This is a genomic window from Brotaphodocola sp. (assembly GCF_050873065.1).
Taxonomy (GTDB): Bacteria; Bacillota; Clostridia; order Lachnospirales; family Lachnospiraceae; genus Brotaphodocola.
In genome coordinates this window covers 1-42,581 of record NZ_JBNMIC010000026.1, presented here as the reverse complement: position 1 = coordinate 42,581, position 42,581 = coordinate 1, and the positions used below count along the sequence as shown (strand labels likewise).

The following is a 42,581-nucleotide window of genomic DNA, read 5'->3' as shown; positions in this document are numbered from 1 at the left end:
TCATAAAGTCCATAGCTTATTAAAGTGCGCCTAAAATGTCCGATTATCCATTTTTCATTCCACAAGTCGTGCTCTTCGCGAATTCTTCCTTGTTTTGGTTCAAGGTTGCGAACGAGCACCGCGAGTTTCGCAATTACCTATTCAATCTTTCAAATTTTCGTTAAATAAACAAATAAACGCTCATTATTTCATATTCGCAAAGCGCTCAACTGCCTTTGTGAAATTCGCGATCGTCTGATCGGCATCTCCATGCTCAATTCCATCCCGCACACAATGCTTGATATGCCCCTCAAGAACCACCTGTCCTGCGCGGTGAAGTGCAGACTTTGCTGCATTGATCTGCGACAGAATATCCTCACACGGCACATCCTCATCCACCATACGGTCAATCGCCTGGACCTGCCCGATAATTTTTTTTAAACGACGATGCAGATTGTCTGCATCCATACACTGTCTCATCGAAATTGCACCTCCTGTATCTACTTTTTGTGATTTCATCATCTATCATTTACGCTCTCCCGGGAGCGTCGAACCGCCTGTCGATATGGCAACACTCATCTCTGAATTCTACCATATTTCTTCCATTCAGAAAAGAAATTTCTGTACCATACGGAATTTTCCGTTCAGAAAATTCCTACCCGTGTGCTGTAACTCGTGATATACTTGCATTACAAAACATTCCAAGGAGTTAAATTTATCTATGAAGAAATTTACTATGGCGGACATCGCCGAGATGTCCGGTGTCGGAAAAAGCACGGTCTCCCGCTACTTCAACGGCGGATACGTGAAAGAAGAAACCCGTGAGAGGATTCAGGCTGTGATCCGCGAGTGCGGATATATGCCAAACTCCTTTGCCCGCCTCAATGCCCGCGAGAGCAGCATCATCGGCGTTGTCGTGCCGACCTTAAATTCCAAGATCACCGGCCGTGTCATCACAAGCATCGACCGCCATCTGCGCGAACAGGGATACGAGACACTGATTAAGAGTTCCGACCACCAGATCGCACTTGAGCTCGACAACATCCGACGGCTGATCAGTCTGAACGTGGGCGGAATCCTCTTAAGTTCGATCTCAATCACCGACCAGCACCGCGAACTGATTACAAGCAGTCCCGTCCCGATCGTCGTAATGGCACAGGAATTCGATGCGGGAATCTCTGTCGTGGATGATGATTATCAGGCCGGTCTTGAGATGGGAAAATACGTTGGAAAATCCCACCCGGAGCACGTTGTCTGGCTCGGAATCAGTGATACAGACCGCGCAGTCGGAGTCATCCGCCGTCAGGGGGTTCTCGATGGTCTGAAATCCTGTGGAGTCTCCGATATCCGACTCTTTTCCGGTGATTACAGCTATGAGAGCGGTCAGATGATGGCAAGAGAGGCCCTCGAGGGCGGCCCTGTCGATGCGATGATCTGCGCAACAGACCGACTTGCCTTCGGTGCTTATCATACTCTCGCTCAATTTGGAAAGCGAATCCCTGATGATGTCTCTGTCGCGGGTTTCGGCGGATACGATGAGAGCGAACTTCTCTCCCCCGAGCTCACAACTCTGAAATTCGATTCTTATGCCCTCGGCCAGCTGAGTGCAGAGACAATCCTGCGTTTAATCCGCAATGAACCCGTCCCGGTTAAGCAGGTCATCGGTTTTCAAATGATCCCCGGAAAGAGTGTGAAATGTTGATGCTGTGTTTTGTGCGTTCTGCACAAAAAATCAGCTGATTTTTTGGTGGTTCAAATGTGGTATCGGTTCCATAATTGTATTGACTTTCCCGTCAAAATGCTGTATGATTCAATTATGGAACCGATACCACATTTTATTTTCAGGTTCAGCGTTCAATTCATTTATCACCACAAAAAAGGAGAGGTTTTTTATGGATTATGCAAAAATCGCCAGTGAAGTAATCCGACTCGTAGGCGGAAAGGAAAATATCCGTTCCGTCGCACACTGCGCAACCCGCCTGCGTCTGCAGCTGCGCAACAACGATCTGAGAGACGAGGCTGCTCTCAGCGATGTCGAGGGAGTCAAGGGGGTCTTCCTCACACAGTCACAGTTTCAGATTATTTTCGGAGCCGGCACCGTCAACCTTGTCTGCGATGAAGTTCAGAAACAGCTCGGTGTCCAGAATGAGACTTCGGAAAATGAGCCGGAGGAGAAAAAAGGAAATCCGCTCCAGCGCCTTGTAAAGATGCTCAGCGACATCTTTGTTCCGATCATCCCGGCCATCGTTGCAGGTGGTCTTCTGATGGGAATCAATAACATTTTAACTTCCAACCTGATCCACGGTCAGTCGATCATCGCCCTGTATCCGCAGTGGGCAGGACTTGCAAACGCAATTAACCTGTTTGCAGCGGCACCGTTCACCTTCCTGCCTGTTCTGATCGGCTTCAGCGCCTCAAAGAAATTTGGCGGCAATCCCTATCTTGGCGCTGCTATGGGCATGATCATGGTTCATCCTGATCTGATGAGTGCTTATCAGATCGGCATTGGAACTCCGCCTGTATGGGATATCTTTGGATTCCAGATTCCGGCAATCGGTTATCAGGGCACCGTTCTCCCGGTTCTCGCAGTTTCATGGATCATTGCAAACATTGAGAAACGTCTTCACAAAGTGACGCCGTCATGGCTCGATAACCTGACAACCCCGTTAATTTCCATCCTTGTAACCTCATTCCTGACCTTCATCGTCGTAGGACCGGTTCTGAGAGAGGCAGGAAACCTTCTGGCATCTGGCATCACCTGGGTATACAACTCCCTCGGCTTTATCGGAGGAGCACTCTTCGGTCTCGTTTACGCACCGATCACTCTGACCGGTATGCACCACAGTTTCATCGCGATTGAGACTCAGCTGATCGCAGACAGCGCCCATACCGGCGGAAGTTTCATCTTCTCGACCGCAAGCATGAATAATGTCGCTCAGGGCGCCGCTGTTTTAGCAGTCCTAATGATGACAAAAAATGAGAAGATCAAATCGATCTGCTCGGCATCCGGTATCTCCGCCCTGCTCGGCATCACGGAGCCGGCTATGTTTGGTGTCACCCTGAAGCTGAAATATCCATTCTACGCAGCAATCATCGGATCTGCTGTCGGAAGCGCCTACCTCGCAGCGACAAAGACTCTCGCGCAGGCACTCGGTGCTGCCGGACTCCCGGGCTTCATCTCCATGAAACCGGACCACTATCTGTACTTTGCAATCGGCCTTGCACTCTCAATGGGAGTTTCCTTCATCCTGACCGTTGTCTTCTGGAAGAAATTCAACATGGGCGCTGCTGAGGCAGAGGGCTCAACCTCCGCAAAGCCAGCCCAGAACGCTGCTTCCACCACAACAGCTGCAACGACTGCAAACACTGAGATCCCTACAACTTCCACTTCTTCTGTGAATACAGCTACAAACAATACAGAAAGTGAAAATGCAGAATCTGCAAGCACGGAAGATGAAGTTCTCTTTGCCCCGATGGCAGGAGAGATCATCCCGGTTTCCGAATCCGCCGACGAAGCTTTCGCATCAAAAATGCTCGGTGACGGAATCGCAGTCAATCCTTCCGACGGCACGATCTATGCGCCGTGCGACGGAACTGTAAGCCTGCTCTTCCCGACAAAACATGCCATCGGCATTACAACCACAAAGGGCACAGACCTTTTAATCCATGCCGGCATTGACACCGTCAAGATGGAAGGCAACGGTTTTGAGGCCTTCGTCAATCAGGGCGATACCGTTCACAAGGGTGATAAACTCTTAAAAGTTGATCTTGAGAAAGTACGCGCTGCCGGATACAATCCTCAGACGATGATGATTCTTCCTCAGGCATCTGCCGATGTCACCTTAGAGGTTCACGCATCCGCAAGTGCTGATCACAACAGCAAGGCACTGACAATTAAACACTGATTGCCCGTTGACATCCGGACATTGTCGGGAAAGAAAGTAAACAAAGGAAGTTTAAGCTGTAAGAAACTGAACTTTACTGTAGTAAGAACGTATTATTTAACAGAAAGGAGAGCCGTCTGACGACGGGCGCATTCATCCCATGACCTAAGCGGTCGGGGTATCCTGCGCTATTTTATGATGAAATTTGAAAAGTACCACAAAGTGACAAAAGAAGACTACGAGAAGTGGTATCGGGAAGAAGCAGATTTTCGTAAGATGGTCAGCGAAGATCCCCGCCGACTCCATTTTCACCTGATGCCGGAGACCGGATGGCTCAATGATCCGAACGGACTGGTTCAGGCAGACGGCGTGTACCACATCTATTTCCAGTACACGCCATTTGAGCCGACAGGCGAACTCAAACTGTGGAATCACTGCACGACCCGCGATTTCATCCATTACGAAGATCACGGTCCTGTACTCTTTCCAGATCACGACTTCGACGCACACGGTGTCTACTCCGGTTCCGCCTTCCGCGAAAATGGAACGATCCACTATTTTTACACCGGAAATGTGAAATACTTCGACCGCCCGGACTACGATTACATCAATGCCGGACGCGGAAGCAACACCGTTCATTTCACAAGTCAGGACGGCACGCATTTCTCAGAAAAAGAGCTTCTGATGACAACCGACGATTATCCGTCCGACATCAGCTGTCATGTCCGCGATCCGAAAATCCTGAAATATAAGGATGCCTACTACATGGCGCTCGGAGCGCGCGACCACGAAAGCCACGGTCTTGTCCTGCTCTACCGCTCAGAAGACCTCACCCACTGGTCCTATTTCAGCCGTATCCAGACCTCCCATCCGTTCGGCTACATGTGGGAATGCCCGGATCTCTTCTTTCTCGACGGCACGCTCTGCCTGATCTGCTGTCCTCAGGGAGTTGAACAGCAGGGCGTCAACTACGCAAATGTCCATCAGTGCACCTTCATGAAGATCGATGCGGATTTTGAAAACCGCAAATTCCGCGTCATAGAAGAAACCCCATTCCAACAGGTTGACCGCGGATTTGATTTCTATGCTCCTCAGAGTTTCGAGGATGAGCAGGGACGGCGGATCCTGATCGGATGGATGGGAATTCCGGAAGCTGACTACACCAATCCAACCACTGTCCAGGGCTGGCAACATGCACTTACCCTCCCGCGTGAACTCCATGTCCGCGACGGCAGACTGATCCAGCAACCACTTGGCGAGCTTGCAAACCTCCGCACCGATCATGCACACTTTGCCACAAAAGAAGATCTGAATCAGGCAGATTTCCTCACCATTGAAAATGCCGATGGATTCCCGGTTTTCGAGGCAGACCTTTCCTTCTCCGACTGCAAGCAGATGGAACTCTCGCTCCGGGATGGCGTCACCCTCTCCTACTTAGATGGTCTCCTGACACTCAATCTCAAAAAAGGTGGCTTTGGGCGAACTTCCCGCAGTGTAGAACTTTCCCTCCTTACTCAGCTTCAGATTTACTCCGACACGACCTCACTTGAGATCTTCGTAAACGGCGGTGAAGAAGTCTTCACAACCAGACTTTATAGTCAGCTCAGCGATCTTGTGAATGGTGATTTATCCACTAACAGCAATGCCCGCCCACTCACCCTGACCGGCGATTGCAATGCTGAAATTGATGTCTGGAAACTCCGTGCTTTTGATGTTTTCAGAACACAAAACTAACCCCCTCCCTGATTTATCATTCCGAGTGAAAGCCATTCGCAAAACTGACTTACATCTCCCCTCAAGCTTTTACGAACATCACTCAGAATAACTTCATGGCTTCGAGCGCGAGAAAGTCACTGCAAACCCGTGTGAGCCGTCGGTGCTTAGGTTGCGTACTTTGCAACCTTATGCACCGTTACGCCGAACCCGGAGCGAGAGCGCGTTTGCAGGACTTTACTCGTCGGGAGAAGCCCCCATATTTACCGTCTCACATAATTTTATCCAATCTTCCTTCTTTTATATAGCCTATATCCACATTTACCCTTACTGTTCTCCAGACCCTTAAAGCGCTCTCGGCAGATTCCATTTATAATGGCGCGCGAGTACACGGATCAGCGTGACCAGAACCGCGCTGACAACCATCGCCCCGCTCTCCCCGATGTAATTCATCAGAACCACATAGCAGACTGCCCCGGCAATCGACGCACAGGCATAGACATGCTTTCTGAGAACTGCCGGTGTCTGCCCTGCCATCATATCTCTGAGAATTCCGCCCCCGACTCCGGTGATGACCCCGAGAAAGACCATCAAAAATTTGTAATCCCCGAATCCAGCTCCGACTGCCGTATCGATTCCGACAACGGTAAACGCGCCAAGACCGATCGCATCAAGAAGATTCAGAACCGCCTCATACATCGGAGATTCCAGAATGTCCGCCGAGCGGTAAAAATACTTTACTGCGACAAACAACACCATTACTGCCACAAAAGATGCGATCACATAGATCGGATCGACAAAGAGGGCAGGCGGATGAATTCCGATAATGATATCCCGGATCATTCCGCCTCCCACAGCCGTTGTCTCACCAAGTACAATAATTCCCAATAGATCGAGACGTTTTTCGATTGCCACCATCGCCCCCGAGCAGGCAAACGCCACAGTTCCGATCATTTCCATAAGAAAGAATACATCCATTTCGCTTTTTCCTCACTCTCTCTGCTCTCACAGAACAGCCCAACGTAACTATTCCGTTTCTTTGTAGTCACGCACAGACCTGCTGAACAATTACAGCATAACCTATATAGTATAAGGGAACTTTCATTTTTATGTCAATGTTCTGAATTCCCGCTTTTCTTTTTTAAGTCAGACAATCATTTTTCTACCTGATCTTTCTGCAATTCAGGCAACTCAGTGCACTTGACTTTCTAAATTACGGTAGTATAATGATTAATAATATATCCTGGCAATGGCGTGAGGCTTTCTCAGCTGTTGCCTTTTTTTGTATCACAGGCTTTGCCTGAGCTTCATATTTTACAGAAATCGGGGGATTCTTATGGCAAAATACATTCTGAAACGTCTTGCAGCAGGAATTGTATCTCTGTTCATTCTTGTGACGATCACATTCTTTCTGATGCACGTCATCCCGGGAGGCCCGTTCAGCCCATCTGAACAGCGAAATGTTCCTGAGAAAATTCTCGTGCAGATCTCTGACAAATACGGACTGAATGATCCGCTCATCGTCCAGTACGGACGCTACATCGGCAACCTCCTGCACGGTGATATGGGAGTTTCCTTCAAAAAGCAGGACACCACCGTCAACGAACTGATTGCCACTGGTTTCCCGGTATCCGCTCGAGTCGGTGCCCTCGGAGTCTGCGCCGCTCTGATCGTCGGAATTCCGCTCGGAATCATCGCAGCCGTCCGGCGAGGCAAACTGGCAGACGGATTCTCAATGGTTTTTGCCACAATCGGCGTCTCCGTTCCCAGCTTCGTCATCTGTGTTCTGATGATGTACCTGTTCTGTGAAAAATGGAAGATTTTCCCCTCATACGGACTGAAATCCTGGAAGGGATACATTCTTCCCGTCTTCTGTATGGCCTTCTCCCAGATCGCTTACATCACCCGCCTGATGCGCTCGAGTATGCTTGAGACTCTGCGTCAGGATTATATCCGCACCGAGCGCTCCAAAGGTGTTCCAGAGTTCCAGGTGATCGGAAAATATGCACTGAAAAACTCGATTCTTCCTGTTGTGACCTATGTCGGACCGATGGTGGCAAGTCTTCTGACAGGAACTTTCATCATTGAAAAACTTTTCAGCATTCCCGGTCTCGGACGATATTTCGTGTCCGCAATCACGGACCGCGATTACTCCGTTGTCCTTGGACTGACCGTCTTCCTCGGTTCCATGATTATTCTCTGCAACCTCATTGTAGACATCATGTACGCAGTCATTGACCCGAGAGTAAAAATCACGGAATAGAATTATAGAACGAAGAACAAATCGGAAATAAACGGAAATGAAGAACAAGAATAAATATGGAGAATCGAGAAAAAGGAGGGTCAGCCAAGATGCCGACGATTGAACCAAATGAACCAACCCACTCTTTTTCCATGACGGATGAGATCCCGGAGTCTCTGCTTGCTCCGCTCTCCGACTCAGAACGCGAGAAAGAGACCATCAGCCGCCCAAGCGTTTCCTACTGGAAAATGTGCTGGATGCGCCTGAAAAAAGACAAACTGGCAATGCTCGGAATCACAGTTCTCGTGATTATGACGCTTGCAGCCATCTTTGTCCCGATGTTTTCCCCATACACGTATGATCAGACCGATTTCGCACATCCGCTTGAATGGCCGAGTGCCCTTCATCTGTTCGGAACCGACAAGATGGGACGAGATATTTTTGTCCGCACAATGTATGGAGCGCGAATCAGCCTGACAATCGGCTTCACTGCCGCTGCCATCAATATGGTGATCGGCGTTCTCTATGGAGGTATCGCCGGATACCTCGGCGGAATGGTTGATCTGGTCATGATGAGAATCGTGGACATTTTAACCGGAATCCCGAGCCTGATCTACATGATTCTCCTGATGATGTTCCTCGGAAATAACATCCAGAGTATCCTGATCGCGATGTGTCTGACTTACTGGATCACGACCGCGCGCATGGTGCGGGCACAGATTCTGACACTCCGGGAACAGGATTTTGCCCTCGCCGCAAAAGTCTGCGGGCTGAGCAGATGGCAGATCCTGATTCATCATCTGATTCCGAACAGCATGGGTTCAATCATCGTGACCGTCACATTCCTGATCCCGTCCGCAATCTTTCAGGAGGCATTCTTAAGCTTCCTCGGAATCGGCATTCAGGTTCCGATGGCAAGCTGGGGAACTCTGGCAAATGATGCGATCGAGTATCTGTTCTCCTACCCTTACATGATGCTGTTCCCGGCAGCCGCAATCAGCATCACGATCTTCTCCCTGAACTTTATCGGAGACGGACTGCGCGATGCACTTGACCCGAGATTAAAGAAATAAAAAATAACGGGCATTGATTCTGATTGAAAGACAGAAACAAATGATAGAAATAGGCGATAGGCGGAAAAACTATGAGTGAAAAAACAGGCGAAACATTACTAGAAGTCAAAAATTTGAAAACCAGCTTTCAGACTGACGCCGGAATCGTTCAGTCGGTGCGGGGCATCAGCTTTCACGCAAACCGCGGTGAGAGCCTTGGAATCGTCGGAGAATCCGGTTGCGGAAAGAGCGTATCCATGCTGTCGATCATGCGTCTTCTCGCAGACAATGCACATCTGGAGGCTGATAAGATTCTCTTCAACGGAGAGGATCTCTTACATAAAACTCCCAAGGAAATGCGCACGATTCAGGGCAACCGCATCGGCATGATTTTTCAGGATCCGATGACAAGCCTGAACCCGCTTTTTACAGTTGAGGAACAGATCTGCAACCCGCTGATGCGCCACTTAAAGCTCTCCAAAAAGGAGGCCAAGGCTCGCGCACTCAAGATGCTCGAGGATGTCGGTATTCCGAGTCCCGAGAGACGTCTCACACAGTTTCCTCACGAGCTGTCCGGCGGTATGCGCCAGCGCGTGATGATCGCAATCGCGATGTGCTGTCAGCCGGAGCTTCTGATTGCAGATGAGCCGACAACAGCCCTCGATGTGACGATTCAGGCACAGATCCTCGATCTTATGGCTCACATGAAGCAGGAATACGGCACTTCCGTCATCCTGATCACCCATGACCTCGGCGTGATCGCAAGCATCTGCACCCGCGTTCTCGTCATGTACGGAGGACTCGTCATGGAGGAAGGCTCGATCGAAGACATCTTCTACCGGACCGGTCACCCATACACAGCAGGTCTTCTCGCCTCGATTCCGAAAGAGACGAAAGAAAAACTGATTCCGATTTACGGCACCCCGCCGGATCTCTTAAATCCGCCGAAGGGATGCCCGTTCGCAGCGAGATGTCCTCACGCGATGGAAGTCTGCAGGCAGTACCAGCCGCCGCTCGCTCCTCTCGGAGAGCATCACAGCAGTGCATGCTGGCTGCACCATAAATCCGTAAAAGCAAAACTCGGGGAGGTGAAGCTCGTATGACATCGATGTCCGAACAGGCGACAGTAAATACAAAGACAGCAAATACAAACATGACAGAAAAAACCTGTATCGAAGCGCAGGATCTCAAGATTCATTTTAAACTGAAAAGCGGACTTTTCTCAAAACCCCGCTACTTAAAAGCGGTTGACGGAGTCTCCTTCTCGATCACACAGGGAAAGACGATGGGACTCGTCGGCGAGTCCGGCTGCGGAAAGAGCACCGTCGGACGTGCGCTCCTGCGTCTGTATGATCCGGTCGGCGGGAAAATCCTCTTTAACGGCGAGGACATCACTCATCTGAATGATGCCCAGATGCAGCCTTACCGGAAAAAGATGCAGATGATCTTCCAGGATCCTTACACTTCCCTCGACCCGCGAAAAAATATCCGCGACATCATCGCAGAGCCGATGTGGGCCTTAAAGCTCCACGAGGGAAAAGACCGCGAGGACCGGATCCGGGAACTGATTGAGATGGTCGGATTAAAACCGGACCATTTAAACCGCTATCCGCATGAATTTTCCGGCGGCCAGAGACAGCGAATCGGCATTGCCCGCGCACTCGCCGCTGAGCCGGAATTCATCGTCTGCGATGAGCCGATCTCGGCACTCGATGTCTCGATTCAGGCACAGGTCATCAACATTTTGGAAGAGCTTCAGGATAAATTCCATTTCACCTACCTTTTCATCTCCCACGACCTCTCGATGGTCCGCCACATCTCTTCGGAAGTCGGCGTGATGTACCTCGGAAATCTCGTGGAATATGCCCAGGTAGATGAACTCTACGACAATATGATGCATCCGTATACAAAATCACTTCTCTCCGCAGTTCCGGTCGCAGACCCGATCCGGGCTTCGCAGAGCAGGCGAATCATCCTTCAGGGCGATGTGCCCTCCCCGATTGATCCGCCGTCCGGATGCCCGTTTAGAACCCGGTGCGCTTACGCAAAAGATATCTGCGCAAAGGAAAAACCGGTTCTTCAAAATATAAATGACAAGCATAAAGTTGCCTGTCATCTATATAAATGATTATGAAACCACAGCGATTCCCTACCTTCAAAGCTGTGGACATTCATGATCACGCATTACAAATCACGCCGGAAAAATCCGGCAATTTAAGGAGGTTACGATTATGAAAAAAAGTCTGTGTGCACTTCTCTTCGGTGTGGCAATGGCAGCTGCACTGACCGGCTGCGGCGGTAATTCCAGTTCCGGTTCCGCTTCCTCTGCCGGTGGTACCGAAACATCCTCTTCTGCTTCTGCAGGAACGGATTCCTCCGCTGACGGAAAAGTCCTCAAATACGTCATGTCCAAGGAGCCGGAAACCCTTGACCCGAACATGAACAACTACTCCACCTCTTCCTCCGTGCTTCAGAACCTTTTTACCGGTCTGATGCAGGTCGGCGCAGACGGAAAACTGATCAACGGCTGTGCCGAGAAGTATGATGTCAGCGATGACGGCCTGACCTACACCTTCACCCTCCGCGATGGTCTGAAATGGTCTGACGGATCTGATCTGACTGCCGGTGACTTTGAGTATGCATGGAAGCGTGCCCTGAATCCGGAGACTGCATCCCCGGGTGTTGCCTATCTCTATTATGTGAAAAACGGACAGGCTTATAACGAGGGAAATGCAACCGCAGATGAGGTTGGCGTCAAGGCTGTCGACGATAAGACTCTGGAAGTTACGCTTGAGAATCCGACTGCTTACTTCCCGGATCTGACCGCTGTCACCGTATACTTCCCGACGAAGAAAGATGTTGTCGAGAATTCTACCCCGTGGACAAAATCCGCTGACACCTATGTCTGCAACGGTGCATTCCGCTTAAAGGAAATCAATCCGCAGGAGAGCTACATCCTCGAGAAGAATCCGGAGTACTACGACGCAGACAACGTAAAACTTGACGGTGTCGACATCATCTTTATCGAGTCCGCAGAGGCTGCCCTCTCCGCTTACAATGCCGGTGAGGTTGACGTGCTCGACAACGCAGTTCTCGGAACTCAGGCCCGCAGTCAGTACGACGGAAGCGATGAACTTCAGTCCTACGACCTGATCGGAACCCGTTACTATGATTTCAACTGCTCCAAGGATTATCTGTCCGATGCCCGCGTGAGAAAAGCACTCTCAATGGCACTGAACCGTGAAGTCATCACCCAGACGATCGAAGCTTCCAAGCCGGAACCGGCTTACGCTTTCGTTCCTCACGGAATCAACTATGAGGGCTCTGACAAGGACTTCCGCGACACGGTCGGCAATCTGTTTGAGGAAAATGTCGATGAGGCAAAATCTCTGATGGCTGAAGCTGGTTATCCGGACGGCGAAGGTTTCCCGACCCTGACTCTGATCACCCAGAACGACCAGGAACAGAAGGATATGGCTCAGGCTATGCAGGCAATGTGGAAAGATAATCTCGGTGTCAACGCAGAGATCACAACCTACGAGTCCAAGGTATACTGGGATGAGCAGAGAAACGGAAACTTTGATATCTGCTACGACGGCTGGGTAGGCGACTATCCGGACGCAAGCACGAACCTTGAGTGCTTCACCCTGACCAAGAATGACTATCAGTGCCGTTGGCTCAATGACGATGCCCAGAAGTACAATGATATGCTGATGGAAGCAAGAAGCCTTGCAGACAACACAAAGAGAATGGAACTCTTCACCGATGCGGAGAAACTGCTGATCGATGAAATGCCGATCATTCCGTTAAACTACCGCAACGCACAGCTCCTTGTAAAACCGAACTGCAAAAATGTCCTGAAGACTTATATCGGACATACCCTTCTGAAATACGCAGATAAAGAATAATTATACTATGGAGGCATACCTATGATCGTTTTTCCATCTCCGTTAAAGCCGGGCGATACCATCGGTCTTATCGCACCGTCTTTTCCGATCAAAGAGGAAGAGTTAAAGGACTGTATCGCCCTTCTTGAGGCGATGGGATATCACGTTAAGGTCGGCGGAGAGCTCGCAAAGCTCTCCAACTTCCACAACTATCTGGCAGGAGAGGCAAAAAAGCGCGCAAACGACATCAACGCAATGTTCGCCGATCCCGAAGTAAATGCGATCTTCTGTGTCCGCGGAGGATACGGAAGTTCTCAGACGATGGAATTTCTTGACTTCGATGTGATCCGCGCAAATCCCAAGATTTTCGTCGGATACAGCGACATCACGAATATCCTGTCGGTTCTCCAGATGTATGGAAATCTCGTCGCTTTCCACGGCCCGATGGTCTGCTCCAATATGAGAAAGCACTTCGATCCGTACACAAAAGAGAGTTTCTTTAAGGCGCTGAATCTTGGTGAGGAGCCAATCAGCTTCACAAATCCACCGGATGAAGACGGTTTTCACACGATCAATCCGGGAAGTGCATCGGGAATGCTCGCCGGCGGAAATGTCTCCCTTCTCGGAAGAGCCTGCGGAACCTTTTACCAGCTTGAGACTGCCGGAAAGATTCTCTTCCTTGAGGAAGTCGAGGAATCCATCCCGTCGATCGACATGTATCTGACCCAGATGCGGATGGCTGGCCTGTTTGAGAATGTAGCCGGAATTCTCCTTGGCGACTTCACGGACTGCACGAACGACCGCTATGATGGAAGTTACAAGATCGATGAATTTCTTCAGGATTGGTTCGGAAAACTCTCCGTTCCGGTTATGAGCCACATCCGCTCCGGTCACAGCAAACCGATGGGAACTCTCCCGATGGGAACTCTCTGCCGGATGGATGCAGACAAGAAAACGATTACGTTTGAGAAATTTCGATAGGGGGATCTTTACCTAAATAGAAGTTCTAAATAAATTGGAATTTCAGAATAAAATCAAAAACAACTTAAAGTTACAGCTCCTTCGACAGAATAGATCATGCAAACACGCTCTCGCTCCGGTTTCAGCGTAGTGGTGCATAAGGTCGCAAAGTACGCGACCTAAGCACCAACGCTTCAAACGGGTTTGCATTGCTCTTTCTGTCTCAGGAGCTTGTTTGTAATACTCCCACCTATAGAGGAGGGGGACATTCACTCTGAGTTATATGGCTCTATATCATATCAATACAATCTATAAATCTATTTTACAGGAACAATCCACCGAGACTGAACACTCCAATCAGTGCCATCAAAACATTGATCAGCACATTTCCGACAGACAACAGGAACAGCGTGTAAAACATCTTGTTCATCTCCTCCGTTGTCGTCTCTCTCGCAGCTGAATAGGAAGACATGATGATTGCTCCACCTGTGGAGAGCGGGCTGATTGCTGCTGCAAAGGAAGTTGCTGTAATCGCGGAAATCAGTTCTACATAATTGACTCCGGCAAATCTCTGACAGATCTCTGCGGAGATTGGATACAAAGTCGGCATTACCACAGCGGTTGTCGAGCTCACCCAGGAAAGAATTCCAGATGTCGCTGCCATAATCGGAGCTGCTGTGCGCGCCGTCATCAAGGAAGCCAACGTGTCCGAAATCAGGTCAATTCCACCCATCACACTGATCATGTTTACCAGAACACCAACTCCGCAGATCATAATCAGAGTTCCCCACGGAATGCTCTTAATTGCCTTCTTTTCATCTGCACAGCCAAGCAGAATCAACACAGCCGCCATAACGAAAGCGAAAAGACCTGTATCAAGTTTAAATCCAATACAACAGATAACCATGATCACAATCGAAGCCATTGTAATCTGCTGCTTCCGGTTGAATTTCGGAATCTCAGATAATTTCAAAGGGTTGTCCGCTTTCACTTTATGTCCCTTGTACAGGATATAGACAACCAGAGTAAATACAAATCCTGACAGAAGTGTGCTCAAAAACAGGTGAAGAGAAAAACCGTCATATCCAAGCGGTGTTGATAACTCTTTTGCAAGAATTCCCGTCAGGGACAGCGGAGATGCACAACCTGCATTTGCTCCAAGCTTTGCATACAGCGCAGTCGCCATCGGATTGATGTCCAGCTCAAGTGCCAGATAAACCGCAAATGTCGTCATCAAAATGCCTGCTGCAATATGCCCCGGACCGATTGCGGAGATAAATGCGGAGAGGAAAAACATCAACACAGGAATCAGATATGTTCTCTTTCCGACAAGTGCCACTATCTTTTTCGAAAACAAATCAAGTGTGCCATTCTGGGAAGCCATTCCAAACAGGAACGTGACTCCGACTAATGTTACAAACATGGAACTTGAAAAACCTTTTGTCACATCGCTTGCTTTTAATGCGCGCATCGCCTCTCCGGCAGGAACCTGGAAATCTACCGCCATTCCAAGAAGCATCAGTAAAAATGCCGCACCGATCGAGAAAAATCCGATATTAATTTTTTTGATAAACCCAACTGCAATGACTGCTACCAATAATGAAATCTGTGGCAGAAATTCTCTGATCATACCCCATTTCCCCCTTTATCTTCTGACTGTCGCTATTCCTTCCATGAGAAGGTTCGCTGTACGAAAACCAAATGTGTCTTCAATCACCGGATCGGCATTTTTCTTCTGATAGTCTACCCCACACTCCAGAATTCCACTTGGATGACCAATCCGGATAAACTGCGTGTCAGCATCCGGATTTAAAACCTGCTGTACAATACTTCCCGGAATCACCGCTGCTGCTGCCGTACACATCGCCCCTGTCATCGCATAACTCGGATGCGTCTTCTGCATGGACATCATTCTCGAGAGAAGATCAATCTGATCTTTCTCAATTCTTGTTCCATCTGAGGTCACATACGCTTCCGGTTCCGAGACAAATGTCATTTTCGGGATTCCCGGCGTCTCCCACGCTGATTTCGTGTAGTCTTCAGTCAATCCAAGTTTAACTGCCGAGAGTCCCCGGATCGTCTCAAGAAGATTCAATTTTTCCTCATCAGCATTTAACTCATCCGGAAGTTCTTTTCCGGAAAGCCCTAAATCTTTTGCTCTCACAAACACGAGAGGATTTGCCGCATCCACAATGGAAACCTCAACGTTACCGTATCCCGGAACCTCCAAAATGTCAACCGGACGTCCGGTTGGCAAAAGTCCTTTTCCAAGTGTTCCTGCCGGATCAATAAATTTCAGACGGATCGGCGAAGCACCTCCCGGCACCCCTGCAATCTGAAAATCTCCTGTGTAAACCACCTTGCCATCTCTTGTCTTCACATCTGCCGCAATCATCTTATCCGTATTCGTGTTATAAATTCGGACGGTTGTCATTTCTCCATTTCCCTTCACAAGCCCCTTTTCAATCGCAAATGGACCGACTCCCGAGGAAATGTTTCCGCAATTTCCCTTATAACTGACAATCGGCTTATCCACGGATACCTGGGCAAAGGTGTAATCGACATCCGCATCCTTCCGTTTCGATACTCCGACAATCGCAACTTTGCTCGTCACGGACTGAGAACCACCAAGTCCATCAATCTGCTTTTTATCTGGACTTCCCATCATTCTCAGAAGGAGCTCATCCCACTCTTCTCGATTTTCCGGCATATCCTTTTCTAAAATATAGACTCCCTTACTTGTTCCACCTCTCATGATTGTAACTGGAATCCTCGTCACTTTTGACTGTTCTCCCCGCATGAAACTTTCGCTCCCTTTCCTGTCTCTCAATTTGTTCTCTCTTTTTTCTATTTTTTTATATCCTGTTATCGTTCTGTGAGATCCAATTTTTCACTACCTACATACTTATGATCTCTGTCCACCGGCGTTAGCTTTATTATATGGAATGTTTTTATATTTGTACAATTCATTGTTTTTATTAAAATTATAGCTGAATGGAATACTTATTCTTTTTAAAACAGTCTTTAGCATTCAAAAAGAAACAAATAATTAGAGAATCAACGATTTTATGGATTTTTTCTTCCATCGCGGATTTCAAAAAATTCGTCGTAAAATTCATATTTTTTATTATTTTTATAGTTTTAAGGAATAATATGGAATTTTTGTCTCAAAATCAATTTAGAAAAAAAATAGAATATCGCTCACAGATGTGCTACATTTATATTGCCGCTACTCAAGTTGACAACGGCATCGCTGGCAAAATTTATTTTTACGGGGGATTTTATGGATTTTAGAGATTTGTCATATGTACTTGCGATTGCAAAATATCAAAATATCACGAAAGCAGCAAACGCGCTGTTTATTACTCAACCGACGCTTACAAAGTTTCTTCAGAATCTGGAATCAGATCTCGGGCAGAAACTTTTTCGTAAACTCGGTCATCGCTTTGTCCTCACCTATGCCGGAGAACGATACGTCGCAAAAGCAACTGAAATTTTAAATTTAAAGAAAGAGCTGGATCAGGAGATGGGAGACATCATCAAGGACAATCACGGTTCTCTCAAAATTGCCTTTCCTACCATGCGCGGAACCTACATGCTTCCCTGTACGCTCCCGATCTTCAATTCACTTTACCCAAATGTCCAGCTCAATATTTTAGAGTCACACTCAAATCAGCTTGAGAGCATGATCTTAAGCGGCGAGACAGATCTCGCTTTTTTTAATCTGCCAATAAAAAGTCCTGATATTGACTATGAAATCATCAGCCATGAGGAAGTTCTTTTGATCATGCCCGATCACCATCCTCTCGCCGAAAAAGGCATACCACGAGATGGATGTAAATTTCCGTGGATGGATATGAATCTGATCCGGGACGAAAAATTCATTCTGCAAATTCCGGGACAGAGGACAAGACAGACTGTCGATCATCTCTTTAAAGAGAGCGGATTTGCACCAAATATCAAGCTCCAAACTGCCAATATTCCGGCGATGATCCAGCTTGTCGCAAAGGGATACGGTTGCGGGTTCGTCACAGAAACACATCTGAAACATATCCAGCCACCACCCTCCGTTGTCCGGTTTTCTGTCGGAGAGCCGTGCACAACCGTCGACTTTGTCGCTGCCTATCGTCGTGGAAGTTACCTTCCCTACCATGCAAAAGAATATATCAGTATTGTGAAAAACTTTACCTGATGTTGTTCCGGGACTTTTTTATTTCATCCTATTATTTTTCTTTTGTCAAAAGTTTCAGCATAAGCTCCGTCTGCATCCGCACTCCGATCGGGAGACAGCGCTCATCAAGATCGAAGTGATCGCTGTGCAGAGGAGCTGTGATTCCTTTTTCCTTATTTGCGCAACCCAGATGATAGAAGGAGCCCGGTGCTTTCTCCAGGAAGAATGAGAAATCCTCAACTCCGAGACTCGGAAATTCTTTCTCATGGACATGCTCTTTTCCAAGAATTTCTGAGGCAGTCTCTGCAACGAGATCGACAATCTCGTTCGTGTTGATCAGTGCTGCGTATCCCGGGACTACTTTGAGCTCTCCGCTTCCACCAAATCCCTCGCAGATGCACTCTACCTGGCGGCGGATCGTGTCGATACAGAACTGTCTCGTCTGCGGATCCGTCGTGCGAAGTGTTCCTGTCAGCTCGACCTCCCCGGCGACAATGTTTCCGGCTGTTCCACCCTGAATCTTCCCGAGAGTGAGAACTGCATTGTTCAGCGGAGAGACATTCCGGCTCACAAGACTCTGAAGCGCATTGACTACCGTCGCAGCCATCACAATCGCATCGACTCCGGTCTCCGGGTAAGCGCCGTGACAGCTCTTCCCGTGAATGTAAATGTGGATCTCGTCCGAGGATGCATTCAGCTTTCCATGGCGAATCTCGATCTCCCCTACCTCATACGTCGGCATCACATGAAGACCAAGCACATAGTCGACTTTTGGATTGTCCATGCAGCCTGCCTTCACCATGCGGTCCGCACCTCCGATCGTCTCCTCCGCCGGCTGAAAGAAGACTTTCACACATCCACTCCACTCATCTTCATGCTCCTTGAGAAGTTTTACCGTTCCAAGCGCAATCGTCATGTGAGCATCGTGACCGCACGCGTGCATGACTCCCGGATTCTTCGAACAGTACGATCTCGCCGGATCTTCGTTTAACGGAAGCGCATCAATGTCCGCGCGAAGCCCGATCGTATTTCCCTTCCTACCGTTATCGGCTGTCACCTTTTTTCCCTCAAGTTTTGCAACAATGCCCGTATCCGCAACCGGAAACTCATAAGGGATTCCCCACTGGTCAAGATATTCCCGAATTTTTTCCCCAGTCCAGTGCTCATTTGTCCCCAGTTCCGGATGCTGATGAAACGTCCGGCGAATCTGCGTCAATTCTTCCTGCATTTCTTTCATATGTTCCAGCTGATCTCTGATTGTCATCTTTCTCCCTCAACTTTCCTCTGCCGTCTAGCCCTTATTCATCTAGTCCGTTATTTTTCCAGTCCGTTATTCTCATTCTGGTTTCGGCGCTCCCAGATTCCATATATTACTCAACACTTCTCAATATTCTGGTCTCCGTGCGTGTAGATTCGCGGGGAGCGTCTTGTCAGTCGGGAGACAATCTCATTCTTGTTCGTCCCTGCGAGCGTACTGACTGCCTGCACATCCAGCGTGTTTTCACTTCCATCGCCGTAAATGATGACCTCATCTCCGATCTGCGCCTCCGGAACATCCTTTAAATCCACCATACACTGATCCATGCAGATCACTCCGACTACCGGCACCTGTTTCCCATGGATTGTGACGATTCCATTTCCGCGAAGATTTCTCGGATATCCGTCCGCATAGCCAAATGGCAGAGTTCCGATCCTTGTGTCCTCTGGTGTTGTCCACAGGAAATCATAGCTGACTCCCTCTCCCTTTTTTAGCTCCGAAATATGGCTGATTCTGGTCTTAAATGTCAGAGCCTGACGAATATCCAGCTGCCCCTTGTGGAAGCCCTTCAGACCGTAAATAATCGCTCCTGCGCGGATCATATCCATGCGGTACTCCGGATAATCGACCGAGGCGATGCTGTCCGCGATGTGGCGGTACTTGAACTGGCAGTTCTCTTTTTCAAGCGCATCAAGAACCTTTGTAAAACGTGCAAACTGCTCCTTGTTTGACTCATCATCTTTCAAAACCAGATGGGTGTAGATTCCCTCCGCCTCAATCCACGGCAGACGGCAGACATTCATGATCTCTTTTATGCCGCTTTCTGTGTCAGGAAATCCCAGACGGTGAAATCCTGTATCCAATTTGATATGAATGACTGCCTTCTTTCCGCGCTCCTGTGCCAGTTCATTCAAAATCTCTGCCTGATGAAGCGTGTCGATCGTCTGGATGATCCCATAGTCCACAACGACGGAAAGAAGACGGTCCGGCGTCAGTCCCATAATCAGAACCGGATATTCCGGATCGGCTTTCTTTAGCTCAATCGCCTCCGAGAGTGTCGCAACCGCCAGAAGGGATGCTCCGTTTTCTATCAAAGTCCTCGCAATCCCAACCGCTCCATGGCCATATCCATCTGCCTTGACAACGGCGGCAACTGCCGTCTTCTCCCCGGCCATCTCCTTGATTGCTCTCATGTTTCCGGCAATCCGGTCAAGATCCACCTCGATCACCGTATCTCTCAAAATCATCTCTTCGTCTTTCTTCATCTTACGCTCTCCCATCCTGAGAAGACTGGCGATCTCCCACCTGTCGATGAGGGGTCATCCTCCCTGAATTTTATTTCTTAGAATTTACTTGATGTATGTTCTATGGCATATTTCTGGTATCATTATAAAACTTTACACTGAAATTGCAATTTGCTTTTCTTCTCTCTGTCTCTCTTTCATCCGCACAAAAAAAGAGAAGCAAAACACAACCTGTGCTGTGTTCTGCTTCTCCTTTTTGTGTTCTTCCTTTATTTCACCTGATACTCTGAATCTGCCTTGTCTGTGCAGGTTTTATATTGTCAAACACATACCCTTACTTCGATGCCTTGGCATCCTTCTCATCGCCCTCGGCTTCCTCATCGTCCGGAACATCTGCGCTCTTAGGAGCAACAACCGATACGACAACTGCCTCCGGATCGGTCTTCAGATGAATGTTCTTGTTTGCTGCGATCGGCAGATCTGCAACTTTCAGAACATCGCCAGGCTTCATATCGCCGACATCAATCTCAACCGTCTCAATCATCTCTGACGGTACTGCCTTATAAGAAATCTCTTCAAGAATCAGCTCTACGACTCCGCCGACAACCTTTGCCTCATTCTTCAGAACAACCTCTGCAACAGAATGAACAGCCTCGCCGCTTACAAGTGCCTGGAAATCAATCTCTTCCAGCTGACCCTTTACCGGATTGTAATCAATCTCTTTTACCAGAACGCCCATCTGCTCGCCGTCGACATCCAGCATGATCTGGCTGCCTTTCTTCTTGGTCTTGAACAGGCGCTCTGCATCTTTCTTCTCAATCTTAACCGGGATAGAACCCTTGATTGCATGGCCAAATACGTTTCCGGTCACATAACCTTCTCTTCTCAGTTTCTTAGCCTTTGTTGACATGTCTCTTTTCTCAGCCTTTAAAGTATCCATATTATCTATTCCTCCAAAATACTGATAGTCCGCAGACCTGCCATTTCATTTCTGCAATGGTATGTGTCTCTGTTTCCTGTCTCTTTCTTGTTACGTCTGTATTATAACACCCAATCACAAAAAAGATTTACCAAAAGACAATTTTTTTCTGCGGGGTTTTCCGCCATTTTTTCTGTCCTGATTTTCTTATTGTCAAATTTTCTGTTTCCATTCAGGACCTTTTGTTACCGTTCATGCGCTATTCAAATGATAACAGCCTTTTTTCTTTTCTGTATTCTCTATTCTGCGCTACAAATTTCTTTACTTTTCTCTCCCGAAACATTAAAATGAAATCCGTAACTGTACACTAAAATTCATGTATAACTGTGCTCTAAAATTAGTGTAAACCATCAGACACGCCATAAGAGTGTCTCTGATATGCAGAGCAACTAAAATATAACAGAAAGGACCATTCTCAGCATGATGAAACTTCTTCACAACGCTCTCGGCATCGTCTTTGCCTTTGCGCTGATGTTCACTCTTCTCATCACTTCCGTGGAAGCCGTCACTTACTGGACTCCCGGCTACTATGAGAAAGAATACGAAAAATATGATGTTTTAGATGATGTCCAGATGGAGATGGATGATCTCCTCGATGTCACCCACGAAATGATGGCATATCTGCGCGGAAAACGTGCGGATATGCATGTTCCAACGATTGTAAACGGTCAGCCCCGCGAATTCTTTAACCAGAGGGAAATCGCCCACATGGAAGATGTTCGCGGACTTTTCCTCGGTGCGATTGCACTGCGCCGCATCTGCCTGATTCTGATGGCAGCCTGTGTCGCACTGCTCTTCGCCTTAAAAGCGGAAGTTCGCAAAGTTCTTCCCCGGACAGTCTGTGTCGGCACAGTTTTATTTTTTGTCGTTCTGGCTGTCCTCGCCGGCATCATATCCACGGATTTTAATAAGTACTTTATTATCTTCCACCACATTTTCTTTAACAACGATCTGTGGATGCTTGACCCGAATACAGATCTTCTGATCAACATTGTGCCGGAACCGTTTTTCATGGACACTGCCGCCCGAATCGCTGCCACCTATGCAGTCAGCGTTGTCGCAGTCTTCGCCGGATGCGCCGGATGGCTGATCCATCTGAAAAAGAAGAAGTAAAGATTGAGGTTTTCTATGCAGGAAAAAATAAACGGAAAAAGCGGACAAAACCAGATTAATATGCAGGATTCCAACCGCGCGGAAGTGCTCCGCTTTCTGGCGCTTCACCCGGGCTGTTCGCGGGCAGAACTCGGTGAAGTGACCGGTCTGACTCAGGCTTCGATGACAAAAATTGTCCGATCCCTGACAAAGTCCGGACTGATTTATGAGACCGGATTCACAGCAGGAAAAAAGGGGCGCCGCTGCGTCGGTCTCTCTCTGAATTACAACCGATACAAAGTGCTCTCCGTCCGTCTTTCCGAGCGATGGCTGGAAATCCAGCCTCACGATTTTCACGGACAGCCCTGCGGACATCTGCTCTCCGTCCCGGTTGAATCACTCCGCGAAGAAAACATGGAGTCCATCATGCGGACAATCGCGGACGGAGTGTCCACTTTCCAGAAAGAGTTTCCGGAACTCTGTGCCGCTGCAATCGCTCTTCCGGAGCCCTGCCGCCGCGCAGACGGGACCATGCTTCTCAGACCGTACCAGCCTTCTTCTGCCCTCTTTCCACTCCAAAGAAAACTGGAAGAGATGATCTCTCTTCCCCTTTTTTTCATCCATGACGCTGAGGCGGGCGCCATCGCCTGCTGGCACCATTCTCCTGACAAAAACACTGGAAATGTCATCCTTCACATTTTTGCAGATGAGAGTGTTGAGATCGGGCTGACCCGCGGCGGTCTCTGTCTCAGCGACGCGCGAATGATTTCCATGACCGGTCATCTTCCGATCGACCCACACGGAAACATTTGCCCCAAGTGCGGAAGGACCGGGTGTCTGGACTCTAATGCAAGTCTCTCTGCCATCGAAGAACATGCAAGGCAGGAACGCTCTGCATTTCCAGAAAGCGCTCTGAACAAAGTATCCGTTCTCTCTGCCCGCACCGTATTTGAATCTGCCCGCCAGTGGGATCCTCTTGCGATGAAGCTGATCCGCGACTGTGGACACAGTCTTGGGCTCGGAATTGCTTCCCTGCTTGCCCTGTGCACTCCCGACCGTATTTTTATCAGCGGAGGAATGACGCACGGCGGAATGCTTCTGCTCGAGGATGCGAAAAAAACAGCAAAAGAACATCTCGCATCTTACCAGACACTTCCTCCGATTGAGCTTGTGCCTGCACAGGAGAACCGGATTCTCTCAGGAGCCGCCCACTTTGCCATCCAGCAGCTTTTAAATGCGCCCTCGCGCTATCTTTTCCCCAGCGAAGATACTCAAGATGCTCCGGAAAGTGAGAGCGAAAATGAGCATAAAACGGATACTTAAGGATCAATTTTTGAAAGGATAAATTATGAAACGAATTGCTGCGTTTTTTCTTGCCCTTGTCCTTCTGACGGGGCTGATCTCGCCGCCGGCGCTCGCAGCCACTGTTCCCTGGCCGGAGAACGTGGAAATCTCGGCGGAGGGCGGAATCCTCATGGATGCCGGTTCCGGCGCCGTCCTTTACGGCAAAAATATCCATCAGGCTTATTATCCTGCGAGCATCACAAAAATTCTGACCGCATTGATCGTGATCGAAAACTGCAATCTCGATGAGACTGTGACCTTCTCTCACAACGCCGTATACAATGTCGAAAACGGAAGCAGTTCCGCCGGAATAGACGAGGGGGATCAGCTGAGTGTGCGCGACTGTCTCTACGCAATGCTTTTAAAATCTGCAAATGAGGCTGCAAATGCGCTCGCTGAACACGCTGCCGGTTCCATTGAAGATTTTGCCAAGATGATGAATGAGAAAGCGCAGTCCCTCGGCTGCACCGATTCCCATTTTAACAATCCGAGCGGACTCAACGATCCGGAGCATTACACCTCAGCCCACGATATGGCGCTGATCGCCTGCGCTGCTTTTGAGAACGATACGTTTGTGGAGATTGATTCCAGCCGTTACTACGATCTCCCGCCGACCAAGCGAAACCCGGAGGGAAGCCGTGTCTACCCGGGTCACAAGATGCTGAAGAAGAATCTTCCCGAGTACTATCCAGGCATTCTCGGTGGAAAAACCGGTTACACTTCCCTCGCAGGCAACACCCTCGTCACCTGTGCAGAGCGAAACGGAATGCGCCTTGTCTCAGTTGTTCTAAACGGTCATCAGACCCATTACAGCGACACAAAAACCCTGCTTGATTTTGGATTTGCAAATTTCTACTCGGTAAATGTGTCCGCGGAAGATACGACATATTCCGCCCTCGCAAATGACATGACAATCGCGGGACTTCCTGCTGCGGACCTCTCGATTCTGCATCTTCAGGATGACAGTCGGATCACACTGCCAAACAGTGCCAATTTCTCCGATACCGAGTCCTCGATCTCCTACGAGCTTCCCGCCTCTGCACCGAAACTGGCGGTTGCACAGATCACTTACCAATATGGAAACCACGATGCAGGTTATGCGTGGCTTTTAAGAGACTCAAAGACCTCCGGCTCCGGAACGGACGCCCAGTCATCGGCAGATTCCGGCAGCACAGCCGCTCAGGAATCCGAGGCTGCTTCAACCTCCGCTTTGACCTCTGCCGCATCCGAAACAGCGGAACCTCCCATGGACTCCTCCGCAGTTGATCCCGGTACACCGCAGACTTCCTCCCCGCTTCAGATTCATGTTCCGCTTGGATTCTGGATTGCCCTTTCCGTCATCGTGATTGCAGTCCTCATCCTCGCCATCCTCATGTTTATGAAGTTTCATATTGAAAAGCGGGAAGAAAATGAGCGCGCCGAGCGCTACCAGCGCCGTCAGCAGCGCATTCAGGATCTCGGAATGTCACCGACCGAATTTGACCTCATCATGGAGGAAAAGCGTTCTGGTTCTGCGCTCCGCTCAAAGGACAGCCGGAGACGTTCCAGACGACGAAAATCATTGCTTGAACTTTTAAAAAAGAAATAAGGTAACACAAACGGCTCCGTGTCTTTTCGGAGCCGTTTTAATTTTACTCATTACCCAAGTCTGCTTACTAAACTTCACAAACTTCACTTACCCAAGCGTTTTTAACGCATCCTTCATCGACTTTACATACTCTGCCACGTGGGGAACTGCCTCGCGTCCATATTTTTCCATCAGCCGCACAATCGCACTTCCGACAATGGCTCCGTCCGAGACCTTTGCCATCTTCACTGCCTGTTCCGGCGTCGAAATTCCGAAACCGACTGCACATGGCACGTCCGTGACCGCGCGGATCTGCTCCGTCAGCGCACCGATATCAGTTGTGATCTCACTTCTGACTCCAGTGACTCCGAGAGAAGAGACGACGTAGATAAATCCCTGTGCCTCTTTTGCGATCATCGCGATCCGCTCTGCCGACGTCGGCGCAATCAGAGACACGAGTGACAGACCATAAGCATCAAAAAATGGCGCAAATTCTTCTTTCTCCTCATACGGAACATCCGGCAGAATTACCCCGTCTATCTCAACTTCTGCACATCGCTCTGCAAACCGTCCCGTTCCGTAAGAGAACACGACATTCGCATACGTCATAAAGACCATCGGAATCTTCACATCATTTCTGAGTTCTTTCACCATCTCAAAAATCTTATCCGTCGTCGTTCCCGCAGCAAGCGCTCGCACATTCGCACTCTGGATCACCGGTCCCTCTGCGGTCGGATCCGAAAACGGGATTCCAAGCTCGATCAGATCTGCCCCCGCTTCTGCCATCGCACGGACTGCCTTTGCCGTCGTCTCAAGATCCGGATCCCCGCAGGTGATAAATGCAACAAATGCCTTTCCATGATCAAATGCCTTTCCCAGATTACTCATTGATATCCTCCCCTCTGTAACGGGCGATCGCTGCACAATCCTTGTCGCCCCGTCCTGAAATGTTAATTACCATGATCTGATCTTTTCCCATCGTCGGTGCAAGTTTCATCGCGTAGGCAACTGCATGTGCCGACTCAATTGCCGGGATGATTCCCTCTGTCCGTGCAAGATACTCAAAGGCATTCACCGCCTCATCATCTGTGACCGGAACATACTCGGCGCGTCCCTGATCGTGAAGCATTGCGTGCTCCGGTCCGATTCCCGGATAATCCAGTCCTGCCGAGATCGAGTAAACCGGTGCAATCTGGCCGTATTCATCCTGACAGAAATACGATTTCATGCCGTGGAAAATTCCAAGTTTTCCAGTCGCAATCGTCGCCGCCGTCTCCGCGGTATTCACTCCGCGTCCCGCTGCCTCACATCCGATCAGGCGGACTTCCTTATCGTTGATAAAATTATAAAATGCGCCGATTGCATTGGAACCGCCGCCGACACAGGCGAGAACCACATCGGGGAGCCGTCCCTCTTTCTCCAAAATCTGCTCCTTGATCTCTTTTGAGATGACGGACTGAAAATCTCTCACAATCGTCGGAAATGGATGAGGTCCCATCACAGATCCGAGGCAGTAGTGGGTATCGTCAATTCGATTTGTCCATTCACGGAAGCACGCAGAGCAGGCATCCTTGAGTGTCCCTGTTCCTGTCGTCACCGGGATCACCGTCGCTCCGAGAAGCCGCATGCGGTAGACATTGAGCGCCTGACGCTTTGTGTCCTCCTCTCCCATATAAACGACGCACTCCATTCCCATCAGGGCCGCCGCTGTCGCCGTCGCCACTCCATGCTGGCCGGCTCCGGTCTCCGCAATCAGGCGGGTCTTTCCCATTTTTTTTGCGAGGAGTGCCTGACCGAGCACGTTGTTGATCTTGTGCGCACCCGTATGGTTCAAATCCTCGCGTTTCAGATAAATCTTGGCACCTCCGAGATCTTTTGTCATCTTTTCTGCATAGTAGAGCCGGCTCGGACGGCCCGCATACTCATTAAACAGCTCACTTAACTCCGCCTGAAACTGCGGATCATTTTTATAATGATTATAAGCTTCCTCAAGCTGAATCACTGCTTTCATCAGGGTCTCCGGGATGTACTGTCCTCCGTGAATTCCAAAACGTCCATTCTTGTTTGTCATTCCTGCTTCTCCTTTTCCACAATCGTGTTCTTCAACTTCAACTGCTGTCTCTGCCAGATTTCAATTTCCATAACAGATTCTGTATCCTGTGAAATCGCCTGCAAAGCGGAATAAAAAAACGCCCTCGACAAATCTCATCCGAAAATAAGATTTATCAAGGGCGAATATTCCGCGGTGCCACCTCGATTCACAGGATTCATGCAAATGCAAAAAATACAAAAAACCTGCGCACTCTGCGTAGTACAATCATACTACCGGCTGATAACGCCAGCCTTAACGTCGCAGAATACTCAGCCATCTTACCGGCCTTTGACTGCGCCCTCAGCGGTCCATTTGACAATCTGGGTTCTGCCTGCTTTCCACCATCGCAGGCTCTCTGTGAGTCCATAACTGCCGTTATCTCCGCATCCACGGTTTTTCATATAAATTATCGTTACTATATCACCGTGATTCCGATTCTGTCAAGAAGTTTCTCTTATTATTTTTATTTTGCTGAAAGATTTTCACAATCCGTGACACTTGACAGTTAATTTTGCAGAAAGATCTCCGTTGAACTCTGAACGATTTTAGAGTATGATTATGGTGTTCACGGAATGAAAAATCTGACATTCCACTGCTTAAAACAACAGAAATTTACAGATAACAGGAAAGGATGAATAAAATGGGACGCAGCTATCGCTTATTAAAGAAAATCAATCAGGAACAGGCAGACGCAATCTTAAAAGAAGTCAGCGAGCTTCCGATGGTAAAAGGCACCGGATTCAATAAGGATCTGACTCTTCTGAACATGGAAGTTGAGGAGGACTGCTATCCGGACGTTATGTCTCGCGTTGTCAACATTTTCCGCAGACTTGCCGGAGGCTGTGATCTGTCCTTCGATCATTTCATCTACGAGTAAAATCGATTTCGTTTCAAATTTCATTTATTTATGATCTATGCCCTCTGCGGGAGCACTCACCTCTGTGTGATAGGTCCCGCAGGGGGTATTTTTCTGTTTCCACTCCGTTACTGTTCACGCGCCCTGCAAACAGTAACGGATTTTGTATCATACGGCATTTTCAGTTCAGAAAATGCCTACCCGTGTACAGTAACTCCACTACTTCTTGGTATTTATTTCCATGGAATTCGCCTTGACAATTTTTCTCCCCCTGCTATAATATGAAAACAGAAATCATTTTCAAATTGGAACAGGGAGTGTTTTTATGGCAGAAAGAGGAAGATACCGCACCAGACAGCAGGAGCTGATTTTGGACTGTCTGCGGGAACAGAAAGATGCATTTCTGACTGTTGATCAGTTGATGGACTATCTCGGTCAGAAACAGATTCAGGTGGGGCAGACCACCGTTTACCGGACTTTGGACCGTCTGACCGGCGATGGTGTCGTGATCCGGATTCCATCCGTAAACGGTTCCAAAGCTCAGTACCGCTATCTCGGAGAGGATGAGACGAGCGAACCGGGCAAAATGATCTGTCTCAAATGCGGGCGGATCGTTCCTCTCGAGTGTTCCCATTTAAAAGAATTTTCCAGACATATCCAGCAGGAACATGGATTTCTTCTCGAGCCGGAACACCTGATTCTTTACGGTTATTGCAGTCACTGCGGTGGAGGAATTTCCATTCACTCCTGCCACCATTCATGTTCATGCAGCAAGGGAGATCACAATATCCATGAGAAATAAATCACACAGACTAATTACCGCCATCGCAGTCTCGCTGACTGTGGCTTTGTCCCTCTGCGGATGCAGCAGACTGGCAAAAAATGATCCTCTCCCCTCCTCATTTGAAAATCTCGAAGACGGAAAATTAAAAGTGGCAGCGAGCTTCTATCCGATGTACGACTTTGCATCAAAAATCGGGGCAGATCAGATCGATCTGATCAACCTCGTTCCATCCGGCACGGAACCGCATGACTGGGAGCCATCCGCCTCCGATCTGACAAACCTTGAGAAAGCTGACGTCTTTATTTACAGCGGCGCAGGGATGGAGCACTGGGTCGACCGCGTTCTGAACAGTCTGACAAACTCTGATCTGACGGTTGTCGAAGCCTCTGACGGCATCGCCCTCCGCACAAGCGACGAGGATGAGGATGAAGAGCACGACCATGACCATGAAGATCATAATGATCACGAGCATGAGCATAATCACGAGGATCACAACCATGATGAACATGAAGAGCACGATCACGGGGACGAGGAACATAGTGACCATGAAAAAACCTCGCACATCTTCGATCTCACCAGCCATGAAAGCCATGCGGGACACTCCCACGATGGAGGTCTCGACCCCCATGTCTGGCTGAATCCGGAGTATGCCAAGAAGGAAATGGAGAACATCAAAAATGCCTTCGTCTCCGCCGATCCGAAAAACAAAGATTTTTACGAGGCAAACTATCAAAAATATGCCGCAGAATTCGACCGGCTCGATGAAGATTTTCACAACACCATCGAACCACTTCCCAACCGGGAAATTGTCGTCGCCCACGAGGCCTACGGTTACCTCTGTGATGCTTACGGCCTGACTCAGGTTGGTGTGGAGGGACTGACTCCTGATTCTGAACCCACACCGCGGCGCATGGCACGCATCATCGACTTTGTGCGGGAACATCATGTAAAAGTCATCTTTTTTGAGGCTCTCACAAGCTCCAAGTCAGCAGACACAGTCGCCGCAGAGACCGGAATCAAGACAGCGGTTTTAAATCCGCTCGAGGGTCTGAGCGGGGAAGAGATCGAGGCCGGAAACGATTACCTCTCCGTTATGAGAGAGAATCTGAAGGCACTCTCCGAAGCTCTGAGTGAATGACGACTTGCCGTGAAATCTATCAAAGAACAGCTACCACAGATACAACACAGAAAATGCAGAAAGGATTTTCGTCATGGAAATGATTAACATATCAGACATCAGCTTTTCCTACGGAAACAGCCCGATTCTGGATCATGCTTCTCTCCATGTGTCAGAGGGACATTTCGCCGCACTGATCGGTTCAAACGGTGCCGGAAAGAGTACCCTGATGAAACTGATGCTCGGTGAAATGCGTCTCGGGAAAGACAACGGAAGCATTCAGCTGATGGGGCAGGACATCCACCAGTTTAAAGACTGGAAAAAAATCAGCTATGTTCCCCAGAACGGCATGGTTTCCTACCGGGATTTTCCGGCCTCCGTCGAGGAGATCGTGATGGCAAATCTCTACTCCCAGATCGGTCGCTTCCGTTTCCCCGGAAAGAAAGAGAAAGAACAGGTCTACAATGCTCTGTGCCAGGTCGGCATGGAAGATTACCAGAACCGCCTGATCGGCCGCCTCTCCGGAGGACAGCAGCAGCGCGTCCTGCTTGCCCGCTCCCTCGTCAATCATCCTCAGCTTTTGCTCCTCGATGAGCCGACTGCCGGAATTGACGAACAGAATACCAACGAATTCTATCAGCTCTTGCAGCGCTTAAACCAGAAGCGTGATATGACGATCCTCATGGTCACCCACGACCTCCAGTCACTGCGCGATCTCGCGGACGACGTATGGCTGTTGGAGGACGGAAAGACACGCCTGCTTGCCCGCGAGGAAGTTCCGGGTAATGAGAACCCGGAAAATGAGAATCCAGGGAATAAAAGCGAAAATCTGAAAAAGGAGGAAGCCGCACATGGAAATCTTTGAGTATGCCTTTATGCAGCGCGCTTTTATCGTCGGAATTCTTCTCGCAATCGTGATCCCGTGCATCGGAATTGTCGTCGTCTTAAAGCGTCTCTCCATGATCGGAGATGCGCTCTCCCACGCCTCCCTCGCAGGAGTCGCCGGAGGTCTTCTGATCGGCATCAATCCGGTCGCAGGAGCCGCTGCCGCCTGTATCCTCGCCTCCCTCGGCATTGAGGCGATCCGCAGAAAAATCCCGCGCTACTCCGAACTTTCGATCTCCATCATGATGTCCGCTGGAGTCGGTCTTGCCGGTGTGCTCTCCGGTTTTGTCGGAAATGCCGCCAACTTCAACAGCTTTCTTTTCGGAAGTATCGTGGCAATCAGTGATCTGGAGCTCTACCTCGTCACCGGTGTCAGCCTCGCCGTTCTTCTGACTTTCCTGCTTCTCTACAAGGAGCTGTTTTATATTGCCCTCGATGAGCGCAGTGCCCGCCTTGCCGGAATTCCGGTCTCTGCCGTGAATTTTGTTTTCACGATTCTGACCGCAATCACCGTTGCAGTCGCTGCCCGCACCGTCGGCGCCCTGATCGTATCTTCGATGATGGTCATTCCGACTGCCTGTGCCATGCAGCTCGGAAAAAATTACTGGCAGACACTCCTCTATGCCGTTGGTTTTGATGTTCTCTTCATGATTATCGGTCTGTTTGCCGCCTACTATCTCGGTCTGAAGCCGGGCGGTACGATCGTCCTCGTCGGAGTCATTCTCCTGATTTTGATTTTAACTGCGAAAAAGATCATGAAAATCGAATAAGGAATCAGATAGCAGAGACGTAGAAAGCGCAGAAATCAAAAATAGAGAAAGAGATAGAAAAAGAAATGTAGAAAGAAAGGAATTGCATCATGAACACTCATCAAAAAACGACACAGCCTGCAATTCCGGATTATCCGGAACCTGGATTCACCCGGGTCTCCCACACGTTTGCTCCTGTCTGCGATGAGCACTCAGAGATCTTGATTCTCGGCAGTTTTCCGTCCGTCAAATCAAGAGAAAATCAGTTCTACTACGGTCATCCGCAGAACCGTTTCTGGAAGCTGCTCGCACGACTTTTTGATGAGGCAGTTCCGACGGACATCTCAGAGAAAAAATCCCTGTTGCTCAGACACGGCATTGCACTCTGGGATGTCATCTCCTCCTGCGATATCAAGGGATCAAGCGACAGCAGCATCCGGAATGTTGTCCCCTGCGATTTAAAGCAGATCCTCGATCAGGCTCCGGTCCATACGATCATCGCAAATGGAGATACCGCATTTCGGCTCTACAATCGCTACTGTGAACCTCAAACCGGCATTGCGGCAGTCAGATGTCCCTCCACCAGTCCGGCTAACGCCGTCTTCACTTTGGACCGCCTTGCAGACGAGTGGGGAAAATATCTGTGCCCGCAGGACTCCTCTCATCCTCTCACGCCGCTGCACACGGATCCTGCCCACGCCGCTTCCCCGGTTCATACCTATGCGCATGCTCATCCTCATACACATCCTCATCCTCACGCGCATGCTCTTACGGATGTCGAAGCGGATCATGCTCACGAACCGGCGTTGGAAAATATCCACGCCCACTCTCATACCCACTCTCACAAAGAGACAAAAAATGAGCTGAATCGAATCGCAAAAATCATCGGTCACATGAATGCGATCAAGACCATGGTCGAGTCCGGAAGAGATTGCAGTGAGGTCCTGATCCAGCTCGCCGCAGTGGATGCCGCAATCAAGAGCTTAAGCCGTGTGATTCTGAAAGATCACATTTCCACCTGCATTGTCGATGCCGCCCAGCATGGGGATCAGACAGCTCTCGAGGAGCTGAACCGGGCAATCGATAAGTTTATAAAATAGTTTATACGATAGGAGATCTCTTCCGACAGGCAACGAAATGTCCGGGGCTGACTTGTCTCAGCTCGGGGCATTTTTTTCTGCATTCCTCATCTGCCCATTCACATCTCGCACAGAACAAACAGCCCGTTCTTCCCTGCTTTTCATTCTCGTCAAAACCACCCTCCGGCAAACAGAACCTTACATCCTCCTCCGGCAAAAACGGAATCGGTTTATCCGGCTCATCATAGATAGAAAAAACGGAATCAAGAAGCAGTCTTGTGTATGGGTGAAGTGCCTGCCGCCGCAGATGATCTCCGCTCAGCCACTCCACAATATTTCCGCGGTACATCACGGCAATCCGATCTCCAAAATTTTCTGCAAGGGCAAGATCATGGCAGATGAAAAGGACACTGCATCCACTTTCCTCCACATGCTCTCGAATCAAATCCAAAATCTGCTTCTGAACGGAGACGTCAAGCGCACTTGTCGCCTCATCACAGATCAGAAGCTGGGGATGAAGGGCAATCGCTCTCGCAACGCAGATTCTCTGGAGTTCTCCACCCGAAAGCTGATGCGGACGGCGCCTCAGATAAGTTTCATCAAGTCCGACTCTCTGAATCGAATAGCGAACCAACTCGTCCGCCTCCCTCCTGCTCTTACGCTCAAAGCAGACCCACGGTTCTCTCAGAAATTCTCCAATTGTCATGCGCGGACTGATGACATGCCCCGAATCCTGAAAGACCATCTGTACCTGTCTTCGATACTGGCGGAGCTCTTCGCCGCGCAGATCAGGCACATTTTTTCCGTTAAAAAGAATCCTCCCGCCTGTCGGCATCTCAATTCCGGCAATCATCCGGACAAGTGTGCTCTTTCCGCATCCGGACTCTCCGACCACCATCACCCGTTCCCCGCGGTTCATCGTCAGACTGAGATTTTCCACTGCGCAGATCCGTTTTCTGTTCTCCAGCTCAAACACCTTGCTCACGTGATCCACACAGAGCATTTCTCTCGTCCCTGTCTCTCTTTCCATCGCTCTTTCTCTTTCCGTCTTCCTCATCTCCTCCGCTCTTCTTTTCTCTCAAAAAATACTTATACTAAGTAAATTCCTTTAAGGGACAGAATGGCACAACTTCATCTTCTTTCTCATGGCTCAAGTTCCGGAACAGCCGAGAGCAGATATCTTGTGTATTCATCCTGCGGATTGCAGATCACCTGCTGTCTCGTGCCATACTCTCTCTGCTCTCCGTTTTTCATCACAACAATGTGATCCGCCATCCGTGACGCAACACCGATATTGTGCGTCACAATCAGAATTGTAGTCTTAAACTGCCTTCTCATCTCAAGCATTTCCCGGACAACCTGAGCCTGTACCGTCACATCGAGCGCACTTGTCGGCTCATCGGCAAGCAAAAGTTCCGGCTCAAGACTCATCGCCATCGCAAGTGCCACTCTCTGCTTCATTCCGCCGGAAAGTTCAAACGGATAAGACTCAAGGACACGTTCCGGATCGGAAAGGTGAAGGCGCTCGAGCATTTCGGCAGCGCGCGCAGCATGCTCCTTTCTGCTTCCCGGAAGATGGTATCTCATCATCTCCAGATACTGACTTTCTATCTTTCTTCTCGGATTCAGATACTCCCCTGCATTCTGAAATACCATCGCAATCTTCCGGCCCCGGATCAGCCGCATCTCCTCACGGCTCTGTGTGGCCAGATCCGTTCCATCATAAAGAATTTTTCCTCCGCTGATTCTTCCGCCTGCCGGAATAAGGCCCAGAATGGCCGCCAGAAGCGTTGATTTGCCGCTCCCGGACTCTCCGACCACCGCAGTGATTTCTCCCCTCTCAACGGCAAAATCTGCGTTTCTGACGACCTCTGGCTGCCCCGGATAATCAATCGACAGATTCTGAATTTCCAAAATACGTTTCACTCTCGCATCCCCTGTTATTTTCCACCGTTATTTTCCGGTTTGACTTTTTTCGTGTTATTCTGCCACTGTAATATCTTTTGTGATAAAGTAATAATCTGCCACCGGCTGGACTGCCTGTTTTACCTTCGCAGAAGAAACCATGTTCAGATAAGAATTTGTCAGATAGAGATTTGCCGCATTCTCATTGAGTTCTTCAGATGCCTCGCCTGCCAGACGGTAGCGCTCCTCCTGATCAAATGTCTGGTTCATCTGTGCGACAATCTCATCGATCCTGTCATCCTGAAATGAAGTCAGATTCTTTTTTCCGGATGTTCCAAGTCCCGTGTACATCGTCTCAAGCCAGATCTGCGGATCCCCCGTCGGTGCAGAGTTATCATTTCCTGTATAGAAATCAAAATTTCCCTGAGACTGATATTCGGAAAGATTTTCCACTGACAGAATCTCCATCTGAATTCCCGCTTCCTTCAGGTCAGACTGGACTGCCTGCGCAAGAATCGCCGAATCTGCCGACCCGTGATCTGCCGCCTGAAGATAGTGCAGGGTGAGCTTCGATCCGTCCGGCATCTCCCGGATTCCATCTCCATCGACATCGAGGTATCCCGCCTCATCAAGAATCTGTTCTGCCTGATCCTTATCGTAAGAAAACGACCAGATTGCATCATTTCCAAAGGGTGTCGCATCCGAGTAAAGGCCATGCGCCGGGCTTCCTCCGATCAGTTCCGCATATGCATCCCGATTGACTGCATAGCTGACCGCCTGGCGAAGTTTCAGATCATGCAGAGGGCTTGTCTCAGCATGATTCATATATGCCACGTTGACACGCGGGCTGATGATCGAGGAGACCTGATAATCCGGGTTGTTTTCAAACAGCGTCGTGCTCGTCTGGTCAATTGTATTTGTCAGATCAATCTCCCCGGACTGAAGCGCCATCGCCCTCGCATCGGAGTCCGCAATCTGCGTCACCTCAATCTGGTCAAGCCCCGGCTTGCCATCCCAGTAATTCTCATTCTTCGCAAGCTCGACGCTCTGCTCCGACTGGAATTTTGCAATTTTATAAGGTCCCGTGCAGACCGGTGCAGTCTTTATCTGTTCCTCGCTCTGCGTCGTGTCAATGATGTCGAAAACAGGTTCAGCAAGATTGTTTAAAAGAGCTGCATTCGGCTCACTCGTCCGGATGGTCAGCTCCTGTCCATCCGCCTCGATCGATGCGATTTTCAGATATTCAGAAGCTCTGTCATTCATCGAGACCGCACGCTCAATCGATGCCTGACACTCCTGCGCCGTCACAGCCGTCCCATTGCTGAAAGTCACACCATCGCGGATATGAAATTTCCATGTGAGATCATCCACATTTTCCCATTCATCCGCAAGGCAGGCCTCCACTTTCAGCTCATCACTCAGGCGCACAAGCGTCTCACCGACTCCGAGGCGGGAAGTCACCCAGCCATTGTAATCATTTGCCGGATCAAGATCCGCACTGATCCAGAAAAATGCGACACGCAGGGTCTTCTCATTCTCAGCTGCCCCTTCCGCATTTTTCGCCTCTGCATTTCCACTGCCGTTTTGCACGCTCTGTGCACCATTTTGATTTCCATTCTGGCTGCCATCAGTAGAAGTCTGACCACCGCATCCGGCAAGTGCCAGACTCATAAGCATTGCCGTAAAAACCATTACCTGTTTTTTTCTCATCATAATCTAATTTCCTCTCTATATTTTTGATTCCGTAAATTTTACTATTTCTATTTTCTATGCTTTGCGCTTTACTTTTTTATTTGAGGATTTAAACTTCCGCCAGGGCGCCCCACAAAATCATTCCGTGAGCACGCCTCACTCCCACTCTTTCGGATCGAGGAGATCCCTCAGACTGTCTCCCAAAAGATTAAACACCATCACCGTCAGAAAAATCGCAAGTCCCGCAAAAATCATGATCCACGGAGCTGTCTGCAAATACGATTTTCCTTCATAGAGCATCGCTCCCCACTCCGGCGCTGGCGGCTGGGACGCGAGTCCCAAAAACGAAAGTCCTGCGAGGGAGAGCATCATTCCGCCCACATCGAGCGCAGTCATCACAATCACCTGCGGAAGAATATTGGGAAGTACATATCGAAGCAAAATCCCCGGCGTTCTCACCCCGCCAAACTGTGCCTGTATCACATAATCCTGATTTCGGATCACCGCTGTCATTCCCCTCGCCATCCTCGCATATTTCGTCCACCAGACAAAGGCGAGCGCCACAACTGTGTGGAGAAGACCGGGGCCGATCATCCCGACGATCGCAATCGCAAAAATTGTATCCGGAAATGCGAGCAGAACATCGGTTATGCGCATCAGCACCGTATCCAGAATTCCGCCAAAATATCCCGAAACAATCCCGATTGCAGTCCCAAGCATCACGACAATCGCAAGCATCAGAAAAACGAGTTTAAACGAATTTCCCGCCCCGCACAGCACACGTGACAGAACGTCCCGCCCCACATTGTCGGTTCCAAAAGGATGAAGCAGTGACGGCGGCATCAACTTCTGCGTAAAGTTTGTCTCAAGCGGATCATACGGTGCCAGCCGGTATCCCCCAAATGCCAAAAAGACCATCCCAAGTGCGAGAATTCCAAAACACACACAGCGTATTTTCTTTCCCTCTCTTCGATTTTCAATCCAGCTTTTCGTCTGGTTCTTCGTCTGGTTTTTTATTTGACTTTTTATCTTATTTTTCATCTGACATTCCATCCGGCTTTTCACTCACATTCCTGTTCACACTTATACTTTTTTCACTTATATTGCATTCATATTCTTACTTTTATATGTTTCTTATCTGGCCTATTCCTGCCTTATCATTTCACCGACTTTTTCTACTTCTTCTACGATTTTTTCTGCCGGCTCATGCGGATCTTCGGGTCAAAAAACTGGTAAAAAAGATCAACGAGCAGATTGACCATCACATAAATCACCGCCATCCAGATTACATATCCCTGAATCAGCGGGTAGTCCCGGACGCGAATCGCCTCAACAACCATATTTCCGATTCCCTGCCAGGAAAAAATCGTCTCGATAATCGCCGCTCCGCCGAGCAGTTGTCCGACTGACAATCCGATCAGCGTGACGACCGGAAAAACGGCATTCGGAAGCACATGACACAGCAGAATCACCGGCTCCGGAATTCCTCTCGCCCTCGCGCCGGTGACATACGTCTGACTGAGTTCCTCAAGAAACGCCGTTCGAATCTGCCTCGTATAATTTCCGATCATGGAAATCGAGAGCGCCGCTGCCGGAAGCACAATCCCGCGAAAATCATTGCTGCTGACCACACGAAACCATTTCAGCCGGACCGCAAACACATACATCAGCAAAAGCCCCATCCAGAAATTCGGCATCGAAATTCCAAAAAAAGAAAAAAATCGAATCAAAATATCTGCCGCCCGGTTTTTCTTTACTGCCGATAGAATTCCAAGCGGAAACGAAACTGCCATCACAATCACCATAGAAAATCCGGCAAGTTCCAAGGTGGACGGAAGCTTCTTCATCATCTGTGTAAGAACAGGTTCACTGAATTTCGAGGAGACACCAAGATCTCCGCGAAGTGCATGAAGAAGCCATCTTCCATACTGAACAAGAATCGGATCATTGAGTCCCATCTCCTGCCGTGTCTGTTCAAGCAGTTGTGGAGACGGCATCATTCCCATTGACACATATTTCATCTCAGCGGCATCGCTCGGCGCCATCTGTGTAATCATAAAAGTCAGAAACGTCACACCGAACAACACCGCAATCAGCTGAAGCAGACGTTTCGCTGTATACCTCGCCATCCGCACGCATCCTCCTGTTTCTCTGGTTTTTCTTTCCTTTTCGGTGAATTTTATCATATTTATTTTTAAGCGGACAAGCCTCCCAGGGGGATAGAAATTTCGAAGCAGCAAAAATTTTTTAAAATTAAAAATTTTCTTTTCTTTTTTCAGCTTCATTTTAACTTTCTCTGATAAACTTCATGACATCGAAAGGAAATTTCCTTCCGACAAGAAAATACCAGACAACCAGACAATGAATCTTCACATTCAGAAAGGATGGTAATGACTATGAGAAAACATGTAAAAGGACTTTTATTATGCGCTTGTGTTTGTTCCCTTGCTGCCGGTGCCGGCATCATCAGCTATGCCTCCACCACTTCTTCCAGCACGGAGAGCAGTTCCGAAACTCACACTCCGCCGGAAGATGATGGCAGTGTAATGGCAAAAATCGTATCCATCAATGGCAGCACCCTGACAATCTCAACAGCCGAAAAACCGGACAGAAAAAACGATCAGAAACCTGCCGACGGACAGACTCCACCGGAGAAACCAGCCGATGGTGAGACCCCGCCGGAAAAACCGGCTGATGGCGAAACTCCTCCGGAAAAACCGGCCGACGGTGAGACCCCTCCGGAGAAACCCGCTGACGGCGACAAGAACAACCGTCCGGAGATGAATTTCTCCAGCGATACCACGACTGTCACCCTGACGGATTCTACGGAAATCACAAAGGGACGTGATCACTCTTCGGCTTCCGCTTCATCTCTGTCCACCGATGATGTTGTGAGAATCGTACTCGACGGAACAAGCGTTGTAAAGCTCGATATCATGGGTGACTAAATGTCGGCTTGAACAATCAAATCCATGATTCCATGATTCATCAAACACCCGACAGAAAAAGATTTATCCAGTAATTATGCAACTCAGGTAGGAGGAAAATTTATGAAAAAAAATCGTGCATTTCTCTATATGCTTCTCGCAAGCAGTCTGATGGTGACTGCCTGCGGCTCAAACAAGGCTTCGGCAACTACCGCTTCCAGTGCCCAGTCACAGAATCAGGAAAACTCAGACCCATCCGGCAATCAGGCAGATCCGGGAAACGGAGAAAATGGCCCCGGACAGCCGGGAGAACCGGGTCAGAACCCGCCGGACGGCAAAGGGCCTGATGGCAATGGCGGACCTGGAGGTCCGGGCGGAAACGGGGGACCTGGAGGCCCGGGTGGTGGACAGTCCGCCCCGACTTCCTACACTGCAGTGACCGATCTGACAGAAAACACCTCGGAGAGCGGAAAGACCTACACCTCGACCGGAACCGATGAAAATGCGATCCACGTTTCTAATGGCGCAGAGGTTGCGCTGAGCGATTTCACGTTGACGCGAAGTTCCAGTGAAAGCAAAGGCGGGGACAGCTCAAGTTTCTACGGAATCGGAGCAGGCATCCTCGTCAGCGACGGAACTGCCATCCTGAAAAATGGTACGATCACCACGGACGCCAACGGAGCTGCCGGAGTCTTTGCATACGATAAGGGAAATGTCACGATTTCAGATTCCACAATCACAACCTCCGGAAATACTGCCGGAGGAATCCATGTCGCAGGAGGTGGAACACTCAAAGCGAGCAACTTGAATGTCACAACCTCCGGCGAATCCTCCGCTGCCATCCGCAGTGACCGCGGCGGCGGAACCATGGATGTCGATGGCGGAACTTACACCTCAAAGGGTACCGGATCTCCGGCTGTCTACTGCACCGCAGACATCACGATCAAGGGTGCATCCCTGACAGCCGAAGGTTCTGAGGCAGTCTGCATCGAAGGTCTGAACTCCCTGACGCTGACTGACTGCGACTTAACCGGCGATATTCCGGAAAACAGCCAGAATGACTGCAACTGGAACGTCATCCTCTATCAGAGCATGTCCGGCGATTCCGAAATTGGAAACAGCACCTTCTCAATGACAGGCGGAAGCCTGACTGCCAAGAATGGAGGCATGTTCTACACGACAAATACGGAGAGTACCTTCTATCTGAAAAATGTCGCCATCACTCCGTCCGCATCAAACGACTTTTTCTTAAAGTGCACCGGAAATTCCAATGCGCGCGGATGGGGAAAGAGCGGGGCAAACGGCGCTGACTGCACCTTCACCGCCGACACCCAGGCAATGAGTGGTGATGTGATCTGGGACAGCATCAGCACCCTTGATTTCCAGATGACAAATGGAAGCTCACTCACCGGCGCTTTCCTCCAGGATGACTCCAACGCCGGATCAAACGGCTCTGGCAAGGCAGATCTGACGATTGATGCAACTTCCACATGGACTGTGACTGCCGACTCCACACTGACCACACTGACCTGCAAGGGCACGATTCAGGGTGCCGACGGAAAGAGTGTTTCCATCGTTGGAACAGACGGAACTGTATATGAGAAAGGAGACAGCGCCTATACGATCACTGTGACATCCTACAGCAAATAAATAACAAATACACAACAAACATAAAACATACCAATCCTCAAAACTCTCTATCATCATAATGATACGCGGGACGCAGATCTCTCACTTCTGCATCCCGCTTTTTTATAAATTTTCTCCCTCCTCTCCCCTCATCTTCCTCTTTCCATACAATTTCCCATACAAAAAACCGAATAAAGTCATAAAAAAAATTAATAAGTATTTTTAATAAAAGGCTTGCGTTTTATTTGTTTTTTGTATATCCTATATAGGAACGAAACAAACAACGCAGAATCCCATGTCTGACTGACATGGTCATTCATACACAGACACCCCGGCTCCGCTTTTCGGAATGACCGGAAATACATGCACACAGAGAGGATACGAAGATGAAACCTGTTAAAGAAGGAAAGGTACGCGAAATCTATGACAATGGCGACAGCCTGATTATGGTGGCAACTGACCGCATCAGCTGCTTTGATGTGATTCTTCATAACACAGTGACAAACAAGGGCAAGGTTCTGACTCAGATGTCCAAGTTCTGGTTTGATTTCACAAAGGATATTCTTCCGAACCACATGATCACCACCGACGTCAAGGAAATGCCGGAGTTCTTCCAGACTCCTGAGTTTGACGGCAAGACGATGATGTGCCGGAAGCTGAATATGATTCCGCTTGAGTGCATCGTTCGCGGTTACATCACCGGAAGCGGCTGGGCAAGCTACAAGAAAAACGGTACCGTATGCGGAATTACTCTTCCGGAAGGTCTTCAGGAGTCCCAGAAACTGCCTGAGCCGATTTTTACTCCGTCCACCAAGGCTGAGATCGGAGACCATGATGAGAACATCTCCTACGAGCAGAGCATCGCTCATCTTGAGAAGTACTTCCCGGGCAAGGGTGAGGAGTATGCTTCCAAGGTTCGCGACTACACCATCGCACTTTACAAGAAATGTGCAGACTACGCTCTGAGCCGCGGTATCATCATCGCAGATACCAAGTTCGAGTTCGGTCTCGATGAGGAAGGCAACATTGTCATCGGCGATGAGATGCTGACTCCGGACAGCTCCCGTTTCTGGCCGGCAGAGGGCTACGAAGTTGGTCATGGTCAGCCGTCCTTCGACAAACAGTTTGCCCGCGACTGGCTTACTTCCAACCCGGACAACAACTGGACTCTCCCGGATGAGATCGTCCAGAAGACCATTGACAAGTATCTCCAGAGCTATGAGATGCTGACCGGTGAGAAGCTGAAATAAGTATTATTTCTCATGCTCATCCAAAGAGCGTCAACTTGAAATTCACAATCAAAAATGCCCCGGCGGAGAATCCCAAATTTCTCTACTGGGGCATTTTCATATTGGCTCTATGTCAATAGTTGGGGTGGGATCCTTTGGAATCCCGCCTAATTATTGACTTTAGAGCCATTTTAATGATGAGCTCTAAACGTCCTGTTTTTGGGCATGCCAAATAAGCCTCCCTCATTTACCGACCATTTTAACT

Annotated in this window: 37 protein-coding genes and 1 pseudogene; 23 read left to right on the top strand and 15 right to left on the bottom strand. The window is 49.1% G+C overall.

The features are described from left to right. Window positions 1–183: 183 nt before the first annotated feature. Window positions 184–459, bottom strand: coding sequence for a metal-sensing transcriptional repressor (locus ACR0QE_RS08465; RefSeq protein WP_432627928.1), 276 nt, complete (start codon window positions 457–459; stop codon window positions 184–186). Between the two features lie 241 nt (window positions 460–700). Between ACR0QE_RS08465 and ACR0QE_RS08460 the strand changes: the two genes are divergently transcribed. The 3 genes from ACR0QE_RS08460 (at window position 701) to ACR0QE_RS08450 (ending at window position 5,597) form a co-directional block, all read left to right on the top strand. Further along, window positions 701–1,681, top strand: a complete 981-nt coding sequence (locus ACR0QE_RS08460; RefSeq protein ID WP_432627927.1) for a LacI family DNA-binding transcriptional regulator — start codon at window positions 701–703, stop codon at window positions 1,679–1,681. A gap of 190 nt (window positions 1,682–1,871) precedes the next feature. Beyond that, window positions 1,872–3,884 carry a sucrose-specific PTS transporter subunit IIBC gene (locus tag ACR0QE_RS08455; protein ID WP_432627926.1) on the top strand — a complete coding sequence of 671 codons (2,013 nt, stop codon included), beginning with the start codon at window positions 1,872–1,874 and terminating at the stop codon, window positions 3,882–3,884. A 177-nt stretch (window positions 3,885–4,061) separates the two neighbouring features. Continuing rightward, window positions 4,062–5,597: a glycoside hydrolase family 32 protein gene (locus ACR0QE_RS08450; RefSeq protein WP_432627933.1), complete on the top strand. Its 1,536-nt coding sequence runs from the start codon at window positions 4,062–4,064 to the stop codon at window positions 5,595–5,597. Between the two features lie 324 nt (window positions 5,598–5,921). On the opposite strand, the gene ACR0QE_RS08445 is transcribed toward ACR0QE_RS08450, so the two are convergent. Further along, a complete protein-coding gene (locus ACR0QE_RS08445) occupies window positions 5,922–6,536 on the bottom strand; it encodes a trimeric intracellular cation channel family protein (RefSeq protein ID WP_432627925.1) in 615 nt (204 codons plus the stop codon). A 376-nt stretch (window positions 6,537–6,912) separates the two neighbouring features. Here ACR0QE_RS08445 and ACR0QE_RS08440 point away from each other — a divergent pair, with 376 nt between their 5' ends. The 6 genes from ACR0QE_RS08440 to ACR0QE_RS08415 all read left to right on the top strand — a co-directional run bounded on the left by ACR0QE_RS08440 (window position 6,913) and on the right by ACR0QE_RS08415 (window position 13,738). Beyond that, window positions 6,913–7,839, top strand: coding sequence for an ABC transporter permease (locus tag ACR0QE_RS08440; protein WP_432627924.1), 927 nt, complete (start codon window positions 6,913–6,915; stop codon window positions 7,837–7,839). Window positions 7,840–7,928: 89 nt separating this feature from the next. Next, window positions 7,929–8,891, top strand: coding sequence for an ABC transporter permease (locus ACR0QE_RS08435; protein ID WP_432627923.1), 963 nt, complete (start codon window positions 7,929–7,931; stop codon window positions 8,889–8,891). Window positions 8,892–8,962: 71 nt separating this feature from the next. After that, window positions 8,963–9,973 (top strand): ABC transporter ATP-binding protein, encoded by a 1,011-nt coding sequence (locus ACR0QE_RS08430; RefSeq protein WP_432627922.1) that lies wholly within the window; start codon window positions 8,963–8,965, stop codon window positions 9,971–9,973. A gap of 50 nt (window positions 9,974–10,023) precedes the next feature. Next, complete coding sequence (locus tag ACR0QE_RS08425; protein WP_432627932.1) at window positions 10,024–10,998, top strand: ABC transporter ATP-binding protein; 975 nt, start codon at window positions 10,024–10,026, stop codon at window positions 10,996–10,998. A 103-nt stretch (window positions 10,999–11,101) separates the two neighbouring features. Beyond that, window positions 11,102–12,778 (top strand): peptide ABC transporter substrate-binding protein, encoded by a 1,677-nt coding sequence (locus ACR0QE_RS08420; RefSeq protein WP_432627921.1) that lies wholly within the window; start codon window positions 11,102–11,104, stop codon window positions 12,776–12,778. 21 nt (window positions 12,779–12,799) lie between these two features. After that, window positions 12,800–13,738, top strand: a complete 939-nt coding sequence (locus tag ACR0QE_RS08415) for a S66 peptidase family protein (RefSeq protein ID WP_432627920.1) — start codon at window positions 12,800–12,802, stop codon at window positions 13,736–13,738. 301 nt (window positions 13,739–14,039) lie between these two features. On the opposite strand, the gene ACR0QE_RS08410 is transcribed toward ACR0QE_RS08415, so the two are convergent. Together ACR0QE_RS08410 and ACR0QE_RS08405 are read right to left on the bottom strand one after the other, a co-directional pair. Then, window positions 14,040–15,347: an SLC13 family permease gene (locus ACR0QE_RS08410; protein WP_432627919.1), complete on the bottom strand. Its 1,308-nt coding sequence runs from the start codon at window positions 15,345–15,347 to the stop codon at window positions 14,040–14,042. A 15-nt stretch (window positions 15,348–15,362) separates the two neighbouring features. Continuing rightward, the gene (locus tag ACR0QE_RS08405) at window positions 15,363–16,517 is read right to left on the bottom strand and encodes a 2-methylaconitate cis-trans isomerase PrpF family protein (RefSeq protein ID WP_432627918.1); all 1,155 of its coding nucleotides are present in this window, start codon (window positions 16,515–16,517) and stop codon (window positions 15,363–15,365) included. Window positions 16,518–17,000: 483 nt separating this feature from the next. Here ACR0QE_RS08405 and ACR0QE_RS08400 point away from each other — a divergent pair, with 483 nt between their 5' ends. Beyond that, window positions 17,001–17,909: a LysR family transcriptional regulator gene (locus ACR0QE_RS08400; protein ID WP_432627917.1), complete on the top strand. Its 909-nt coding sequence runs from the start codon at window positions 17,001–17,003 to the stop codon at window positions 17,907–17,909. Between the two features lie 31 nt (window positions 17,910–17,940). Here ACR0QE_RS08400 and ACR0QE_RS08395 read toward each other — a convergent pair whose 3' ends face one another. From ACR0QE_RS08395 to ACR0QE_RS08385, 3 genes are all read right to left on the bottom strand, one after another. Beyond that, complete coding sequence (locus ACR0QE_RS08395) at window positions 17,941–19,152, bottom strand: M20 metallopeptidase family protein (protein WP_432627916.1); 1,212 nt, start codon at window positions 19,150–19,152, stop codon at window positions 17,941–17,943. Window positions 19,153–19,262: 110 nt separating this feature from the next. Then, entirely contained in the window at window positions 19,263–20,411 is a 1,149-nt protein-coding gene (gene alr, locus ACR0QE_RS08390; protein WP_432627915.1) for an alanine racemase, read from the bottom strand. Window positions 20,412–20,724: 313 nt separating this feature from the next. Next, a complete protein-coding gene (locus ACR0QE_RS08385; RefSeq protein ID WP_432627914.1) occupies window positions 20,725–21,330 on the bottom strand; it encodes a 50S ribosomal protein L25 in 606 nt (201 codons plus the stop codon). Window positions 21,331–21,792: 462 nt separating this feature from the next. On the opposite strand from ACR0QE_RS08385, the gene ACR0QE_RS08380 reads away from it, so the two are divergent. The 3 genes from ACR0QE_RS08380 to ACR0QE_RS08370 are packed head-to-tail and all read left to right on the top strand — an operon-like array spanning window position 21,793 to window position 25,393. Further along, a complete protein-coding gene (locus ACR0QE_RS08380; protein ID WP_432627931.1) occupies window positions 21,793–22,482 on the top strand; it encodes a TIGR01906 family membrane protein in 690 nt (229 codons plus the stop codon). Between the two features lie 15 nt (window positions 22,483–22,497). Continuing rightward, window positions 22,498–23,784 (top strand): ROK family transcriptional regulator, encoded by a 1,287-nt coding sequence (locus ACR0QE_RS08375; protein ID WP_432627913.1) that lies wholly within the window; start codon window positions 22,498–22,500, stop codon window positions 23,782–23,784. Window positions 23,785–23,809: 25 nt separating this feature from the next. Next, entirely contained in the window at window positions 23,810–25,393 is a 1,584-nt protein-coding gene (locus ACR0QE_RS08370) for a D-alanyl-D-alanine carboxypeptidase family protein (RefSeq protein WP_432627912.1), read from the top strand. An 87-nt stretch (window positions 25,394–25,480) separates the two neighbouring features. On the opposite strand, the gene trpA is transcribed toward ACR0QE_RS08370, so the two are convergent. The 3 genes from trpA to ACR0QE_RS08355 form a co-directional block, all read right to left on the bottom strand. Further along, window positions 25,481–26,260, bottom strand: a complete 780-nt coding sequence (trpA, locus tag ACR0QE_RS08365) for a tryptophan synthase subunit alpha (protein WP_432627911.1) — start codon at window positions 26,258–26,260, stop codon at window positions 25,481–25,483. Further along, window positions 26,253–27,443, bottom strand: a complete 1,191-nt coding sequence (gene trpB, locus ACR0QE_RS08360; RefSeq protein ID WP_432627910.1) for a tryptophan synthase subunit beta — start codon at window positions 27,441–27,443, stop codon at window positions 26,253–26,255. Before trpB ends, trpA begins: the two co-directional genes overlap by 8 nt. Window positions 27,444–27,742: 299 nt before the next feature. Beyond that, window positions 27,743–27,865, bottom strand: coding sequence for a hypothetical protein (locus ACR0QE_RS08355; protein ID WP_432627909.1), 123 nt, complete (start codon window positions 27,863–27,865; stop codon window positions 27,743–27,745). A 239-nt stretch (window positions 27,866–28,104) separates the two neighbouring features. Between ACR0QE_RS08355 and ACR0QE_RS08350 the strand changes: the two genes are divergently transcribed. The 7 genes and pseudogenes from ACR0QE_RS08350 to ACR0QE_RS08320 all read left to right on the top strand — a co-directional run bounded on the left by ACR0QE_RS08350 (window position 28,105) and on the right by ACR0QE_RS08320 (window position 32,955). Continuing rightward, window positions 28,105–28,341 carry a hypothetical protein gene (locus tag ACR0QE_RS08350; RefSeq protein WP_432627908.1) on the top strand — a complete coding sequence of 79 codons (237 nt, stop codon included), beginning with the start codon at window positions 28,105–28,107 and terminating at the stop codon, window positions 28,339–28,341. 304 nt (window positions 28,342–28,645) lie between these two features. Next, window positions 28,646–29,122: a Fur family transcriptional regulator gene (locus ACR0QE_RS08345; RefSeq protein WP_432627907.1), complete on the top strand. Its 477-nt coding sequence runs from the start codon at window positions 28,646–28,648 to the stop codon at window positions 29,120–29,122. Then, on the top strand, window positions 29,112–30,242 hold the full coding sequence (locus ACR0QE_RS08340) for a metal ABC transporter substrate-binding protein (RefSeq protein WP_432627906.1): 1,131 nt from the start codon (window positions 29,112–29,114) through the stop codon (window positions 30,240–30,242). Before ACR0QE_RS08345 ends, ACR0QE_RS08340 begins: the two co-directional genes overlap by 11 nt. Before the next feature lie 73 nt (window positions 30,243–30,315). Next, complete coding sequence (locus ACR0QE_RS08335) at window positions 30,316–31,086, top strand: metal ABC transporter ATP-binding protein (protein WP_432627905.1); 771 nt, start codon at window positions 30,316–30,318, stop codon at window positions 31,084–31,086. Further along, window positions 31,073–31,876 (top strand): metal ABC transporter permease, encoded by an 804-nt coding sequence (locus ACR0QE_RS08330; protein ID WP_432627904.1) that lies wholly within the window; start codon window positions 31,073–31,075, stop codon window positions 31,874–31,876. The genes ACR0QE_RS08335 and ACR0QE_RS08330 overlap by 14 nt, the downstream gene beginning before the upstream one ends. An 89-nt stretch (window positions 31,877–31,965) precedes the next feature. Next, window positions 31,966–32,499: pseudogene (locus tag ACR0QE_RS08325) on the top strand (DNA-deoxyinosine glycosylase); the annotation flags it as partial. A gap of 162 nt (window positions 32,500–32,661) precedes the next feature. Beyond that, window positions 32,662–32,955 (top strand): metal-sensing transcriptional repressor, encoded by a 294-nt coding sequence (locus ACR0QE_RS08320; RefSeq protein WP_432627930.1) that lies wholly within the window; start codon window positions 32,662–32,664, stop codon window positions 32,953–32,955. Between the two features lies 1 nt (window position 32,956). Here ACR0QE_RS08320 and ACR0QE_RS08315 read toward each other — a convergent pair whose 3' ends face one another. The 5 genes from ACR0QE_RS08315 to nikB all read right to left on the bottom strand — a co-directional run bounded on the left by ACR0QE_RS08315 (window position 32,957) and on the right by nikB (window position 38,660). Then, window positions 32,957–33,964: an ABC transporter ATP-binding protein gene (locus tag ACR0QE_RS08315; protein ID WP_432627903.1), complete on the bottom strand. Its 1,008-nt coding sequence runs from the start codon at window positions 33,962–33,964 to the stop codon at window positions 32,957–32,959. Window positions 33,965–34,077: 113 nt separating this feature from the next. After that, entirely contained in the window at window positions 34,078–34,860 is a 783-nt protein-coding gene (locus tag ACR0QE_RS08310; RefSeq protein ID WP_432627902.1) for an ABC transporter ATP-binding protein, read from the bottom strand. Window positions 34,861–34,914: 54 nt separating this feature from the next. Next, window positions 34,915–36,552: an ABC transporter substrate-binding protein gene (locus tag ACR0QE_RS08305; RefSeq protein ID WP_432627901.1), complete on the bottom strand. Its 1,638-nt coding sequence runs from the start codon at window positions 36,550–36,552 to the stop codon at window positions 34,915–34,917. Between the two features lie 135 nt (window positions 36,553–36,687). Further along, entirely contained in the window at window positions 36,688–37,572 is an 885-nt protein-coding gene (gene nikC / locus ACR0QE_RS08300) for a nickel transporter permease (RefSeq protein WP_432627900.1), read from the bottom strand. Between the two features lie 143 nt (window positions 37,573–37,715). After that, window positions 37,716–38,660 (bottom strand): nickel ABC transporter permease, encoded by a 945-nt coding sequence (gene nikB / locus ACR0QE_RS08295; protein WP_432627899.1) that lies wholly within the window; start codon window positions 38,658–38,660, stop codon window positions 37,716–37,718. Between the two features lie 267 nt (window positions 38,661–38,927). On the opposite strand from nikB, the gene ACR0QE_RS08290 reads away from it, so the two are divergent. The 3 genes from ACR0QE_RS08290 (at window position 38,928) to ACR0QE_RS08280 (ending at window position 42,337) form a co-directional block, all read left to right on the top strand. Further along, window positions 38,928–39,479 carry a hypothetical protein gene (locus ACR0QE_RS08290; RefSeq protein ID WP_432627898.1) on the top strand — a complete coding sequence of 184 codons (552 nt, stop codon included), beginning with the start codon at window positions 38,928–38,930 and terminating at the stop codon, window positions 39,477–39,479. A gap of 102 nt (window positions 39,480–39,581) precedes the next feature. Next, complete coding sequence (locus ACR0QE_RS08285; protein WP_432627897.1) at window positions 39,582–41,108, top strand: right-handed parallel beta-helix repeat-containing protein; 1,527 nt, start codon at window positions 39,582–39,584, stop codon at window positions 41,106–41,108. A gap of 338 nt (window positions 41,109–41,446) precedes the next feature. Then, window positions 41,447–42,337, top strand: coding sequence for a phosphoribosylaminoimidazolesuccinocarboxamide synthase (locus ACR0QE_RS08280; protein ID WP_432627929.1), 891 nt, complete (start codon window positions 41,447–41,449; stop codon window positions 42,335–42,337). The last annotated feature ends 244 nt before the right edge of the window (window positions 42,338–42,581 follow it).

Excerpts from the sequence above, each read along its gene's own strand:
- ACR0QE_RS08465 (WP_432627928.1), bottom strand. The coding sequence starts at position 459 with ATGAGACAGTGTATGGATGCAGACAATCTGCATCGTCGTTTAAAAAAA.
- ACR0QE_RS08460 (WP_432627927.1), top strand. The coding sequence starts at position 701 with ATGAAGAAATTTACTATGGCGGACATCGCCGAGATGTCCGGTGTCGGA.
- ACR0QE_RS08455 (WP_432627926.1), top strand. The coding sequence starts at position 1,872 with ATGGATTATGCAAAAATCGCCAGTGAAGTAATCCGACTCGTAGGCGGA.
- ACR0QE_RS08450 (WP_432627933.1), top strand. The coding sequence starts at position 4,062 with ATGAAATTTGAAAAGTACCACAAAGTGACAAAAGAAGACTACGAGAAG.
- ACR0QE_RS08445 (WP_432627925.1), bottom strand. The coding sequence starts at position 6,536 with ATGGAAATGATCGGAACTGTGGCGTTTGCCTGCTCGGGGGCGATGGTG.
- ACR0QE_RS08440 (WP_432627924.1), top strand. The coding sequence starts at position 6,913 with ATGGCAAAATACATTCTGAAACGTCTTGCAGCAGGAATTGTATCTCTG.
- ACR0QE_RS08435 (WP_432627923.1), top strand. The coding sequence starts at position 7,929 with ATGCCGACGATTGAACCAAATGAACCAACCCACTCTTTTTCCATGACG.
- ACR0QE_RS08430 (WP_432627922.1), top strand. The coding sequence starts at position 8,963 with ATGAGTGAAAAAACAGGCGAAACATTACTAGAAGTCAAAAATTTGAAA.
- ACR0QE_RS08425 (WP_432627932.1), top strand. The coding sequence starts at position 10,024 with ATGACAGAAAAAACCTGTATCGAAGCGCAGGATCTCAAGATTCATTTT.
- ACR0QE_RS08420 (WP_432627921.1), top strand. The coding sequence starts at position 11,102 with ATGAAAAAAAGTCTGTGTGCACTTCTCTTCGGTGTGGCAATGGCAGCT.
- ACR0QE_RS08415 (WP_432627920.1), top strand. The coding sequence starts at position 12,800 with ATGATCGTTTTTCCATCTCCGTTAAAGCCGGGCGATACCATCGGTCTT.
- ACR0QE_RS08410 (WP_432627919.1), bottom strand. The coding sequence starts at position 15,347 with ATGATCAGAGAATTTCTGCCACAGATTTCATTATTGGTAGCAGTCATT.
- ACR0QE_RS08405 (WP_432627918.1), bottom strand. The coding sequence starts at position 16,517 with ATGCGGGGAGAACAGTCAAAAGTGACGAGGATTCCAGTTACAATCATG.
- ACR0QE_RS08400 (WP_432627917.1), top strand. The coding sequence starts at position 17,001 with ATGGATTTTAGAGATTTGTCATATGTACTTGCGATTGCAAAATATCAA.
- ACR0QE_RS08395 (WP_432627916.1), bottom strand. The coding sequence starts at position 19,152 with ATGACAATCAGAGATCAGCTGGAACATATGAAAGAAATGCAGGAAGAA.
- alr (WP_432627915.1), bottom strand. The coding sequence starts at position 20,411 with ATGAAGAAAGACGAAGAGATGATTTTGAGAGATACGGTGATCGAGGTG.
- ACR0QE_RS08385 (WP_432627914.1), bottom strand. The coding sequence starts at position 21,330 with ATGGATACTTTAAAGGCTGAGAAAAGAGACATGTCAACAAAGGCTAAG.
- ACR0QE_RS08380 (WP_432627931.1), top strand. The coding sequence starts at position 21,793 with ATGAAACTTCTTCACAACGCTCTCGGCATCGTCTTTGCCTTTGCGCTG.
- ACR0QE_RS08375 (WP_432627913.1), top strand. The coding sequence starts at position 22,498 with ATGCAGGAAAAAATAAACGGAAAAAGCGGACAAAACCAGATTAATATG.
- ACR0QE_RS08370 (WP_432627912.1), top strand. The coding sequence starts at position 23,810 with ATGAAACGAATTGCTGCGTTTTTTCTTGCCCTTGTCCTTCTGACGGGG.
- trpA (WP_432627911.1), bottom strand. The coding sequence starts at position 26,260 with ATGAGTAATCTGGGAAAGGCATTTGATCATGGAAAGGCATTTGTTGCA.
- trpB (WP_432627910.1), bottom strand. The coding sequence starts at position 27,443 with ATGACAAACAAGAATGGACGTTTTGGAATTCACGGAGGACAGTACATC.
- ACR0QE_RS08355 (WP_432627909.1), bottom strand. The coding sequence starts at position 27,865 with ATGAAAAACCGTGGATGCGGAGATAACGGCAGTTATGGACTCACAGAG.
- ACR0QE_RS08350 (WP_432627908.1), top strand. The coding sequence starts at position 28,105 with ATGGGACGCAGCTATCGCTTATTAAAGAAAATCAATCAGGAACAGGCA.
- ACR0QE_RS08345 (WP_432627907.1), top strand. The coding sequence starts at position 28,646 with ATGGCAGAAAGAGGAAGATACCGCACCAGACAGCAGGAGCTGATTTTG.
- ACR0QE_RS08340 (WP_432627906.1), top strand. The coding sequence starts at position 29,112 with ATGAGAAATAAATCACACAGACTAATTACCGCCATCGCAGTCTCGCTG.
- ACR0QE_RS08335 (WP_432627905.1), top strand. The coding sequence starts at position 30,316 with ATGGAAATGATTAACATATCAGACATCAGCTTTTCCTACGGAAACAGC.
- ACR0QE_RS08330 (WP_432627904.1), top strand. The coding sequence starts at position 31,073 with ATGGAAATCTTTGAGTATGCCTTTATGCAGCGCGCTTTTATCGTCGGA.
- ACR0QE_RS08315 (WP_432627903.1), bottom strand. The coding sequence starts at position 33,964 with ATGGAAAGAGAGACAGGGACGAGAGAAATGCTCTGTGTGGATCACGTG.
- ACR0QE_RS08305 (WP_432627901.1), bottom strand. The coding sequence starts at position 36,552 with ATGATGAGAAAAAAACAGGTAATGGTTTTTACGGCAATGCTTATGAGT.
- nikC (WP_432627900.1), bottom strand. The coding sequence starts at position 37,572 with ATGAAAAATAAGATAAAAAGTCAAATAAAAAACCAGACGAAGAACCAG.
- nikB (WP_432627899.1), bottom strand. The coding sequence starts at position 38,660 with ATGGCGAGGTATACAGCGAAACGTCTGCTTCAGCTGATTGCGGTGTTG.
- ACR0QE_RS08290 (WP_432627898.1), top strand. The coding sequence starts at position 38,928 with ATGAGAAAACATGTAAAAGGACTTTTATTATGCGCTTGTGTTTGTTCC.
- ACR0QE_RS08285 (WP_432627897.1), top strand. The coding sequence starts at position 39,582 with ATGAAAAAAAATCGTGCATTTCTCTATATGCTTCTCGCAAGCAGTCTG.